Here is a 55321-nt window from a genome sequence, read left to right as displayed (position 1 = left end):
CAAGCTCGGGCTCACATCGTGGGAGATGGGCGACCCGCTGCCCGAGCTCGCCGTCTCCGGGCCCGGCCGCTACCGCGTCCGCATCTACGTACGGGACCAGAAGGAAGCCATGATGTCCGTGTCCGAGCTGCCGGTCGAGGAGCATCTGGTCATCGTCTATCCCGGCAACTCGCGAAAGACCGTCTATCACGAAAGTAAGCGGTAGCCCCTCGCTGTGCGTGTGAGGTTGTAGTCGGCGGCCCGCAGCGCTTTCGCGCGCTGGGACCGCTCGAGTGACGGCAGTGCTTCGATCATCGTGATGCGGAAGGGTGCCATGCCAGGTGTGCTCCTTCGGATGTGGGCTCCTCCGACACAGAGGCGGTGGGACCTGCGGTATTCGCCGAGCGCGCGGAAGCAAGGCCGGATGGGTCGCTCAGGCGGTCAGGGCGACGTTGATCACGACGGCGACGACGACGATCGCCAGCAGGATCCAGGGCCACTGCCGCTTCTGCTTGGGCGGGGTCCAGCGGGGTTCGGTCATGTCGATCTCCTTGTCAGGCGTGGCCGCTGAGGGCCTGGATGGGGCGCGTTCGCAGGGCGATCCGCGCGGGGACGAGCACTGACAGCACGCCGAGCGCCGAAGTGGCGCCTACGACTGCCAGGTAGGTCACGGGCTGGATGGCAGGCAGGGGCAGCCCGACCAGGCCATAGGCGATCATCGCGAGCGGCAGGAGCGGCGCGGCGGTGCCGATGATCACCGCGAGCGTGACGATCAGCACTGATTCGGCGCGCAACATCCGCATGACCTGGCCGCGGCTGCCCCCGGCCAGGCGGAGCAGCGCGAACTCCCTGGTCCGCTCGGTCACCGCCAGGATCAGGGCGTTGGCCACCGACATCGCCAGGTAGCCGAAGACCAGTAGGAGCGGGATCAGGCCGCCGAGCATCGCGGCGGCTTCGCCCTCCTCCTGGGCGGCCCGCATGGCCGCGCCGTCGCTGACCACCAGCCCTGGGTGCGCCCGGGCGAGGGCGCCGAGGTCGGCCGAGGGGTCGGCGCGCACGAGGACGGCGTCGTCGCGGCTCCTCGGCACAACCGCGCGCGGCAGCGTGAGGTCGCCGAAGCCCGAGCCGCGGCTGTAGATCGCCACCACTTCGGGCTGGTACGGCGTGCCGTCCCCGAGGTAGAGGTGGAGCATCGAACCGATCTTCGCCGACAGTGTGCCCGCGGCGGCCCGGCTGATCGCCACCGTCCCGGGACGCAGCCCGGCCAGCGAACCGGCCTCCACTCCGAGGTCGGCCGTTCCGGACAACCCCGCCGGATCGACGGCCTGGGCCTGGTAGTCGAGCACTTCCGGGCTGTCGAGCAGGCTGATCGCGGCGTAGACGCGGGTCCGCACGACCGGCGTTGCGGCACGCACGCCCGGCAGCTTCCGCACGTCGCCGCTCACACCGGGCGGCAGTCCCCACTCGCCGCCGGTGAGGGTGTGCGTGGCCAGCGTGCCGGCCTCCAGGTCGCGCTGGGCCGCGGACGCGGTCGTGGCCGGCAGGCCGAGCTGCAGGAGCGCGAAGCCGATCGCGAGGATCATCGGGGAGACCGTCCCGGCCAGCCGTCGCGAGTTGGCGAGGCTGTTGGCCGTGGCAAGGTGGCCCGCCGCGCCGTACGTACGGCGGAGTCGCCCGGCGAGCATCCTGGTGCCCAGCCGCATGATTGGCGGCCCGAGCACGCTGAGCGCGATGATCATGATGAGACCGCCGCTGGCGGCGATGGCCACCGCGAACACGCTGCTCCACCACGCCGGCGCCGACGACGCGCCGATTCCGATGATCAAGAGCAGTACGCCCGAGGTGATGCGGGCCGGCGACAACCGGGGCGGCTCCACGGACACTTCGGTCAGCGCCTGCGCGGGCAGAGGGCGCAAGACCCGGCGGCTGACCGCCCAGGCGGCGGCCTGCGAGATGAGCAGGCAGGCGCCGACCGCGGCCAGCGCCGGGATCGGCCCCACGGAAATCGCGAAGTCGTCGGGCGCCAGACCCACCAGGCGAAGCGCGTTGAGGAGCAGCGCGGCCAGCAGTCCGCCCGGCAGGCAGCCCAGCAGGCCCGCGAGCAGGGCGACGGCGGCGGTCTCCGCGGCGATCATGCGGGTGATGTGCCGCGAGCTCGCGCCGACCGCCCGCAGCAGCGCGATCTGACGGCGCCTGCGGTGGGCGGTGAGCGAGAGCGCGCCGGTCAGCACCAGCCCGGCGATCACGACCACGCCGCCGATCAGCGAGGCGGCCATCTCCTGCAGGTCGGAGCGTGCCTGTCGGACGTCGCCGAACTCGGCCCGGCTGCGCGCCTCACCTGTGGAGACGGTGACGGAGTCGCCGAGTGCCTCTTTGAGGCGTTCGGCCAGCTCCTCCGAGTCGGTGCCGGGCCGGGCCAGCACACCTATGGCGTCGAGCTCCTGCGGCTTGCCGTACAGGCGGGTGGCCTCCGCGTCCTGGAAGAGCGCCAGCGGGCGGCGCAGGTCGCCGCGGACGATCCCGGCCACGCGGTAGGCGGTGGGGGCCGCCGTACCGGCGACGACGGTGACGCGATCGCCTGGGCGCAGCCCGGCGGCGACATCCAGGACGACCTCGCCGGGGCCGGGGGCGTGTCCGGCTGCGAGGGTGAAGGGGGCCAGCGATGCGGTGGACCAGCCGTGGCCGGTGGCGGCCGGCGAGCCGCCGTCGTCGGTGATGAGGTCGACGGGGAAGCCGCGGTCGGGGATGGCGGCGCGCACGCCCGGCACCGCGGCCACCCGCTTGAGCAGGGAGCTCGGCAAGGTTGTGGGCTCGGTCAGTGGCTTGGTCTTGCTCTTCCCGCCGATTGTCACCCGCACCGAGTCAGGGCCGCTCACCACGACGTCGGCGGCGGCATACCGCTCGGCCGAGACCCCGGCGCCCAGGCCTGACTGCAGGATCAGCCCGCAGGCGCTCAGCAGCGCTGAGGCGGCGAACAGGGCGGCGAACGCACCGGCCAGGCCCGCCTTGTCCGCTTTCAGGAGCCTCCAGATCAGGTCGGTCATGACGCACCCAGCTGCGTCATGCGCTCGGCCACCTGCTCCGGCGTGGGCCGCAGCGCCTCGCCCGCCAGGTGCCCGTCGGCGAGGAAGACCACGCGGTGGGCGTAGGAGGCCGCGACCGGATCGTGGGTGACCATGACCAGGGTCTGGCCGGCCTCGTCCACCAATTCGCGCAGCAGCGTCAGCACCTCGCGGGCGGTCCGCGTGTCCAGGGCGCCGGTGGGCTCGTCGGCGAAAACCACCTCGGGATCGGTGATCAGCGCCCTGGCCAGCGCCACCCGCTGCTGCTGGCCGCCGGACAGCTCGGCCGGGCGGTGACCCAGCCGCGAGTCGAGCCCCACCCTGGCCGCGATGGCCATGAGCTTGGCCTCGTCCACCGGGCGTTCGGCCAGGCGCAGCGGCAGGGTGATGTTGTCGGCGACGTCAAGCGCCTGCAGCAGGTTGTAGGCCTGGAAGACGAAGCCGATCCGCTCCCTGCGCAGTGCGGCCAGCCCCGGCTCGTCCAGTGCCGTCACCTCCACGCCGCCCAAGAGCACCCGGCCGGAGCTCGGCGTGTCGAGCCCGGCCGCGCAGTGCAGCAGCGTGCTCTTGCCCGAGCCCGATGGGCCCATCATCGCGACGAACTCGCCGTCGGCGATCTCCAGCGTGACCCCGGTGAGCGCGGCCACCTTCCCGTACGTCTTGTGGAGCTCTTCCACCCGAACCGCCAACGCAGCCCCCATCAATCTCTCTCGGACCGCACAAACGTAGGAGTGAGAGATGAGGGCGCGACATCCCATCGGTGGGCGTCTTGGAGGTGGTGTGTGCACCACCATGCAGAATGTCGGCCATGAACGTCCTGACGGCCACGCGGAACGGGGCGCGCTTCCTGATGCTCGGGTCAGGCACCGCGCTGCTCGCGCTGCCATTGTTCTGGCTGGTCGTCTGCGTCACGCTGCTGAGCCTGGCCGGGATCGGCCTGCCCCTGATCTCGCCGGTGACACGTCTGGTCAGGCGGCTGTCCGGGTGGCAGCGCCGCCGCCTGGGGATGCCGGCTCCGCCGTACCTGCCGCTTGAGGGGCCGCTGCCGACGCGCGTGCGCGCGGCCGTGGGCGACCCCGCCACGCCGCGGGAGGTGCTCTGGCTCCTCGCGCACGGTCTTACCGGCATCGTGCTCGGCTTCTTGGCACTCGGCCTGCCCCTGGCCGGGCTCAACGCGGCCACCCTGCCGCTGTGGTGGCGGCTCACGCCGGGCAGCCCGCCGTCGGTGCTCGGCTACGCCGTCGACTCCTGGCCGCTGGCCTTGACCGGCCCGTTCGTCGCCGTGGGCTATCTGGGGGTGGCCTGCCTGGTCCTGCCGACCGCCGCCGGCCTGTCCGAACGACTCAGCCGAAGCCTGCTCAAACCCCTGGGCCGGGTACGGCTGGCGCAGCAGGTGGCGATGCTGACCGCGGCCAGGGCCTCGGCGCTTGAGGCCCACGCGCAGGAGCTCAGGCGCATCGAGCGCACTCTCCACGACGGCACGCAGAACCGTCTGGTCGCCGTGGTCATGCACCTCGGCATGCTCGAACGTGCCCTGGCCGCCGCCCCCGAGAGCACCCGGCAGATGGCCGGACGGGCCCAGGAGGCCGCCTCCGACGCGCTGGTCAACCTGCGCGATGCCATCCGGGCCATCCACCCGCCCGTCCTCACCGAACACGGGCTCGACGGCGCGCTCGCTGCGCTGGCCGCGCGCAGCCCCGTCCCCTGCACCGTCGAGACCGCCGATTTTCCCCGCCTGCCCGCGGCTGTCGAGGCCGCCGCCTACTTCACCGCCGCCGAAGCGCTCACCAATGTCGCCAAGCACAGCCATGCCGGCAAGGCGGTGGTGCGCGTGTACCTGGATGGCGGCCTGCTGACCATAGAGATCGAGGATGACGGCGTGGGCGGCGCCCAGGGCGGCACCGGCAGCGGCCTGACCGGAATCGACCACCGGGCCGCCGCCTTCGGCGGCCGGAGCACCCTGACCAGCCCGCCCGGCGGGCCGACCGTACTGAAAGTGGAGTTGCCATGCGGGTTGTGATCGCCGAAGACGACGCGCTGCTGCGCGAGGGGCTGGTGCTGCTGCTGGCCGCCGAGGGCATCGAGGTGCTCGACGCCGTCGACAACGCCGCCGACCTGCTCGCCGTCGTCTCGGCCAAGGCGCCCGACGCCCTCATCGTGGACGTACGGCTGCCGCCGGACTTCCGCGACGAGGGCCTGCGCGCGGCGATCGAGGCCAGGCGGATGCGGCCCGGGCTGCCCGTGCTGGTGCTGTCCTCCTATGTCGAGGACACCTACGCATCCGCCCTGCTCAGCGAGGGTGGCGTGGGAGTTGGCTACCTGCTGAAGGAGCGGGTCGGCAAGGTGCAGTCCTTCCTTGACGCATTGCACCGGGTGGCCGGGGGCGGGACCGCGATCGACCCCGAGGTGATCGCCCAGCTCTTGGTCCGCCGCCGGGCCGGTGATCCCCTCCACGCGTTGACCGCTCGGGAGCGGGAGGTGCTCGCGCTGATGGCCGAGGGATTGTCCAACACCGATCTCAGCGAGCGGCTGGTGATCAGTGAGGGGGCGGTCAACAAGCACATCAGGAACATCTTCGCCAAGCTCGGCCTACAGCCCTCCGACAGCGGCCACCGCAGGGTCCTGGCCGTGCTCGCCTACCTCAGGGCCTGACCCGCGAGGCCCTTACCCGGGCGGATGTCGGCCTGCGGGCCGCCTGCTTCCCGGTTATTTCCCGGCGCAGAGGGCGGTGTCGAGGGCGGAGTTGAGCTGCTTGTCGCCCTCTGCCGTGAGAGATTCGGCGGTCGCGGTGACGGTGGCTGACCGGCCGCCCTCGGTGATGCCGTTGCGGGTCGAGTACCCGCCGACGTCACCGCTGTGCCCCCAGGCGAGGCCGCCGCAGCTCAGCGGGATCTTCGTCAGCCCGAGCCCGTACCCCCACCCCCGCGGGGTCCCTGGCACCGAGACGGCCCGCTTCATCTGCTCCAGCATGGCCGGCTTGAGGAGCTTGCCGCCCAGCAGCGCGCTCAGGAACCGGTTGACGTCCCGCGGCGTGCTGACCAGCTGTCCGGCTGCCCACCCCCGCGACGGATCCATCTCCGACACGTCCACCGGCTCGCCACCCGGCCTGCCGGTCTTGGACTTATAGGCCCTGGGGTGGGGGCCCCGGATCCTCTGCTCGCCGGCACCGGGCCAGTAAGTGTCACCGAGCCCCAGCGGCGTGATGATCCGGTCGGTGATCTCCGCGCCGATCGGCCGGCCCGTGACTTTCTGCACCAGCAGGCCGAGCAGGACGTACCCGGTATTGCTGTAGCTCCAGCCCTTGCCGGGAGCGAACAGCGGCTTCTGCGTCAGAGCCAGATCGACCAGATCCCTGGGTTCGAAGTAGCGGTGCTGGTTCTCGAAGAACGTCCCCGCGATGGCCTTGCCGTGCTCCGGCAAGCCCGAGGTGTGGTGGAGCAGCTGGCGGACGGTGATCAGGCGGCCGTCGTTCCCATTGCCGCGTACCAGCCTCGGCAGGTACTTCTCGACCGGCACGTCCAGCTCGACCTTGCCCTCGCCGGCCAGCTGCAGCACGACGGCGGCGGTGAAGGTCTTGGTGGTGCTGGCGATGCGCACCTGCCCGTTGACGGGGACCTTCGCCCGCGTGGCCAGGTCGCCGGCACCCGCGGTGTAGTTCCGGCCGCGCCCGTCGCGTTCCCTCACCGCGGCCAGCGCACCAGGGAACTCGCCGCCGCCGACCAGCTCGTTCAGCGCCGTCTGTACGGCGTCGCCCGGCCGGTTTCGCGGAGCGACGTCGGCGGCCGCCGGGCTCAGGGTCCCCGGCGCGAGGGCCAGCACCGCCGCGGCGCCCACCCAGGCGCTGCGGAAGGTGACGGCAGGATGCTGAGACATCGGGAAACTCCCTTGATGACGTGGTTGCGATGTCATCCAGCATGTCGGCGCGACCAGCTCGTGATCGATCCCGCGCGTGGGTGTTTCCGCACTACAGCCAGCGCTACCGCCGCCCCGGGGAACTCCCGGGGTGCAAATCCGGTGGACGTCTATCCGTCATCCATTTCACGATGAGACCAAATGGCACCCCATACGAGAAGAATGAGACCTAGCGCGATTCCGGCGAGTACCGGCGGCCCCATATTCTTGGCGCCCGCCACGAAAGGGATGACGGCAGTTACCGCCCATGTCGCCGCTATCGCAAATGCGAATGGAGCGAACTTTACATGCACATCCTGCCACGCCTCATCACTTGCCATCGACTTTTGCGTACGCACGCCGAAGGCGCCATTTCTGCGAAGTCGCCGCAATCGCCCCAGCAGGCCCAGAGCCAACGCTCCGAGAGAGGCTCCACCGAACATGAACGCAACGACAAGTTGCTCCGTAGCCGGATCGATATCTGCCATCGTTTCCTCGATTCGCCGGAGGCGGACGTTGCCAAGCCCGTTCCCACCTCAACGCCGGCCCGGGACGGGCGCGCGTCATGAGTGGGCGACCTGGATGAGCCGGACCAGCTCGCTCATGGTGTCGAAGGGCAGGAGCCGGGGCAGGCCGTGGCTCATCAGGACGGCGCCATGGTGCAGCGCCCCGGTCTCCTCGTCGCGGTAGAGCCCGTCCGGATCGAGTGCTTTGAGCAGCACCGGGGAGGTGGTGCGGCGCAGGGCGGAGGGCTGCCAGACGAACACCACGGTCTCCGGGCCGCGCGTGTACTGCACCGCGCAGTCCCCGAGGCGATACATCCGGCCGCCGTGCACGATCGGGCGGATCCGCTTGTACTGCTCCGTGAGCATCGCCGCCCAGTTCAGGTCGTCCTCGCTCCAGGTGAGCAGGTCACCGCCGATGCCGAGCGCCCCCGCCATCGCGACGTGGAAGCGGTAGCGGACGGGAGACAGGCGGGCGCTGATCCGGTTCGGGCTGTCGGTGACCCAGGCCCCCATCGTGCAGGCGGGATAGATCTGCGTGTACCCGTGCTGGATGGCGACCCGCTGCAGTGCGTCGGTGTTGTCCGAGGTCCAGATCTGGTCCGTACGGGCCAGCATCCCGAGGTCCGCCCGGCCGCCGCCGCTCGCGCACCCCTCGATGAGCAGGTCCGGGTGGTCGGCGCGCAGCCGGTCCATGACGGCGTACACGTTGCGGATGTACGGAATCCAGACGTCGTCCCCGGCCTCGGTGAAGGGACGGTTCATGTCCCACTTCAGGAAGGAGATGTCGTTCCTGGTCAGCAGGTCGTCCAGCCAGCCGTGCGCCCACTCGGCGACGTCGGAGCGGGAGAAGTCGAGCAGGAGCTGTTCGCGCATCTCCGTCCGCGCGCGGTTCGGCTGGTGCAGCACCCACTCCGGATGCGCGCGGTGAAGGTCGCTGTCGGGGTTGACCGACTCGGGCTCCACCCAGATGCCGAACCTCATGCCGAGCCGCTTCACGTGATCGATCAGGGGCGTGAGACCGTTCGGGAAGCGGTCCGGGTTGGGCCACCAGTCGCCCAGCCCCGCGTGCTCGCCGGTCCGCCCGCCGAACCACGCGTCGTCCATCACGAACAGTTCGACGCCGACGCCCGCCGCCCGCTCCGCGAGCTCCATCTGCTGCGTCTCGGAGATGTCGAACTCTGTCGCCTCCCACGAGTTGTAGATCACCGGGCGGACGCGGCCGGGTGCGGGCAGGACATGGCGGCGGATGTGGTCGTGCCAGCGGCGGCTGGTGCCTCCGAAGCCGTCCGGCGCGTACATGCCGGTGAAGACCGGTGTCTCGAGCTCCTCGCCCGGCCCGAGCCGCCAGGTCAGCCCCTCGTGGCCGAACCCGCCGGTCCAGCCGGCGCGGCCGTCCTGGTCGCGGTCGAGGGTCATCCGCCAGCTCCCGCTCCAGGCGAGCGCGGCGCTCCACACCTCGCCGTGGTCCTCGGCCGCGTCGCCCGCGTCGATCATCAGCCACGGGTTCACCTGGTGACCGCTGTGCCCGCGTCTGCTGGTCAGCACGGTCTCCGCCTCGGGGACGGGCCCGCGCCTGAGCTGGAACTCCCGCCCCCAGTCGCCGACGACGTGGGTCATCCGGTAGTCCTCACGCGGCGGCGCCGTCCACGCCGCCGAGTCGCAGCGCAGGATGGTGATCGGCTCGGTTCCGGCGTTGCGCAGCCGGGTCCAGCGTTCGACCGCGTCGCTGCCGGGCCGTACCCGGTAGTGCAACGTGATCTCCAGCGGGTAGTGCCGGTCGGCCATCCGGATCGCGAGCTGCCCGCCGCCCGGCTCTCCGTGGATGTCGTGTCCGAGGTGGCGCCACTCCACTCCGCGTACGGCGTCGCCGTACCTGATCTGGAGCGACGCCGCGCCGAACCGCTCGCCGCCCTCTGCCGGAAGCTCCTCGCGGTCCGGCGGCAGGGTGCGCGCCTGCTCGATCGTGAGCGGCCGGCCCCAGTGGGCGTTGTACGGGGCGTCGTCGGGGCCGAGCCGTACGGCGTAGCTGCTCGACGGCGTGGACAGCAGCCACAGCCGCGCTTCCGCGTCGTAGATCATCGTGGTTCTCCTGTGGTGGGGCGGTCAGACGCCGGTCCGCAGCCACACCGCGGTGTCGGCGGGAAGCAGGTCGCCGTCGAGCGGTCCGCTGGCGAGCAGCACCTCGTTGTGCGCGGGCAACGTGATCGGTTCCGCGCCGAGGTTGGCGACGAGGACGAAGCCCGGCTCACGCCCGAACGCGAGCACGTCGGGGCCGAGGTCCAACCAGATCATGTCGCCGTCGCCGAGTGCGGGATGGCGGCGGCGTTCCGTCAGCGCGGCCCGGTAGAGGGCGAGGATCGAGCCCGGGTCGGCCCGCTGCCGTTCGACCGCCAGCTCCGCCCAGTCGCCCGGCTGCGGCAGCCAGGTCCGGACCGGCCGGTCGGCGAAGCCGTACGGCGCGGCGGCGCCGGACCAGGGGAGCGGCACGCGGCAGCCGTCCCTGCCCATGAAAGTCCGGGCCGTGCGCTCGAACATCGGATCCTGGCGCTCGTCGTCCGGGATGGCCAGATGCTCGGGCAGGCCCAGCTCGTCGCCCTGGTAGATGTAGGCGGCGCCCGGCAGCGCGAGCAGCAGCAGCGCCGCCGCGCGGGCCCGGCGGGTCCCCAGCTCGCGGTCCACGTCGATCCGGCCGAGCAGCACGTCCGGGGTGGGGTTGCGGACGAGGGCCTGGTCGACGCCGTACCGGGTCACCATGCGGGGCACGTCGTGGTTGCCGAGCACCCACGGGACCGAACCGCCGGTCTCGACGGCGAGCCGGTGGGAGTCCTCGATGACCGCGCGGAACTCCGCCGCGGACCACGGCGCCGGCATCAGCCGGAAGTTGAACAGCTGCGCCAGCCCGTCCCCGGCCAGGTACGGCGCCGCCCTGGTGGCGTCGTCGAACCAGATCTCGGCCACTGTGCCGCGCGGCCCGGGGAACGCGTCGGCGGGGTAGGAGTCCAAGATTTTCCGCCAGGACCGGTAGAGGTCGAGCAGCTCGGGCTGGTGCTCGTACGGCACCGGCGACCCGTCCGGGACGAGGTAGGCCATCTGGCGGTCGGGCGGCAGGTCGGGCAGGCCCTCCTGCTTGTACAGCATGGCGGCCACGTCGATGCGGAAGCCCGCGACGCCCCGGTCCAGCCAGAAACGCAGCACCTGCTCGAACATCGCCACCACGTCGGGGTTGCGCCAGTTCCAGTCAGGCTGTCCCGAGTCGAACAGGTGCAGATACCACTGGCCGTCGGCGACCCGGGTCCAGGCGCGGCCGCCGAAGTTCGACTGCCAGTTGTTGGGTTCGTCGCGGAAGATGAACCGGTCGCGTTCCGGGCTGCCCGGAGGTGCCGCCAGCGCCTGCCTGAACCAGAGATGCGCGGCGGAGCAGTGGTTGGGCACGATGTCCACGATCACCCGGATCCCGCGCTCCGCCGCCTCGGCCACGAGGAGGTCGAAGTCGGCCAGCGTGCCGTAGCGGGGGTCCACGTCGCAATAGTCGGCGACGTCGTAGCCGCCGTCGGCCATCGGCGAGGGATAGAACGGGCTGAGCCAGACGGCGTCCACGCCAAGGTCGGCCAGGTGGTCCAGCCGCGCCCGCACACCGCGCAGGTCTCCCTCGCCGTCGCCGTCCGCGTCGGCGAAGCTGCGCGGATACACCTGGTAGACGACGGCGTCACGCCACCATGGGCCGGCTGCGGGGCCGGCTGTGGGGTCGGGCATGAGGCCGGACGTCGGATCGGTCATCTCGGGCATCTTGGGCGTCGTTCCTTTCTTTCGCGTGCTCCAGCGATCTCCCGCGTGCGTTAGCGAACGCCGCGGATCTTCCAGACGAGTACGGCTCCGCACGCGGCGGACGCCGCCGCGACGCCGTACATCAGGGGGTAGCCGCCGGCGGAGGTGACCAGGGGCGCGGCGATCACCGGCCCGAGGACGCTGGCGGCGGAGTTGGCCAGGCTCACCACCCCGAGGTCCTTGGCCCGGTCGGTGGCGGCGGGCAGCAGCTGGGTGACCAAGGCCTGGTCCACCGACGCGAACATCCCGGTGCCGGCGCCGAGGAGCGCCGCGGCGGCGATGGCGGCCGGCCAGCTCGTCAGGACGGTGAGCACCAGCGCGGAGGCGCCCATGGTCAGGCCGCCCACGAAGACGACGGGCCTGCGGCGCCCGATCCGGTCCGACAGCCATCCCGCGATCAGGCCCGGCGCGACGCTGCTCAGCGTGAACACCGTCACCAGGACGAGCACGCCCTGCTCGGCCGTGGAGCCGGGGAAGAGCCGCTCGTACCGCACGGCGTCCCGCAGGAAGAAGAGCAGGTAGCCGATCCCCATCGAGAGCGTGAGGTTGATCAGGAACCTGCTCAGCCAGGCCCAGGCGAAGTCGGGGTGGCGGCGCGGGCTGATCCAGAATCCGGTGACGAAGGCGCGCGGGTCGAATCCGCGTCCGGGCGAGCGCGGGATCGGCGCCTCGCGGGTGAACAGGCCGAAAGGCAGCACTGCCAGCAGGACCAGCGCCGCCACCGCCACGTAGCCGGGGAACAGCCCGGTGACCGCCATCGTCACGACCAGCCCGCCGAGCAGCGGCCCGGTGAGCTGGCCGACGCCCGCGAGCGCGGACACCTTGCCCCGCTGCGGGATGGGCACCTGGTCGGGGACGGTCGCCACGGCCGTGGCCATCATCGCGGTGAAGGAGAGCTGGGCCAGGCACCAGCCCGCCACCAGGCCGCCCAGCGAGTTCTGCCCGCCGAGGAAGACCAGGGAGGCCGCGCAGAGCAGCGCGCCCGCCACGATCCAGGGGCGGCGGCGGCCGAACCGGCCGACGGTGCGGTCCGACAGCGCGCCGAAAACCGGGTTGGCGACGGCGGTGAACACGGCGCCCGCGGCGAAGACCACGGCGAGCGACGCCTCCTTGTGCAGGGGGTCGATGCGTTCCACGTGGGACGGCAGCAGGATCTGGCCTCCGGTGGTGGAGGCCATGACGATCCCCATCTGGACCATGGCGAGCAGGGACATCCAGCCGACGGAGACCTTCCGGGCGGGCTCCCCGGGGACGGTGGCGCCGCCCTCTGTGTCACCTCCGGCATCGCGTCCGGTGCCGGATCCGGGTGTGGTGCGCCGATCGGCCACGGACGCCCCTCCTGTCCTAAGGTGAGTGGGCGCCACGTTAGAACATGACGGGGTGTCATGTTAAGACCCTGGGGGGATCTACGTTGACCATTCACGGCGTCCGTCGCAGGCCGGTGCAGAAACGCAGCATCGAACGCGTCGAGCGGATCCTCGACGCCTGCGCCGGGCTCCTGGACGAGGTCGGCTTCGATTCCCTCACCACCTCGGAGGTCGCCCGCCGCGCCGGTGTGCCGAGCGGCACGGTCTACCAGTTCTTCGACGGCAAACCCGGCATGATGCGCGAGCTCGCCATGCGGAACCTGGAGTTGCTGATCGAGCGGCTCCGGCGCCGCGCCGCCGACGAGGCCATGCTCACCTGGCCCCGGGCGGCCGAGATCGTCATCGAGGAGACGATCGAGATGCGACGCACCGTCCCTGGCTTCACCGTGGTCGACTTCGCCGACACCCGCCCCGGCGGCCCGTCCTTCCTGCCCGACGGCGAGACGGAGGAGGGCGGCGACGTGCTGGCCGACCGGCTCTACGCCTTCGCCGTCGAGGAGGCCGGTCTGCCCCCGCTGCCCGACCCGCATCGCGTCATGCGGCTCGCGATCGAGGCCACGTCGGTGGCTCTCGCCCTGGCCTTCCGCGCCGCGCGCCAGGGAGACCCGGCGATGATCGACCAGGGGCGGCGGCTGCTGCGCGCCTACTTCGCCGACGTCTCCCGCTGACCCACGTGGTGACCACGATCTGATCGCCTTCGCGGGCGGGTGTCGCGAAGGGGGGCGTGACGTAGACCCGTGCTCACCCCTCGTTCAGCGCCGCTGCCCGATCATGGAGAGCCTGGATGAGCGTCGTGACCTGAGGGTGGTCGCGTCGGCGGCTGATCGTGGCGACGCCGATGTGCCGGGTCGGAGCCAGCGGCCCGATCGGGACGGTGCGCAGGCCCGGCACCTCGGGGACCAGTGCGATGGAGGGGATCAGGGAGATCCCCATGCCCGCGGCGACGAGTGAGCGGGCGAAAAAGTAGTCGGAGGTCGTGCCGCGAATCTCCGGGTCGAAGCCGGCGCGCTCGGCGTAGCGGCGCAGGTACGCCTCGGTCTTGAGGCAGCCGAGCACCCAGGGCTCGACCGCCAGCTCGGCGAGGTCGAGCGCGTCGCGTCCGGCGAGTGGATGCCCTTCCGGCAGGACGACGTGCAGTGGGTCTTCCATGAGCGGGGTCCACCGCAGGTTGTGGCTCTGTCCTTGCTGTCCGGGCAGCGGGCCGTCGAAATGGTAGGCGAGCGCGAGGTCCACGGCGCCCTGGCGGACCAGGGGCAGGCTGTGTTCGGGTTCGTTCTCCCTGACGTGGAGCACGGTGTCGGGATGGGCGGTCGTGAACCGGGCAAACGCGCCGGGAAGCAGCAGTCTGCCGCCGCTGGTGAAGGTGGCGATGGTGAGCTGGGCGCGTCCGGTGCTGAGCTGGTCGACCTGCTGTTTCGCGTGTTCGAGCTCGGCGGCGACCGATTCGGCGGCGCTGACCATGATCTGGCCGGGTCGGGTGAGGGTGACGCCGCGGGTGCTGCGGGTCACGACCTGGGCGCCGAGGCTGCGCTCCAGGGCGGCCACGTGCTGGGAGACGGCCGAGGGGGTGAGGCGCAGGGCGGTGGCCGCCTGGTTGAAGCTGCCGTGTTCCGCCACCGCCCGCAGGACGCGGAGCCGCTGCACATCGATCAACAGTTTTCCTTAAAACGTGTCCAGCAAGTCGGCACTTCTGCTGATGACCATAGATCTCCAGGATGGGGGCAGGCAAAAGATCTGCGTCATCGGCGGATCCCGCGCCAAGCGTCTGGGCTTCTCCTTTTCCCGCACCACCGACTGGCTGCCCGGCGCCGTCGCCGAAGCCCGCGCCGCATCCGCCGTCCCCACCATCTGAGGAACACCGTCACCATGCAGTACCGCAGCATCGGAAACACCACCGTCAGTGCCGTCGGCCTGGGCGCCATGCCGCTGTCCATCGAGCACCGCCCGGACGAACAGCGAGCCATCGCCACCGTCCACGCCGCCCTCGACGCCGGGGTCACGCTCATCGACACCGCCGACAGCTACCACTGGCACGCCGGCGAGGCCGGGCACAACGAGCTCCTCATCGCCCGCGCCCTGGCCCGCTACGGCGGCGACACCTCCGGCGTCCTCGTGGCCACCAAGGGTGGCCGCGGCCGTCCCGGCGACGGCAGCTGGACCGTCACCGGAACGCCGGACCATCTCAAGCGCGCCGCCGAGGCCTCCGCCAAGCGCCTGGGCGTCGAGGCCATCGGCCTGTACCAGCTGCACAAGCCGGACCCGGCCGTGCCCTGGGCCGACTCCGTCGGCGCACTGCGCGAGCTGCTCGACGCCGGTACGATCCGCGCCGCCGGGATCTCCAACGTGACCACCGTCCAGATCCGCGAGGCGCACGCGATCCTCGGAGATGGGCTCGCCTCCGTGCAGAACCAGTACTCGCCGGCAGTCCGCGACAGTGAGCCCGAGCTGCGGCTGAGCACCGAGCTGGGCCTGGCCTTCCTGGCCTGGAGCCCGCTCGGCGGCATCTCCCGCAGCTCCCTCGACGGCCCCTCCGGCTCGACCTCGGCGGGCACCGCCTTCCACCACATCGCCGCCGAGCGTGGCGTCAGCCCGCAACGGATCGCCCTGGCCTGGCTGCTGGCCCGATCCCCGGTGATGATCCCGGTGCCGGGAGCCAGCCGCCCGGCCTCCATTCAGGACTCGGCTCAGGCCGGGCAGGTCGCGCTGAGCACAGCGGAGCTGACGCGGCTTGAGGCGGCGCTGCCGAGCTGAATCGAGTCCCGGGGCGTCGTCGCTGAGCTCTTCGGGACCGCCGGGGGAGACTCACACTACCCGCCGGTGCCCCGAAATCCGCCATACGGGGGTGTTCGCGAGTGAGTGTGAGCTGGGGTGGGTCGAAGCCCTAGAAGAACGCTTCCCGGGATAGAGGTGATCGTTTCCCAGGAATCCCGCACGGAGTCGGCTTACCGGAGACCGCTTGGATCCCGGTATCGGGATCGGTCAGTCGTTGCGGGGCTTGCTGAATTCTTCGATCAGCACGGGATACTGCTCCCCACCGTGTCCGGCGGCGATCGAGCGGTCGACCATCGCCTTGATCAACTTTGGCAGTTCGGTGTTGACACCCACCGCCTCGCTCTCCTCGATCAGGTGTGTTATCGCCCGCGCGTCGGTCTCCAGGGCCGACACCTCGGCCGGGAAGGAGCCGCTGTCGATCTGCTCGGCGTACCCAGGCAGCCATTCGGCCACACCGGCGGCGATCTGCTGCGCGAACGGCGCATACGTTGCGGCGTCGACACCGGCTGTCCTGAGCAGGGCCGTGCCCTGGAGCCAGGCGTTCAGGACGCTCCACATCATGGCGAGGCCGGCCACGTCGTACAGGGACGCCAGTCCATGGTCCGCACCCAGGTAGGTGACGGTGCCGAGCGCGTCGAGCGTTGACTTGTGCGCCTCGAAGTACGGCTGCGGCCCGCTGTGCAGAATCACCGCCTCGGCGGTTCCGATCCCCGATGGGATGGCCATGATGGCGCCGTCCAGATAATGGGCGCCACGCTGCTCGGCCCATTGGGCGGCTTCCCGGGCCTGGGCCGAGTCGCCCGAGGTCAGGTTGATCAACATCATGCCGTCCAGCTCGCTCTCGCTCGCGCCGAGCAGCTCGTGCATGGCCGGGTAATCGGTGACGCAGATGATCGTCAGGGAACCTGCCTTGAGCGCGTCGCCAACCGTCGGCGCCAGCCGTGCGCCCTCGGCCACCAGCTGGTCGGCCTTGGAGGTCGTGCGATTCCACACGGTTGTGGGATGCCCGGCTTTCAGGAACGCGGCGGCGAGTGCCCGGCCCATCAGTCCGAGGCCGATGACTGTCACGGGTGTATCGGTTTTGCGGTTCATGGCAGCATCGTCAACGTTGATACCGGTGTGAAGGTCAAGTGAGGTTTGGATGCTGATCGGGGAATTGAGCCGTCGGACGGGCGTAAACGCCCATCAGCTGCGCTACTACGAGGCTCAGGGCCTGCTGGAGGCAGAACGCGGCGCGAACGGTTACCGCGAGTACGACGAGAAGGCTGTGCTGCGGGTGAAGCAGATCCGGCACCTGCTTGGTGCTGGTTTGTCCTCTGAGGACATCGCGTACCTGCTGCCCTGTGCGGTCGGAGAGGCCCCGGAGCTGCTTGGGTGTCCCGAGTTGGTGGCCGCGATGCGGTCACGGCTGCAGCGACTGGACGATCAGATAGACAGGCTCGCCCAATCCCGTGACGCCCTTGCCGACTACATTGATGCGGCCGAACGAATGTCCGGCGAGAGCTATCCCCCCTTTGACGATGCTGACCAGGAGCTCGTCCCTGCCTGAGCCATCTGTCGGGTCTTCGGCCAGTGGCCCAGGGACTCGGGGGCGAACCCGATTCGGAAACCCCTGAAACGACAAGATCCCGCCCGATCGCAATGAGCAGGCGGGATCCCGTCAACTTCAGTCCAGCCGTTTCACCCATCCCCGGCCCGGACGATTCAGGGGCTCAACAGAACCGGGCCCCGCCCGCCGGCACGACGTGGGCAAAACCGGCAAACGCGCCACCACGCTCACCGAACGCCGCGAACAGGCAGGGTGAATCACCAGCTCAAGGTACGGATCACTCGGCAGCAGACGATCGGTGGTCTCAGGTGGCTGGGGCGATCCGATACGCGCGGATCACGGTCTGCTCGACCGTGTTGCCGGTGGCGTCGGTAGATCTGGCGCGCAGCGAAACGAAGCCCTCCCCGTCGGGATGCCGCAGGATGGCGGCGGAGCGATGGACCTTCGCCGCGCTCCAGGTGGCGCCGTCGTCGTAGGAGACCTCGACCGACAGGTCACGGACCTCGCCGGCCGCGGACCCCGCCTGCCGCTGGACGGTGAGCGGGACGGTGAAGCTCCGCCCGGCAGGTGCGCTGTTGTCGGCGTCCAGCGGCGGGGAGAACCGGACGACCGAGACCGGCAGGCGGGTCGCCGCCTTGTCCGTACGGCCGGACCGGAACGTCCAGGCCACGGAGACGCGGGTGGACAGGGCGGCCGGTGCTCCCCGCTCGGCCTCCATGACGAGCCGGTAGACGGCCTCCTCCTCGGGGACGGTGAAGTCCGCGTAGGCGGAGGACTGCTCGTCGAGCAGCGTCCCGTCGCGGTAGAGGGCGGTGCGGGTCGCATCGACCTGGCAGTCGCAGAGGCGGCCCGCGCCGTCGCCGTAGGGTTGGCCGCTCACCGTGATCACATCGCCCTCACGGGTCACGCTTCCCGAGTCCTCGCGCCCGTCGCTTGGAAGGTACGGCCCGAACACGCCGCGGTTCCAGCTCTCGGCGTAGACACGGCCCGGCGTGTAGCGCGTGAACGCCCCCTCGAATCCGTTGTTCTCGCCCGTGGAGGCCATCTCCGTGAGATGGAACTTCCAGATCGCCTGACTGTCGGAGTTCACATAGATGGTCTGGACGGACGGCAGAGCCACGGGAGTGCCCCCGGGGAAGTGGTCGAGCCTGAGATCAGGCAGTTGGGCCTCGGCGTCCCAGAACCCTCGCGCGCCGTCCAGATGGCGGGCATGATCGGCGCGGATCGTGGCGAGATCCTGCTGAGTGACTCGCCGCTGGAAACCGGTGATCATCCCGTCCCGATGGAACCAGGCCAGCCGGTAGAAGGCGCCTGTCCGTTCGTCGCGCCACTGCCCGTCCACCCGGGTCACCGCGCCTTGTTGGGGCGGCCCGATCTGCGCGGTCAGGATCTGGTCGAGCCGTTCGGTGATCAGTTGTTGGCCGGCGGCCGTCCCCTCGATCAGCGGGCCGCCGTAACTCACGGCCGCCCAGTCCGGGACGGCGGACGAGACCGGTAGACCGACCGCGAGGGGGCGGCTCAGCCGGGCGTCGACCTCCAGGGTCTGGGCTTGCTCCACCCGCAGGCCGGGGTGGACCAGGTAGGCGGTCTGCGCACCGTCTTGTACGAAGCTCGAGATCTCCCAGACACCCTTCGGGACGCGGACCGTGGCCACACCACCGGCTCCGCTGGCGTTGATCATCCTCCATCGTCCGTTGGTGTCGTCGAGCCTGCGCAGGGAGGTGCTGTGGCCGCTCGCGAGGTTACCCGCACGGTCCAGATGCTTGATCGTCAGTTCGTACTTCTCGCTCTCCTTCTCCAGCCCCAGCGGAGTGCTGACCTCGATCCCGGTAGCACCGGTGTCCTTGGCGACGAGGTAGCCGCTCATCGGCTGTTCGACGGGCGCCGTACGCGCGTCGGCGGTGACGGTCACCTCGGCCTTCCCGCCCGCGGGTACCTCCACACCGTCCGGGGTCACCGAGAACACCCTGCCCGGGTCGCCTTCGACCGCGAGTTTGAGCGTTACCGGGGAGGCGCTCCGGTTGCGGTAGGTCACCGTACGGGTGAGTGCCTTGTCCCCGTGCGGCCAGAGCAGGAGACCGAAGCCGACCCCGGCCGGTTCCGCGGTCACCTGCTGGGTGACGGCCCGCGCCACGTCGACCCGGCCCGCGCCCTGGTCGAAGGCCCCGAAGTCGGAGTTGCGGCGGGCCGACCCCATCAGGGCCGCCTTCACCTGCTCCCCGGTCCAGTCGGGGTGCTGCCCGAACACGATCGCGGCCGCCCCGGCGACATGCGGGGTGGCCATGGAGGTGCCGGAGAAGGTGACGTGTGATCCGGTGCCTTCGGAGTCCTTGCTCCGGGCGGCGGTGATGTCGACACCCGGCGCGGTGATCTCGGGCTTGAGCCCGGAGTCGCCGACGCGTGGCCCCCGGCTGGAGAATTCCGCCAGCTCCTCGGAGCTGTTCACCGCGCCGACCGCGAGCGCGGCATCCGCGCTGGCCGGGGAGTTCACCGCCCGATCCGAGTATTCGTTGCCCGCGGCGACGACGAAGAGCGCGCCGTACCGCTCGCTCAGCGTCTGCACCGCGAGCTCCATCGGGTCGAGGCCGACGGTGTCAGTCCCGCCCAGGCTCAGGTTGATCACCTTGGCGCCCTGCTCGGCCGCCCACTCCATGCCCGCGATGAGCGAGGAGTGGGAGCAGAGGCCATCGCAGACCTTGCCGTCCAGCAGGATGGCGCCGGGTGCGACGCCCTTGTACCGGCTGTCCTTCCCGCCGCCGGCGATCGTGGCGGCCACATGAGTGCCGTGTCCGGACAGGTCGCGGCTGTCCGGGTTGTCGGTGAAGTTCGCCTGGGCGGCCACTTTGCCGGTCAGGTCGGGATGGGTGGCGTCGATGCCGGAGTCGAGTACCGCCACCTTCACGTCGGCTCCGGTGTGCCCGGCCTCCCAGGCGGCAGGCGCGCCGATCTGCGGGACGCTGACGTCGAGCGACGGTTTGAGCAGTGCGTCCAGCCACACCTTCCTGCCGCCGCCGCTCAGGGTCCGGCCGGCGGTGAGCCCCTTCCAGAACCCGGCCATGCCCTTCTTGCCGGCCCGCACCGCGAGGGCCTGCGCCGCAGGCAGGTCCCGTGTCACCTTCGCGCCGGCCGCGACGAACTCCGCACGCATTCCCTTCCGGTCGGCACCGGTCCCGGTCACGATCAGGGGCAGGTCTCCCCGGCGATCGTCGTAACCGGACTCGATCAGGGTGGCGACCTCGAACAGCCGGGGGTCCAGCTCCCCGGCCTGCAGCGGTCCGAAGGCGTCGGTGGGGATCACACGGAGCCGCCCGCCGGTGTCGTCGGTGACGAAGGAGACTCCGGTACGGCCCTCGCCCCGCTCGATCGCCACGCTCCTGCGCGCGGCGGGACCGGTCACGGTCACCCGATCCCCGGTGATCAACGTGACGGTGACGGGTGCCGTGGTGGCGGCGGACGCCGGCGTGGTGTGGGGTGGGACGGGAGGAGCGGCGGTCAGCAGCGCGCTCACTAACAACGCCATGGTTCGGAAGATCACATTTTCTCCGGACATCGTGGAAAAACTGGTCATAAATGATCTGCCGATGTCCGTCGTCGACTTCACGTGCAGGAGGATCGCGGCTCCGGCCTTGCTACCGCGGCAGGCGGGTGGTCACCTCGGGGCATCAGGCCAAGCGTGAGTAGCGCGGATAGAAGGGTGACCGCGCAAGCCGCGTTGAGTGCCAGTGGAAGGCTGATCAGTTCGCTCAGGGTAGGTCCGGCGAACGCCCCGGCCATGCTTGCCGCGGCTTCGACGGTGACGAAGGCCGAGCTGACCCGGCCGAGGAGCTCCTTCGGAGTGGCTCGTTGCAGCCAGGTCTGGATGGCGACCAGAACGGTGACTCCCGGCACTCCGAGAAGAACCGCGGCGGTCAGCGCGACGGGGAGCGACGCGGCGTTGAACATGAGAAAGAACGCGCCGGCGACGAGTGACTGACTCAGGGCGATGATCGTCCTGGGGGAGAAGTGGTCGACGAGTCGTCGGCTGATGGGCGCTCCCAGGAGAAAGCCGAGGCCCAACGCGGACAGGAGGTAGCCGACCTGGACGCTTCCCCCCAGGCGTGTCACGCCGAAGGGGATGAGCAGAGCGGTGAGTGCTGCGTTCGCGAGCAGGTACGCGCTGTTCGTGGCCAGCAGCGCCCGTGTTGCCGCGGCTTGCCGAAGATGACGTAGCCCTTGGATGAAGTCGGTGAGCACCTTGTGGGCGGGGCCGTGCGCGCGGGACCGTGTTGTGGTGCGGGCGATGGCCGTCGCGGACAGCAGGCCGGCGGCGATCGCGGCACCGATGACCGTGTTGATGCCAGAGGCGGCGAACAACAGGCCGCCGATTGGCGGAGCGCTCAGTCCAACCACCCCGGTCGTGAAGGCGCCGAGCGCGTTCGCGCTGGTGAGAAGTGGGCCGACGCCTACGACGGTGGGGGTGTGTGCTTGGGCGGCCGGGCGAAAGAGCACCGCAGCTGTGCCTTGGCCGGTTGACGCCACGTAGATGAGCCAGATCGTCTCGGGTGTTTCGGCCAGGAGCGCCACGGAGATCGCCATCACGTGCATGAGGTCGGTGGTGATCATGATGCGGCGACGGTCCCACCGGTCGGCTATGACTCCGGCGAACGGCCCCAGGAGCAGGGCGGGCAAATATCTGAAGGCCAGGCTGAGGCCGGTCGCGAGCGCTGAGCCGGTGACGGCGTAGACGTGTGCGGGAACCGCGACGTCAAGCAGGCCGGTGCCGAGAGTGGCGATTGATCGCGCAGTCCAGAGCAGTCGGAAGTCTCGCACTCGTAAGGCCTGCAGCATGTTTCTCCCTTGAACTATTCTCTCAAGAGAGAAGCGCCGTCTTAACTATTCTGTCAAGATAGTCCTATGGATCACGTCGAACTTGGCCGGCGGTTGCGGAGCCGCCGCGCGGCCCTCGGCCGGACGGTCGCCTCGGTAGCCACGGAGGCCGGGTTGTCGGTGCCCTATGTGGCGAACTTGGAGAACGGCCGCGGTAACCCGACGGTCGACGTACTCGACCGGCTCGCTGACGCGCTGGGGACCCGGTTGGTGATCGGCCTTGCCGATCCGACCGCGGAGCCGGCGATCGCGGCTCTGCCGCCGTCGTTGGTGAATTTCTCGCAGAGCCGCCGCTTTCGGCGCGAAGTCGGCCGCCTCGCCGCCGTGTTGGAGGAAGACCATCGAGCGGTCCACGCCATGCTCGTCGACGCGCTGGCGGCTGTCGGTGGCGCGCTCCGGCGGGACCTGCGGGAAGCCGATTGGCAGAGGTTGCTCGATGCGGTGGTGCTGATCTTGGGCCATCCGTCAGAGTGACGACCGGGCCGCTCTGGATTTCCCCGACCTTCACAAGTGCTGTCGAGCTCCATGGGTGTCGACCGCGGTCGGGTCAGGTCCTCGCGCTGTCGCCGTTGAGGCTGTTTTGGATGTCGGCCTGTTTCTGTTCCACCACGGTCTTGATCAAGGCCGCCAGGCCGAGCGCGACTCCGGCGATGATGGCCGTGATGATCACCCACTCGACGGCCGAGGCGCCGTGGGTTGGGGCCATGCGCGCGCGATGGACCCGAATGGCCAAGCAGGTCCGCAGGTAGATGATCCAGGGGTGATGCACGGATCTCGAAATCCTCCATCGCGAGTGCGTGAGGAAGCTCGTGAAGCAGTCTTGAGAGCCACGTCCTCATGGCACTGAAAGCCACCGTCGATGTGCAGAGTGTGCCGGACGCTGCCGTGAACGAGATGAGGAACCAGCCCGGAATCTGGAACTCCATATATGCGACGGGGTGCGCATGTGTGGTGCGCCCGAGGGTCTGAGGGGGCTCACGAAGATCGGCATCCGGGTGTTCGGCGAGGCCGGCTCCACCCCAGGGGTCGGGGAGGGCTGCCCGCTCCGGCCGAAGGTGGCGAGCGGCTCGTGCGCCGAGCTGCGGTTCGTCAATGGGGTCCGAACAGCCGACGCCCGAGTTGCTCAGGCCTATCGGGCGTCTTCGGCGCCGCCGGCCCGACGTGTTGAATGCCGGGTTGCGTGGAAGCTCATGCTGATTCGACGGACAGGCGTCCTGGTGGGTCGGAACGGCCAGAGTCCGGTCGGGTTGGTGCCCGGGTGGCCGTGGTTCGGGACGCGCATATTTGACCGTTCGATCTAGATATGGCTAGGGTTCAGGGTATGGCGAGGACCAAGGAGTTCGACCCGGACGCGGCTCTGCAGAAAGCGCTGGAGTTGTTCTGGGAGCGGGGGTACGAGGCGACGTCCATGGCCGACCTGGTCCAGCATCTGGGTATCGCTCGGGCGAGCATCTACGCCACCTTCGGCGGCAAGCACGATCTCTATGTGAAGGCGTTCGAGAGGTACCAGGAGACCCGTGACCCCACTGTCGTGGAGGCGCTCTCTCAGCCGGGGCCGGCGCTTCCGGCCGTACGATCGCTGGTCGAAGCGTATGTCGAGGAGACCTTGTGCGATGAGCGCAGGCGCGGCTGCATGGTGGTCAACGCCGCCGTGGAGGTCATGTCGCGCGATCCGCAGATCGCTCGGAGGGTCGAGGCGAGCTGGGACTATTTGGAGACCGCGCTGACCTCGGCACTGACCCGGGCGCGTGCACAGGGCGAGATCTCGGACGACAAGGACCCGCGCGCTCTGGCCCGTTTCCTGCTCGTCGTGATGCAGGGCATGCGCGTCCTCGGCCGCGCGCATCCTGACCCCGGCAGGCTTCGTGACGCCGCCGCTCAGGCGCTGGCCGTCCTGGACTGAGGAAGTGTTCGTTGTGTCGAGAAGTGCTTTCGCGCGTCCAAATAACAGAACGATCGGTCTAGATAGGCGTGACACCTTGATGGCGTTCGTGCTGCTCGGGACCGTACAGATCACGCTCATCGCGACAATCACCGTCATCACCGTGGCGCTACCCGCCATCCAGCGCGATCTGCGCGGAGGTGAGGAAGAGCTGCTGCTCGTCAGCTCTGCCTATGGCCTGGCGTTCGGAGGACTGCTGCTGCTCGGCGGGCGGCTGGCGGACTCGCTGGGGCGTAGACGAGTGTTCGTCACCGGCATGGTCATTTTCGGCCTCGCCTCGGCTGCGGCCAGCTTCGCCCCGTGGCAGGCCTTGCTGCTGATCGCCCGGTTCGCCCAAGGGATCGGCGCGGCGCTGGCGGCACCGGCGGCGATGGCGTTGCTGGGCGTGGTGTTTCCTGATCGGCATCGCCGCGGGCGGGCCATGGCGGTTTGGGGCGTGCTGAGCAGTGGCGGCGCGACGGCGGGAACCGTGCTGTCGGGCGTAGTGATCACATGGGCGTCGTGGCGGTGGGTGTTCCTGGCGCCGGTGGTGGTGTCGGCCGTCGCGGTCACCGCGGCGTTCAGGCTTCTTCCCCCGGATCACCCGCCGAGCAGGAGTCGGATCGACTGGCTCGGTGCGGTCCTGGTGACCGCCGGCCTGGCCGTACTGATCTACGGGTTGCAGCACTCCGGCTGGATGGTCTTCGGCGGTGTCGTGCTCCTGGTCCTGTTCGGGCTGGCCGAGCGACACTCTTCAGCCCCGCTAGTGCCGTTGTCCTTCCTGTCCCGACGGGGCTTGCCCCTGATTGCCGTGATGCTCTGCGCCGGGGTGATGGCCACCGGGTTCTTCCTGCTCTCCCTTTACCTGCAGCAGGTCAGCGGCCTGTCCCCACTGCAGACGTCTGCCGCGTTCCTGCTGCCCGTGCCGGCCATCTTCGCGTCCGGCCCGCTGGCCGGACGACTCATCCCCCGCCTGGGGACCCGGCATGTGCTGGCGATCGGGCTGACCACGGCGGCCGCGGGTCTGCTGCTGCTCAGCCTGCTCGACGCGCCCTACGCCGGGCTGCTCGTCTTCCCGTTCGGAGCCGGCATGACATTCTCCGCCGCCACGCTCGCCGCGATGCAGGACGCGCGAGACGACCAGGCCGGCCTGGCGGGCGGGCTGCTGAACACCGCGATGGAAATCGGCCCGCCTCTTGGGCTCGCGGTGCTGGTCTCGCTCGCCACCGCCTACTCCCACGACCCATCGAGCGGCTATGCCTTCGCCCTGCGAATCGCCGCCGCCGCCCTGCTCTTTACCGCCCTGTTCTCGGCGCATGCGCGCCGTACCCAGAAAGTCAAGGAGAATTCGGAATGACCGCACGTTTCACCGGCAAGGTCGTACTCATCACCGGTGGAGGCTCTGGCATCGGCCGGGCGGCCGCGCTCGCCTTCGCCCGGGAAGGAGCGACTGTGGTGGTCGCCGGGCGCAGCATCGGCCCCCTCGAGCAGACCGTGAAGTTGATCGAGGACGAAGGCGGTCAGGCCGACGCTGTGGCCGCCGACGTCTCCTCCTCTGAGGACGTCGCCCGGCTTGTCACGACCACGGTGGAGCGCCACGGCGGGCTGCACATCGCGTTCAACAACGCGGGAGTGCTTGAGGCCGGACCAATCGCGGACATGGACGAGGCCGCCTGGGACCGCCAGTTGGCCGTGAACCTGACCGGTGTCTTCCTCAGCATGAAGCACGAGATCGCCCACATGCGCGGCCACGGCGGCGGCGTGATCGTTAACACTGCCTCCAACCTGGGCGCTCACATGCGACTGCCGTTCCTCGGCGCCTATGCGGCATCCAAGGCGGCCGTGAGCGCGCTGAGCCGGGCGGCTGCGAAGGAGTACATCGGGGAGGGCATCCGCATCAACGCGATCAGCCCGGGCCCCATCGACACCTCCATGTCCCTGGGACCCGGTGAGACCGAGGACGACCGCGCCGAACGGATGAAGGACGCACTGCCGATCGGCAGGGTCGGGACGCTCGACGAAGCGGCCTCCGCCGTGCTCTGGCTCGCATCACCCGAAGCGGGATTCGCCGTCGGTCACGACCTGGTCATCGACGGGGGTGCCAGCGCTTGATCCGCAGGAGGACATAACCACCGGCCGCCCACCCGCCGATCCGGGAACGAGACTTCTCAGATCTTGTGAGGTGGGCTTCCTCATCCCCGATCTCTACCGGCCTTCGTGTCTGGAGGCAGGGGGCCGGTCATACGGCTGCCTCCCGCACGCACGAAGAACGCCGCCCACCGACGTGAAAGGTGGGCGGCGCGCTCTCTGGGACGCGAGGCGGGGATCAGCAGTCGGCGACGCCGCTCGGTGCCTGCACGCCGGCGTAAAGCTGTGCGCGGCTGTATGCGCCGACCCACTCGCAGGGGCCGTCAGGCCACAGGTCGACCACAGCGCGCATCTTTCTCGCCGAGCCGCAGGCAACTATGTGCGCATCACCGGTCGAGGCGGGCGGGAGGTGGTCAAGCGGCGGCGGCCCCTCGAAGACGGCGGAGAGGGACTGCCGCCCGGCAGATGGCGGCTGACTTCCCCCTACGACATCGATGCCCGGTGGGCGGCCAAGGGCGAGGACCTGTTCTGGCACGCCTACAAGGTCCACATCAGCGAGACCTGCCACACCATCGCAGATGCCAAGGACGGCAGTAAGAAGGTCGTGCCGCCCAACCTGATCACGAACGTGGCCACCACGGACGCGACCGTGCCCGACAACCAGATGACCGACACGATCCATCAGGCGTTCCAGCAGCGGGGGCTGGTCCCGGCCGAGCACTACCTCGATTCCGGCTATCCGTCCGCCGAACTCCTCCTGATGGCCAGAAAGAAGTACGGGATCTCGCTGGTCACACCGGTTCTATTGGATCAATCGCCGCAGGCGCGCGCCGGCACCGGGTATGACCGCACCGCGTTCACCATCGACTGGGAGCGCGAGCAGGTCACCTGCCCGCAAGGCCAGGCGAGTGCCTCCTGGAGCCCATGTAGGCAACGCGGAACCGAATCGATCGTGGTCAAGTTCGGCGGTGAGGTCTGCCAGCCGTGCCCGGTTCGTTCCTTGTGTACCTCGGCCAAGAAGGGCGGACGCCAGCTCACCATCCGCGCCCGTCCACTTCAACAGGCGCTTGACCAGGCCCGAGCCGAGCAGGCCAGCAAGGACTGGCAGGACAAGTACAAGCTCCGTGCCGGAGTCGAGGGCACCATGCGCCAGGCCGTCGCGGTCACCGGCGTGCGGCGCGCCCGCTACCGAGGCCTGGCCAAGGTCCACCTCGAACACGTCTTCTCCGCTGTGGCGCTCAACCTGATCCGCCTGGACGCGTGGTGGAATGGGCACCCTCTCGACCGGAGCCGTACCGGCCACCTCGCCCGCCTTGAGCTCGCAGAAATCGCTCTGGCCGCCTGAGCTGAGTTAACCAGCAGGGTCGTCGACCACGGGGCGGCGGCCTCCGACCTTGCCTTGCTTTCGGGCGGTCTCCAGGCCGTTCTTGGTCTTGCGGACGATGTCGCGGCGGCGGTCCTCGGCCAGGGCGAGGGCCAGGTCGAGGATGAAGGAGCGTTCGGTGTGCTCGCCGGCGCCGATGCCCTCCAGCACCATCGGTCAGCCGAACCGCAGGACGAACCGCCCGCGAACGCCGCGCCGTTCGAGCGAGCGATGCGCGTCGCCGGCTCGGGAGGCCGGCAGTTCGCCGGCCACGCGGACGGTGAGCCGTCCTTCACCGGCGAGTTCGGCGAGCCGGTCGAGCTCGGCCGCGGCCTCGACGTAGTCGCGGACGAAGATCGGGGCGACGCGGACCCGGTCGGTCCCGTCGCCCCGGTAACCGCTGACGGTGACGACGGTGCCGCCGTCCTTGACGGCAGGGAGCACGGCGGCCTCCAGCACGGCGGCGTCGACGAGCCCGTCGACGCCGCCCGGGTGGTGGCGGCGGACCATTGCGGCGAAGTCGTCCCCCCGCGGCACAACCTCGTCGGCTCCGCACTCGCGGACGAAGGTCTCGTCCTGCCGGGCGGCGTCGGCGACGACGACCAGCCCGGCCTGCTTGGCGAGCTGGACGAAGTACCCGCCGACGGTGCCGGCGGCGCCGGTGACGGCGACCGTCGCGCCGGCCGGGAGCGCCAGCGTGTCGAGTGCGAGCCGGGCGGTGAGCCCGTTCATCGGGATGGTGGCGGCCTGAACGTCCGAGAGCCCGGCCGGGATCTTCGCGGCCGAGCGTGCCGACACGACGAGGTCTGCCCGGTAGCCGCCGTGCGCACCTGAGGGCACCACGATGGCCATGACGGCGTCCCCGATCGCGAACGGGCGGTCGACGGCGGGGCCGATCTCGGTGATCACGCCGGCAACCTCCATGCCCGGCACCCGCACCGTGTCCGCCTCATCCTGCCGCGGACGAGAACGGATCGTCGCGTCGGTCGGGTTCACCGTGGCGCTGCTCACCCGGATCCTGACCTGACCGGGACCGATCGGTTCGGCCGCCAGGTCGAGCTCGCCGAGAGCGTCCGGTCCGCCTGGCTGCGTCACTCCGATTGCTTGAACCATGGTCGTTTGTCACTCCATATTCGTTTTATTCGTTGCCGCCTGGGTGGCGATGGGCAGGGCCGACCGCGCCGCTGACGAGTCGCGGCGTGTGATTGACCCGGTTCGGCTACGGCGATGTGGGGGCGTGAAGACCCTCGAGCAGCAGGCCGCACACCTCGTCGAGTTCGGCGCCGATGCCGGGGTTCTGCCATTCGGCCGCGTGGGCGAGGTGGTTGAACTTGGCGGTGGCGTTGAAGACCACGCGGGCGGTGGCCTCCGCGTCGTCGGTGCGGAGGCTGCCGTCGGCGGCGCCGTCGGCGATGATGGCCGTCAGCTGGCCCAAGAGGTCGGCGACGTGGTCGGTGGCGACGCTGCTGTGCGCGGCCGCGAGGATTCCATAGGCGGCGAACAGCTCCGGGTCCTCGCGAATCTTGGCCTGCTTCACGGCCAGGACGGCGTGCAGCCAGGTACGCAGTCGCTGCGCTGGTGGGACCGCGCTGTCGGCGGCGATGACGGCGAGGGCGTCGCGGTTGCGGTCGAGCCAGCGCCGGGTCACGGCCTCGCGCAGCGCCTGCTTGGAGGGGAAGTGCTTGTAGACGGCGGCGTGGCTGACCCCGAGTGCCCGGGCGACGTCGACGACCGTTGCCTTGTCCGGTCCGTGGCGGCGCAGGATCTCCTCGGTGGCCGCCAGGATGGCGTTCGCATCCAGCGGGGTTCGGGCGGGCATCAGCGCCTGCCGCCCGTTCGCTCGCTGTCCAGTAGCGCGAGCAGGGCGGGGGCGTAGCGTTCTCCCGCGACCGCCCCTCGGGGGACGGCCTGCTCAATCGCGTCCAGGTCGTCCTCGGTCAGCCGCAGGCCGGCGGCGTCCACCGCCTCGGTGATGCGGTGCGGTCGGCTGGCCCCGACCAGCGTGACGATGTCGCGGTGTGCGCGCCCCTGCGAGAGCACCCACGCGATCGCGAGCTGCGCGACCGTGGCGCTGCGGGAGGTGGCGATCTCCCGCAGCCGCTCGACCAACGCGAGGTTGGTCTCGATGTTGCCGGCGGCGAAGCGGGGCAGGTGCCCGCGATGCCGTGCGTCGCCGGCCGACGGTCGCCACGTCCCGGTCAGCATTCCTTGGGCGAGCACCCCGTAGGCGGTGACGCCGATGCCCAGCTCGCGGCAGGTGGGCAGGATCTCGTCTTCGACACCGCGGCTGAACAGTGAGTATTCGATCTGGACGTCGGTGATCGGGTGCACGGCGTGGGCGCGGCGGATCGTCTCGGCGCCGACCTCGGACAGCCCGATGTCGCGCACGTAGCCTTTCTGCACCATCTCGGCGACGGCGCCGACGGTCTCCTCGATCGGGACAGCGGGGTCCAGCCGGGCCGGGCGATAGATGTCCACGTAATCGGTGCCCAGCCGCTGCAGCGAGTAGCCCAGGAAGTTCGGGATCGCGTCCGGTCGGCCGTTGATGCCGCGCACGCTGCCGTCCACACCGAACAACGCGCCGAACTTCACGCTCACTACGGCGCGGTCGCGATCGGCGGGTCGCAGCGCCTGCCCGATGAGCGTCTCGTTGTGCCCCATCCCGTAGTGGTCGGCCGTGTCGATGAACGTGATCCCGGCGTCGAGCGCGTTGCGAAGCGTCGCGATGCTCTGCTCGTCGGCGCTGCGTCCGTACGCGCCGGACATGCCTGCGCAACCGAGCCCGACCGCCCCCACACAGACGTCGGCGCCGAGTGTTCTCTGCTCCATACGAGAAACGCTAAGCGGGTTGGTAACAGATGTCAAAATTTGTAACTTGTTACCTTGGCGGTTGGGGGGCCTGGTAGCCGGTCAGCTCGCTGATCTCCGCCGGGACAGGCCACGCTGCCAGGGCACGCGCGGATGTCTCCTTCGCCTTGGCCCTGGCGATGAGCCGGTGCCCTTCCTGCGGGTGCGGGGCCGATCCCGGCACGGACGCCGAGCGTCTCGACGTAGCGGAGATACCCCCGCGGGCGCGGGGACGACACGGCGGGCGGATGGCCGGTTGGTACGCATAGCTGGCAGGCTCCGCATGGGGGACATTTCTGCCCCAGACATGGCGGCGGAATGACGCCTCGGTGCGGGCCGGTGGCCGCAAAGATTCGCCACCAACTGGGTATGCCTGTGGGTTGACGGCCCGCCGACAGCCAGTCGCGAAACTGGACGATCAAGAAACCGCACGTCCAGCCGGGCGGGTGGACACCGGCAGCCAGCCTCGAGGAGCGGCGGCCAAGTGAACTCGCGGAGAAAGCTCAAGCGCTACATCCACCGCTCCGCCCCAGCAGCCCTCGGACGCGGTACCAGGTGCCAGCTTGCCAGCTCTCGCGAGCCCACGGCCATGCGTCCGGACAACGACCGCCGACGAGAACCTCGACAAGCCTTCCCTTCCTGTCGGCGAACCTCCGAATCAGATCACTGACCGCGCAGCGTGCGTGTCCAGGGAGTATCCATGGCGAGGGCATCGATCGCCACCAGGACATTGCTGAGCAGGGCGTCCGCGAAGTAGCGGCGGATCTGCTCATCGGACGCACCGGAAACGGCGCGGACGTACTCCACTTGCTTGGCGTAACACCTGCGCACCGCCTCGCCGATGCCGGGCTCACCGGCACAGCCCTGAGCATGCATGAGGATCATCAGCACGTCCCGGTCGGCGATTACCTCGTCGTACGAGGTGGTCAGTGCCTGCATGACCGCCTGCGGGTCAGTGCTCCGCACTGACGCCGCCGCCATGGCGGCGGACTCGCGCAGGCGGTCTGAGCAGTAGTCGACCAGGGCGACGAACAGCGCTTCTTTGTCCTTGAACAGCCGGTACAAGTACCCCTGGGAGATGCCCGCGGCCTCGGCGACGTCCGTCGTCGAGGTGCCGTAATAACCCCGCGCTGCGAACGTCTTGATGGCCGTGCGCATGACCGTGGCCCGGCGCTCGTCAGCAGTGGAGCGCTGGCGCGTCCTGGTTTCCATGGAAGTAATCAACCACTTTCATGTATATGCGTCAAACCACGAAACGGTCCGATGCAGACATGCTCGGCGGACGCACTCAGTCGTCGCTGAACGCCGTGATCATGTCGTCAGTGCTGCCGCCGAGGGCCTCCATGGCGATCAGCGGGTTCCAGTAGTCGACGTAGCGGCTGATCTTGCCGTCCACGGTCTCGACCACCGAGATGTACGTCTGGTTGTAGGGGCGACCGGTCTCCAACGCGACACCCTCGGACTTGAGCTCCGCGATGACCAGCGTGGGGTCGACGGTCTCGTGGATGCGCACGTCGGTCATCGTCAAGCGGAAGGCCTTGGGGAAGTTGCTGATGTAGCAAGCATGTCCTCCCTGCTTTCGAGCCGCGTCGTATAGCCCTTGGGCGCATAGGGGAACTCCAGCACTCCGTCCTCCGTGAAGAGCTCGACCCACTCGCCGACCCGCCCGGTGGTCAGGAGGTCGAGGTGGTCCCGGAAAACCTGCTGCGCGGCAGCCCGGACGGCGGCGGCGTCCTTGGGAGTGGAAGTGGTGTCTGTCATGGTCGAAGGTCACTTTCTGGAGTAAAAGGGGAAGGCAATCAAGTAAGCGGTTGATTGCTTACTTACGGGCCCTGATTGCGGCCCTCCACCCTGACGGACGGAGGGCCAACCTCGTGCGCGGCGCCTATTTGGCCCCGACGCGCTTGTATTGATGTAAGTAATAGACCACTTTCATCTGCCGTGTCAAGCGTCTGCTGCTACCGCCTGGGGCCTCTGGTCCAGCGCACGGCCCGACTGCCCCTGATGATCGCGCTCCGGTCTGCCCGCCGGGCTACTCAGGGACCAGCTCGCCAGGGAGGCCGGCACGTCGTTCGACGACGACCGCGCCTTTGAGCTGTCGCCGCACAACATATTGTCCGGGCCCGCTGCGGCAGGAGCGGAAGCGAAGCGGTGCCTGAAACGCCGCCTGACGGACCACGTGTGGCGCGTCATAATCGCCGACGAGCGCAGAGCCAAGTCCTGCCCCACTCAAGCAACTTGACAAGACACAGAGGCACCCCGGGTTCATAGGAGAACTCTCAAGGTCGTCCGGCTTGATCGCATTCGATAGGTCGCTGATCAGGGGATCCAGGCCACCGCCGACGGTCGAACCCGGTCTGCGCGCCAGCACCGGTGCCGAGGTGCCAGAGGCGGACATCGAACTACCTATGTGACGCCTGTTTCAGGAGTGGCGGTTGCGGCGCAGTCGGTCGGGGTCTGGTCGTAGCGGTTGCGGAAGGCGCGGGCGAAATGGCCGCTGTCGGCGAACTGCCAGCGGGCGGCTATCTCCGTAATGGTCATACGCCGGTGCGGTGTGGTGAGCGCGCGGCGCGCCTCATCGAGGCGGCGATCCCGGATGTAGGTGCTCAGCGACTGCCCTTCATTGGCGAAGGCCCGTTGCAGGGTACGCACGGAGACGTTCAGTTTCCGCGCGAGAGTCGTGGGGGAGAGGGCGGGGTCGGTGAGCCGCCGGTCGGCCAAGTCCCGCGCGGCCTGGGCCAGCGCCGGCGACAGCCGGGGCTCAACGTCGTCGAGGCCACCTCGGACCGCGGCCCGGGCCAACTCGGCCAGGGTGTCGCGGGCGGCGTCGACCCCGGCCGGCCCGAGGCTGTCAAGCATCCGGCTCACCATGGTGGCGTGCGCGGTCAGCAGCCGCACCTCGGCAGTGTCGACCGGACCGGAGGCCGTCTTGCCCCGATTGCGCCGGATCTCGGCGGCGGGCAGCACGAGTACCTGGACGGTGGTGCGTGGCGTCGCGGCGAAGTGGGACAGCTTCCCCGTCTGTACCAGGAAGCGGCTGGCCGGTGCCGTGTGCTCGGTTCCCCCTGGTTCTCCGAACCACCAGGTGCCCCGGTGGATGATCCACAGGCGTACGTGATCGTCGGCCCCGACCCGTGGGCCCGCCGTCCGGAGGGCGGCCGCGTTCTCGAAGCGGTTGAACATCACGTCCCGCAGCCGGAACCCTCGGGACCGTGCCCCGAAGCCGGCGACGGTCGCCCGGCTGAAGGACGCCAGCGCGAAGGTCTCTCCCATCCGGGTCTGCCACTCGCGTGCGAAGTCGCTGAAGGCGTTCGCGCCGCTCAGGCTCATCGAGAGAGTGCCGTTCATCGTTGTCGCGAATCTTCCGTTCAGGTTGTCGCGCCGGTCCAAGCCCCGCGACCAAGCCCTTCCTATGGTTTCGTCGTGAAACAGCGCAATGTTAACGAGGTGGCGAAATTGAGCACGATCGCGATCGTCGGCGCAGGCCCGCAACTGGGTCGGGCCATCGGCCGGCGGTTCGCCGCAGAGGGGTTCGACGTGGCGCTGATCGCCCGCAACCGTACGACGCTCCAGGCGGTGGCCGACGATCTGTCCGGTGAGGGCGCCCGGGTCGAGGTGTTCCCCGCCGACGTCACCGACCGTCCCGCCCTGCACGCGGCGCTGACCGCCGCTGAGGAGCGGCTGGGGCCGATCGACGTACTTGAGTACTCGCCTGCGCCGGCCCCGGCCGACCTGCGCCGGGCGCCGCTTGTCGAGGCCACGAAGGTCACCGTCGACTCGGTTCTTGCCCAGCTGGATCTCTACCTGCTCGGCGGCGTCGCGGCGGTGCAGCACGTCCTGCCCGGCATGCTGGAGCGCGGCACGGGGACGGTTCTGGTCAGCAGTGGCGCGGGTTCCGGGCCGATGATTGCCCCACATGTGGCGAACGTTCAGATCGCCACCGGTGGGATGCGCAACTGGATCCTCAATCTGCATGCCGCGCTTTCCGGTACCGGCGTCTACGCCGCGCACGTGGCGATCGCCGCCTTCATCGGCCAAGGCGGCCACGCCTCCCAGCCTCAGACGATCGCCGACGCCTACTGGCGGCTGCACACCGGGCGCACCGAAGCCGAGCTGGTCATCCAGGACCTGCCGGACGACTACCTGGAACAAGGCCTGGCGGACAAGTTCAAGTCCTGAGCCTGTCGTTCAACGCTCAGGTGCTGCTGCAACGGGCCCGGCTGGGTCCGCTCGACCAGGTTTCGCGGGATGATGACGTGACGTCAGACGTACGTGCCTGTACTGCGTTCATCCCCCGCCCGTAGCATTCGCAGCGTGGCGAAGGGGCGAGTGAACCCTTCTCGGCAATGTCTCGTGACGGTTCGTGATCTTCGTTCGGGCGGTGCGGCCATGTTCGAGGTGGAGTAGGACGAGGGCGGCCCGGGCGATGCGAGTGATTGCGGCCGGGTCGGGGCTGACCCTGCGCAGGGCCTTGTTCGATCCCGCGGGCGGTTGGCAGCCGTCCTTCGTTTGGAGGCAGGGGGCCGGTCATACGGCTGCCTCCCGCACGCACGAAGAACGCCGCCCACCGACGTGACAGGTGGGCGGCGCGCTCTCTGGGACGCGAGGCGGGGATCAGCAGTCGGCGACGCCGCTCGGTGCCTGCACGCCGGCGTAAAGCTGTGCGCGGCTGTATGCGCCGACCCACTCGCAGGGGCCGTCAGGCCACAGGTCGACCACAGCGCGCATCTTTCTCGCCGAGCCGCAGGCGTTGTAGACCTTCGCGTACCAGTAGATCAAGTCCTTCTAGATCGCTCCCTCGTAGGCGCCGCAGCCCATGATCTGAACATCGCCCGACGTCGACGCGGCGGAAGCTCCGGCCAGCGGGGACGCGAGCAGGGTTCCGGCGAACACCGCGGCCATTGTCGTCCGGAGCAGCTTCCTGCCCTTCGTCGTGGTCCGGGACGAGGTCATCGAGTTTCCTTTCGGCCTGTCGAATGACTACTGTCAGAAAGATCGTCAGGGCGGTCCGGGCTTTCGGGAACCTGGAAGCTTCGAGGGTGCGAGAAACGAAACGGCCGACTCCGGAGTGTGACGCGGCCGGAGATGACGGCAGAAGCGGTGCGGCCCTATCCCTTCGGGGAACCCCAGGGACTTGTCGTGACGCAGGCAAGATGGCGATTGCCGTCACCGCGACCAAAAATATGGATGTCGTCTTGGAGGGAAAGTTGTCCAAAGCGGCCAGGAGCCTTCTCGCGCAGGTAAGTTCCCTGATCCTGTCCATAGGGGCGGTGCTGTCCAGTGCGGGATGCGGAACCGACTGCGCGTCCCAGGCGGAGCAGCACTTCGCCTCCGCAAGGAAAGCGATCAAAGATTCGTTTCCTGCCGAATGGCGTTCGTCGAGCAGTGAGCAGCACATTTGCGATCGCGACGATGATCCGCTATTGAGCATATCCTTTGAAAGGAAAGTCGACGCCGTTGACGTCGTGCTTCAAATGAAACGGGACCGCTGGCAGACGAAGATCACGGAGAAAGCGGTAAGAAGTGGAGGGCTCGCCATCCTCAGGAAGCGCGTCGATGATCACACGTTGACTGCCGTCGTCACTCACTACCCGCAGGTTGCGGGGACCTTTGTCGAGGTGACCGCGGGAGAGTGAGCCATTGTCGGTAAGGGCCTGTCGCAGATCGCCACCAACACGCTGCTCCGCGGCTTGCGAGGAGCGGGGGTCTGGCCTCAGCCCGTCGGCTGCGATGGAGCAGGGGCGGTATGCGCGGTGCCGTTCGTTTCCGGGGGTGAGGGGGCGTCTGCCGGATCGGTGAAGATCATACGCATCCCTTTGGCGGTGTCCATGTACTCGCGCACCCGGTGGATCAGTCCATCTCGCAACTCGAAGACGAAGCAGTAATCGTTGGTGTAGTGGTTGCCGTTGGCCAAGATGGCAGTCATCGTCTCTTCGACGACCACGATGTCACCGTCGGCGTAAAAGCCTCGGAAATCGACCGAGACCCCCTCGGTGAACAGCCGAGGAAAGTCGCGGGTGAGGAAGTGGACGATCGCCTCCCGGCCGATCATGTGGTTGGTCACGCCGAGCGCGAGGGCGGTCCCGTTGCCCGCCGGCGCCAGCCATTGGGCAGCCTCGTCGATGAAAGGCGAGATCTGTTCTGGATCGCGGGTGCCGAACGCTTTCCAAGCGCGTTTGACCAGCTCACGGTTCTGCTGAGAAGTCACAATGAGACAGCTTAGGCAGGACGGGAGGGGGGAGGCTGGCGGATTTCGGACATGGTCCCCCCGGGTACCGCGGCGGCCGACCGCACTTTCCGTACGCCGACGCCTGACATCAGGCACGGGATCCGTGCGCGAACCGCACGGTGATGGACAAGCCGCCTTCTGGGCGTGCGCTGGTGGTAAGGGTGGCGTGGTGAGCGTGCGTGACGGCATTGACGATGGCGAGGCCGAGGCCATAGCCGTCGCGGCTGCCGTGACGATCAGGCGCCAGTTTCTGGAAGGGGCGAAAGAGGCGCTGGATCTGATCGTCGGGGATGGCCGGCCCGCTGTTGGTGACCGTAAGGGCCACCTGCGTGCCGGAGGTCTGCGTGGTGATCGCTACATGCCCGTCGGCGTGGTTGTGGCGGATGGCGTTGTCGATGAGGTTGGCGACGAGGCTTTCGATCAGTCTCGGGTCTCCGGCCGTCACTGCGGGCGTCAGGTGTTCGGCGAGGCCGATGCCTTTCCGCGCTGCTTGGTCGCGGCGGGAGGCGAGCACTCCTTCGACGACGTGGGCGAGGTCGAGGGTGTCCCAGCGGGTGACGCCTCCCTCGCTGGTGGCCAGAGCGAGTAGTGCTTGAACGAGCCGTTCCTTATATCCGCCGAGAGCGAGGGCCTCCTGGCAGACCGCGCGCAAGGTGTCGGTGTCGGCATCGGGGTCGGCGAGGGCGACTTCGAGGAGGGTGCGGAGGCCGGCGAGGGGGGTGCGCAGTTCATGGGAGGCGTTGGCGACGAAGTGGCGTTGGGCGTCGAAGGAGGCTTGAAGGCGGGCGAACAGATCGTCGAGGGTGTGGCCGAGCTCGGTCAGCTCGTCCGTGGGTTCGCCGAGATCGAGGCGCCGGTGGAGGTTTCCGGCGGAGATGATTTGGGCGGTGGCGGTGACGGCGCGCAGCGGGCGCAGGAACCGGCCGGCGACGAACCAGCCCAGAGCCAGGGCGACGGGAATCAGAAGGACCAGGGCGACGGCGGACCCGGTGAGGAGTCGGGGCAGGCTGATCCCGGGTCCGGGTTCGGTGATCGCGCCCGATGAGGAGTGGCCTATCGGGGTGGCCGCGTCGATGCTGGCGAGGGGGACGGCGACGAATACGAGCACCAGGACACCGGCGGCGTAGATGCCCGCCGCGTAGGCGAGCGCGAGCCGCGTCTGCAGGGACCTTCTGGTGAGCTTCCGGGAGGTCATGACGGTCCGATGCGGTAGCCGCCTTCGCGGATGGTCTCGATCACGGGCGGGTCGCCCAGCTTGGCCCGTAACCGGTGCATGGTGTGCTTGACGGCGCTGCTGAAAGGGTCGGCGGCCTCGTCCCAGACGCGCTCCAGCAGTTCCTCGGCGGAGATGACCAGGCCGGGTACGGCGAGCAGGCATTCGAGCAGGGCGAACTCCTTGGGGCTCAGGTCAAGGCGCCGGCCGGCCCGGAGCGCGGTACGACGGGCCGGATCGAGGGTGATGTCCCCGCATGCCAGGGTCGGCGGTAGCGGTGGGGTGGCGCGGCGGGCCAGGGCACGGACGCGGGCGACCAGTTCGGCGAACGCGAACGGCTTGGGCAGGTAGTCGTCGGCACCGAGGCTGAGCCCGTCGACGCGGTCCTCGATCGTGCCGGAGGCGGTGAGCATCAGGACGCGGGTCTCGCAGCGGCCGTGGGCCAGTCGCCGGCAGATCTCGTCCCCGTGGACGCCGGGCAGGTCGCGGTCGAGGATCACCACGTCGTAGCGGGTGGCGGCCAGGCGTTCGAGAGCGGCGGTCCCATCCAGGACGACGTCGACGGCCATGCCTTCGCGGCGCAGCCCGGTTCCGATGGAGCGGGCGAGGACCTCGAAGTCCTCGACGACGAGGACCCTCACCGCCACTCACCGCCGGTCGTCGTGCGGGCGGAGCGGCCGAACCGGCCGCCGGGTCGAGGTGCCATGAGTCAACGATGCCAGGTCCCCGGTCGCAGCCGGGTCGCAGCGGCTGCGACCCGGCTGGAACCGGGTGCCGCGTACAACCGTCGGCATGAGTTCGTTCACGCCTTACCGATCCTGCCGACGGGCCGGGCAGGACCGTCTCCCTCAGTTGCTGCGCGCGGAGTGGACCAAGTTCCGTACCGCGCGGGGCTGGGCGCTCGCCATGGCGGCTTCCGTACTGGTCACCGTGTCGCTCGGACTGCTGATCGCTGGAGGCGTCCGCAGCACCTGCGTGACCGGGAAGGGGGAGGGCCCCTGCCCCGCGCCGTTGGTGGGCCCCGATGGCGCGGCGGTGCGGGACAAGTACTACTTCGTACACCAGCCACTCAAGGGGGACGGCAGCATCACCGCCCGCGTGCCGGACATGACCGGGCAGATCCGGCTGCCGGACGCCGTACCCGGGGTGCGCAACATCAAGGAGGGAGTGGTGCCGTGGGCGAAGGCCGGGCTCCTCGTCAGGCAGAGCCTCAAGCAGGGCACACCGTACGCCGCCGTCATGCTCACCGGAGATCACGGCGTGCGGATGCAGTACAACTTCACCCACGACCTGCCCGGCGGTCCGCACAACGGTCCCCAATGGCTGCGGCTGACCAGGTCGGGCGACGCCATCACCGGCTACGAGTCGGACGACGGCAAGACGTGGACCGAGGTCGGCACAGTCAAGCTGACCGGGCTGCCGGAGACGGTCGAGATCGGGCTTTTCGCCACCTCACCAGGCGCCTTGTGGGACATGGCGCAAGCCTTCGCCCAGGCCACCGCCACCTTCGACCAGATCACGCTGCAGGGCGCGAACGGTCCGTGGCGCCACGACGACGTCGGCGTCTCCATGGAGTCCGACGGCACGACCCCGCATCATCCGGGCGGGGTCGTCGAGTCCGGCGACAAGCTCATCGTGACCGGGAACGGTGACATCGGGCCCGCCACGGTGGAGGGCGGTGTGCGCGCTGACCTCATGCTGATCGGCGGGGCCGTGGGGCTGATCCCGGTGCTCGTGGTGGCGGTCACCTTCTTCACGGCGGAACGTCGGCGCGGGCGGATCAGGACCGGCCCGCCGGCCGAGCCGCGTCCGGCGCGGCTGCTGGCGGCCAAGGCCGTGGTGGTCGGCGCGGTCGCGTTCGTGACGGGGCTGGTGACCTCGGGGGTCGTGATTCCTGTCGGCCTGGCGATGTTGCGCGCCAATCAGAACCCGATTCAGCCGATCACCCCGGAGACCGAGTCGCGGGTGATCGTCGGCTACGCGGCGCTGACCGCGGCCGCCGCCGTGCTCGCTCTGGGCCTCGCCGCGCTGGTCAGGCGGAGCATCGTCGCCATCGGGCTGGCCATCGCGCTGGTCGTCGTGCCCTACCTGCTGGCGACCGCGGGCCTGGCGCCGTGGCTGCTGATGATCACCCCTGCCGCCGGGTTCGCCATCACGCAGAGCGTCCCCACGTTCGCGCATGTGGACGTGGACCCGTCACTGCTCGGGGGCTATTACCCGCTCCCGCCATGGGCAGGTTTGGCGGTGACCTGCGGATATGCCGTCCTCGCCCTCGGGGCGGCGACAGCCGTACACCGCAGGAACCCTCCTCGGGTTCCGCTCGCCTGAAGGTGCGGAAACCGTGAACACGGTCACGCCCACTGCGGCGGTCCCCGCACCGAGCCCCAGGATCCGGTGCGGGGACCGCTGATCACGCAACCGACTCCAGACCGCGGACACCCGTCGCGGTCAGACGGCGTGTGGCTGCGGAAGGTCCTGGATGCGAGGCCACGTGGTCTGCCCTTCAAGCGCGAAGGCGACCTCAAGCAGCGTGCGCTCGTCCCCGTACGCCGCGGCGAGCTGAACGCCGATCGGAAGCCCCTGCTCGGAGGTGGCCATGGGAAGCGAGATGGCGGGGGTTCCGGCGATGTTCTGCAAGGGCGTGAACGCGACGTGGTCGCGGAGCCGGCTCATCAATTCGCCGAAGGGCACGTGGGGGCTGAGGTGTCCGAGCCGGGGCGTCACGTTCGCCACCACCGGGGACAGGATCAGTTCGCACCGGTCGAACGCGCGCGCGTACCGCGCCGCGGCGCGCCTGAGCCAGCGCAGCGCACCCGGCGTCCTGGCCCAACCGCCGCGCGTGAAGCTCCGGCGCAGGCCTTCCGTGAGCCCGTCGAGTTTGCCCGCGTCGAAGGACCGGTCGAACGTAACCTTGCCGAGCCCGCCGGTCATCGCGGCCAGCAGCCCCCAGTAGGTCTCGAAATCGTCGGCGAACCGGGCCTCCACCGGGACCGGGATCGGTTCGACGACGTGTCCCTGGTCCTCCAGCAGCCGTGCGCAGCGTTCCACCGCAGCGCGCGTCTCGGAGTCGACCACCGTACCGGTGACCGACTCCAGGAGGAGGCCGATGCGCAGCCTTCGCCGGGCGGGGCCTTCCACCGCGCCGATGGGAGCCAAGCCGGGGTTACGCCAGCGCAGTTCCATCGCCGCCATGAACGCGGCGGTGTCGCGTACGGACCGGGTGACCACGCCTTCGCTGATGAGGTTGATCGGCATCATCCGTGCTGCCTCGCCGTCGATGTGCCGGCGCCGGCTCGGCTTGAGACCGATCAGGCCTGCCGCGGCGGCGGGGATCCGAATCGAGCCGCCGCCGTCGTTCGCGTGCGCGATCGGGACCGCGCCTGCGGCGACGAGGGCGGCGGCGCCGCCCGAGGAGGCGCCGACCGAGTACGCGGTGTTCCAGGGGTTGAGCGTCGGGTCACCGTCGCGGAACTCGGTGGTGGCGTTCAGCCCGAACTCCGGCATCCGGCTCTTTCCGAGCACCGTCATCCCGGTGCGCAGAAACTGCTGGGCGTAGCGGCCGTCCGACTTGGCCGGCTTCGCGACGTACGCGGCGGTGCCGTGGTTGGTGGGCATGCCGGCCAGGTCGGTGTTGTCCTTGACCAGGGTCGGGACCCCGTGGAAAGGCGCATCGACGTCGTCGGAGCGCCGGGGGCGGTCATATGCGGGGTAGGCGACCGCGTTCAAGGGAGCTGCGATGCGAGCCAACCTCGCCACCGCCGCCGCCTCGACTTCCGCCGCGCTGAGCTCACGTCGTCGGATCAGGTCGGCGAGCGCGACGGCGTCGTGGTCTCCGAGGGCGTCGTCCGAGAAGGCATGCAGGTGTTCGGTCCGGGTCATGCAGTCATGGTGAAGGCGCGGATCCAAAAAGTCTAGAAGTTCTTACACACTATGATGTGCGCCATGAAACGACGCCACGGAGCCAGTGCCCAGCAGCGACGCGCCGCACTGATCGACGCGGCGATCGAGGTGGCGGCTGAGCAGGGAATGGCCGGCGTCACCCACCGGGCGGTGACCGAAAGGGCCGGCCTCCCGCTGGCGACCGTCGGCTACTTCTTCGACTCGATAGCCGATCTCGCCGTCGAGGCGTTGCGAACCAAGGTCGCGGCGGACACGACCGCGCTGAAGGACCTCGCTGCGCGGCTCGCCGCGCGGCACAGCACCCCCGCGGAGATGGCCCGCGCCTTCGCAGCCGCCGCGGAAGCCCCTCGGACGGACGCGCTCGCCTTCGTCGAGGCGCTGCTCCACGCCGCACGGAACCCTGACGTCCGCCCTGTCGTCACGGAGGTTCTCGAGGCCGGCCGGGACGCGGTCACGGCGGCGGCCAGTGCGGCCGGGGCGCCGGACGCGGACGCCGGCGCCTACCTCGCACTGGTGCACGGCTACCTCCTGCACTCGATCGCCGCCCCCGACCTGGTCGACCCCGATGCTCTCCTGCGCGGAATCCGCGGATTGTTCATCGGCGGCCTGGTCGAGCGCGGACAGCTCGACGCCGCGCTCGAGATCGCACGCCCTCGCGACTGAGGGTGGAATCCGCGGCATCCAGGCGCCGTGGACTCACCCGCTTGGATTACCGGTCGCACCGAGCCCGAGTGCCCCGTCGGCGAATGAAGTGACTCGCTCGGACGAGGCACCGGGCGGCCCGGCCGCTTCTCGCCGACGGCGTCCCATGCCGCTAGACGTACCGCCACGCCTTTGCCCGGTCCGGGTGGCGGCCGCGGCGTCAGAGCAACACGGGGTGAGACCCGTGCCCTGATCACGTGGAGATCGAAGGTTCACGGAACTCGCGACGGGATCCTTCGCGCTGACCCTTGACGAGCAACATGTTCGGTTATAAAAACAAACGGAACAACATCGAAACGGCGGTGAATCAACAGGATGTACGCCGAGGAACGGCAGCAGGAGATCCTGCGCGCGGCACGGGCCGCCGGGCGGGTGGACGTGGTGGCGCTCGCGGAGCAGTTCGGCGTGACGACGGAGACGATCCGCCGGGACCTGACGGTTCTCGAGCGCGCGGGCGTGCTGCGGCGGGTGCACGGCGGGGCGATCCCGGTCGAGCGGCTCGGTTTCGAGCCCGCTCTCGCCGCACGGGACGAGGTCATGACGGAGGAGAAGGAGCGCATCGCCAAGGCGGCGCTGGCCGAGTTGCCGCAGGACGGCGCCATCATCATCGACGCGGGCACGACGACGGGCCGCCTTGTTCAGGCCATCCCCGCCGACCGCGAACTCACTGTCGTCGTCAACTCGCCGCCCCTGGCGACCGCGCTGGCCACCCGTGCCAATGTGACGGTTTTCATGCTGGGGGGCCGGGTGCGGAGGCGCACCCTGGCCAACGTCGAAGACTGGGGGCTCCGGCAGCTCTCCGAGTTGCACGTCGACGTGGCCTTCATGGCGGCCAACGGCTGTTCCGTCGCCAAGGGACTGACGACGCCCGACCCGGCAGAGGCGGCGATCAAGCGCGCCATGATCGCCTGCGCGCGGCGATCGGTGCTGCTGGCCGACCACACCAAGTTCTCCGACAACTACCTGACGCGCTTCGCGTCGTTGCCCGAGATCGACATGATCATCACCGACACGCGGCTGGATGACCAACTCGCCGGAGATGTGGCGGCGGCCGGACCCGAGGTCGTGCGCGTATGATCCTCACTCTGACGCTGAACCCGAGCCTGGATCGCAGCATCGAGGTCGGCTCGCTGACCCGGGGAGCCGTCATTCGGGCGGCGGCGGCGCACCTCGACCCCGGCGGCAAAGGGGTCAACGTGTCACGCGCGTTGCTGGCCAACCAGGTGCGGTCGCGCGCCGTCATCCCGTTCGGCGGAGCCGAAGGGCAGCAGCTCGTGACCCTGCTCGCCGCCGAGGGCATCGACATGATCTCCGTTCCGGTGGCGGGGACGACCCGTTCCAACATCACGCTGGCGGAACCCGACGGAACAGTCACCAAGATCAACGAGCCTGGCACGGCCCTGACGGCGGCCGAGCTCGACACGCTGGCGAGCGCGGTCCTCGACGCCGCCGGCTCGGCCGACTGGGTCGTCGCCTCGGGCAGCCTGCCGCCCGGTGTGCCGGTCGACGTGTACGCCGTTCTGTGCGAGAGGTTCGCCGCTGCGGGCATACAGGTCGCGGTCGACACGAGCGGGCCGGCCCTGGTCTCCGCGCTGGCCGCCGGCCCCACGCTGGTCAAGCCCAACCGCGAGGAGCTCGCGGAGGCGACCGGCACGCCGATCACCCACGTCGGCGACGTCATCGGCGCCGCGGGCAAGCTACGGGCGATGGGCGCGCGCTCGGTGCTGACCAGCCTCGGCGCCGACGGAGCGCTGCTCATCGAAGGCGACCAGGTCTGGTTCGGCACGAGCCCTGTCGAGGAGCCGCGCAGCAGCGTGGGCGCGGGCGACGCCATGCTCGCGGGATTCCTGGCAGCGGGAGCACGCGGCGAATCGGCTCTGGCCGAGGGGCTCGCGTGGGCGAGCGCCGCCGTGGGACTGCCGGGCAGCCGCATGCCGGGCCCGGCCGATATCGATCGCACAGCTGTCCGGATCCACACCCCTGATCCGGCCCTGCCGCTCACGCCCGGGGGGTGAGCGGCGCATCCCCCCATCAGGACGGCCGGTGCGGCCGTCCGCCCCGGAAGGAGTACACGTTGGCCACCGCATACACCCCCACGGTTCAAGGGACCGGGATTCGGGCCTCCATTCAGCGCTTCGGCGGCCATCTCGCCGGGATGATCATGCCGAACATCGGCGCCTTCATCGCCTGGGGCCTGATCACGGCCCTGTTCATCCCCACCGGCTGGCTGCCCAACAAGACGTTGGCCGAGCTCGTCGGCCCGATCATCACCGTGCTGCTCCCGGTGCTGATCGGTTACACCGGTGGGCGGATGGTCCATGGGCAGCGCGGCGCTGTCGTGGGCGCCGTCGCCACGATGGGCGTCGTCGTCGGGGTGGACATCCCCATGTTCCTCGGCGCGATGGTCATCGGCCCGCTGGCCGCGTTCATCCTCAAGTACGTCGACCGGTTCACCGCCGAGCGGACCAAGGCCGGCTTCGAGATGCTGGTCGACAACTTCACCGCCGGCATCGTCGGCGCGGCGATGGCGATCGCCGGCGTCTTCGCCATCGGCCCGATCGTGGAGAACATCACCAAGGTCGCGGGCAGCGGCGTGGAGTGGCTCGTCAGCCACTCGCTGCTGCCGATCGCGTCGGTCATCATCGAGCCGGCCAAGGTGTTGTTCCTCAACAACGCGATCAACCACGGCGTGCTCGGCCCGCTGGGCGTGGCCGAGGCGGTCAAGCAGGGCAAGTCGATCCTGTTCATGCTGGAGTCCAACCCCGGTCCCGGTCTGGGGCTGCTGATCGCCTACCTGCTGTTCGGCCCGAGGTCGCTGCGGCCCAGCACCCCGGCGGCGATGATCATCCACTTCCTCGGCGGTATCCACGAGATCTACTTCCCGTACGTGCTGATGAAGCCGCGCCTGATCCTCGCGGTGATGGCCGGTGGTGCGTCGGGAATCCTCACCTTCCTGGTCACCGGGGCCGGCCTGGTCGCGACGCCGTCGCCGGGCAGCATCTTCGCCTACATGGCGGTGACCCCCAAGGGTGGCTGGTTCGGCGTGATCGCCGGGATCGTCGTGGCGACGGCCGTGTCCTTCGCCGTGGCCGCCGCGCTGCTGGGCTTCGGCCGCGCCAACGGCGACCAGCCGGACGAGGCGGCGCAGAGCGACAGTCAGGCAGGATCCCGTACCGTACCCGCAGTCAAGGAGGCGTGAAGCCGTGGCCAGCATCGACAGCAAGGACGTCCGCAAACTCGTGGTGGCCTGTGATGCGGGGATGGGCAGCAGTGTGATGCTGGCCAGCCAGCTCCGCAAGCAGCTGAAGGGCACGCCGGTCGAGGTGGTGCACACCCCGGTGAACTCGATCCCGGAGGACGCCGACGTGATCGTGAGCCATGTCGGGCTCGCGGACCGGGCCCGGGCGAGCGCCCCGGGCGTGGTGCTCGTGCCGTTCCAGGTCTTCATCGGCGACCCGGCGGTCACCAGGCTGGTCGCGACGATCAAGAACGGCGGCACCATCGATGGCTGACTCGGCCGACATGGCCCCGCTGCCCCTTGATCCGCGGGCCATTCGCCTCACCGCTGTCGCGGACAGCCGCGATGACGCGATCCGCCAGTGCGGGCAGGCCCTCGCCGACGTGGGCGCCGTGGACGAGAGCTACATCGGCGCCATGCTCGAGCGAGAGCGCTCGATCTCCACGTACGTCGGAGAGGGCGTGGCCATCCCGCACGGGACCCTCGTGGCCAAGGACGCCGTCCACCATGACGCGATCTGCGTGCTGCGTTTCCCCGGCGGAGTCGACTGGAACGGCGAGCGGGTCACCATCTGCGTCGGCATCGCGGCCCGGGGCGACGGCCACGTGCGGCTCCTGTCGGAGCTCGCGCAGATCCTGCTCGACCCGGACAGCGCCCGCGCCCTGCGGGACGCGACGGAGATCTCCGACGTCGTTGACCTGCTGCACCCCTCAAGAGAGGAAGCTTCCACGTGAAGGTCGCCCGTTTCCACGCTCCCGGCGACATCCGCATCGAGGACGTGGCGGAGCCCGTCGCGGGCGCCGGCGAGGTGAAGATCCGTGTCCGCAACTGCTCGACATGCGGCACGGACGTCAAGATCTACAAGTACGGTCACCACCACATCAGGCCGCCCAGGGTCATGGGCCACGAGATCGCCGGCGAGATCGTCGGCGTGGGCGAGGGTGTGACCGGGTGGGAACCCGGCGACCGGGTGCAGGTGATCGCCGCGATCCCGTGCGGCCAGTGCGAGGAATGCCGCCGTGGCCACATGACGGTATGCCCGAACCAGGAGTCGATGGGCTATCACTACGACGGCGGTTTCGCCCAGTACATGGTCGTTCCGGCCAAGGTGCTCGCCGTGGGAGGTCTCAACCGCATCCCCGACGAGCTCGGTTTCGCCGAGGCCTCGGTGGCCGAGCCGCTCGCCTGCGTGCTGAACGGCCAGGAGCTGGCCCGGGTCGGCGAGGGCGACGACGTGGTCGTCATGGGGGCGGGCCCCATCGGCTGCCTGCACGTACGGCTGGCCCGGTCACGCGGCGCCGGGAGGGTGTTCCTCGCCGACCTCAACGCCGACCGGCTCGCGATGGCGGCCGCGCTGGTACGGCCGGACGCCACGATCTGCGCCGGTGACACGGACGCCGTGGACGAAGTGCTGAAGCTGACCGGAGGCAGGGGGGCGGACGTCGTCATCACCGCCGCCGCCTCCGGAGCCGCCCAGCAGCAGGCGCTGCAGATGACAGCACGTCAGGGGCGCGTCAGCTTCTTCGGGGGCCTGCCCAAGGACGACCCGATCATCCAGGTCGACTCCAACCTGGTGCACTACCGAGAGCTGACGATCGTCGGCGCCAACGGGTCGAGCCCCGCACACAACGCGCGAGCGCTCCGGCTCATCGCCGAGGGCGCGGTGCCGGTGTCCGACCTGATCACCCATCGCCTGCCCCTGGCGGAGGTCCTGGACGCCATCGACATCGTGAGCCGCGGCGCCGCGATCAAGGTGACCATCGAGCCCTGAAAGGAAGTCCGCAGATGCCAGAAAGGACAGTGGCTGTCGCCTCGCGCTCCGGTCTGCACGCGCGCCCCGCCAAGATCTTCGTTGAGGCGGTGGCGCGGCAGGAGATAGCCGTGCGCATTCGTGTCGGTGACGGCAAGCCGGTCCCCGCCAACAGCATGCTGGCCGTGCTGTCACTCGGGGCCAAGCACGGTACCGAGGTCACCCTCGACGCGGACGGGCCGGGCGCGGACGAGGTGCTGGCGTCGCTCGCCGAGCTGCTCGCCCGCGACCTGGACGTCGAGGCGGTGACCGATGCTTGAGCCGGCGCCCGGCACGGAGCCGGGGAGGTCGCCGGTGACGGCATCCGCCACGGCGGCGTCAGATCCGGCGATGCGGGAGGCGGCGGCCGTGACGCCGTCCGCGACGCTGCGCGGCCTCGGCATCAGCCCCGGCCGCTCCGCGGGCCGGGTGTACCGGATGGCGGACCCGCCGCTGCTGCCGAACCCCGTCCCGGTCACGGACCCGTCCGCGGAGATCACCCGGGCGGTGCGGGGGCTGGAGGACGCCGCGGAGGAGCTGGCCCGGCGGGCGGCGAAAGCGGCCGATCCGGCGGCACGCGACATCCTGGAGGCGCAGGCCGTGATGGCGGGCGACCCCATGCTGCGCGAGTCGGTCGACCAGTACGTCGGAGCCGGGATGGACGCCGCGCACGCCATCGACGCCGCGTGCGCCCACCATCGCGAGGCGCTCGTGTCGGTGGGCGGATACGTCGCGGAACGCGCGAGCGATCTCGACGACATCGGGAACCGCGCCATCGCGGCCGTCCTCGGCCTGCCGATGCCGGGCGTCCCCTCTCCGGGGCACCCGTTCATCCTGGCGGCTGAGGATCTCGCGCCCGCCGACACCGTGAACCTCGATCCCGGCTCCGTGCTCGCCCTGGTCACGGAGAAGGGCGGGCCGACGAGCCACACCGCCATCCTCGCGCGGGCCCTCGGGCTGCCCGCGGTGGTGGCGTGCTCCGGCGCGACCGGCATCGCCGACGGGACGTGGGTGTCCGTCGACGGCGACACCGGTGAGGTCGGCACCGGCATCGGCGAGGAGGTGGCCGGGGAGATCCAGCGGCGGGCCCTCGCCGAGCGCGACCGTCTCGGCAGGACGAGCGGCCCGGGCCGGACCGCCGACGGATATCCGGTCAAGCTGCTGCTGAACATCGGATCCGTGGCGGACGCCCGGGGCGGCGCGGCCGCGGAGGGCGTCGGTCTCTTCCGCACCGAGTTCCTCTTTCTCGACCGTCGCACGGCCCCCACGCATGAGGAGCAGGTCAGCGCGTACGCGGCGGTTCTGCACGCCTTCCCCGGCGCGCAGGTCGTCATTCGCACCCTGGACGCCGGCACGGACAAGCCGCTGCCCTTCCTCGGGCTCGCCGACGAGATCAACCCGGCGCTGGGCGTCCGGGGGCTCCGCGTGGCACGTCGCCGGCCGGAGGTGCTGGACGCCCAGCTCGACGCCATCGCCGAGGCCGCCGGAGCGAGTGACGCCTCGCCGTGGGTGATGGCGCCCATGGTCACCACGCCAGGGGAGGCGGCCGACTTCGCGCGACGGGCCCGTTCGCGGGGACTTGTCAACGTCGGCGGCATGGTGGAGGTTCCGGCCGCGGCTCTGCACGCCCGTCGTCTGCTCGACGAGCTGGACTTCCTGAGCATCGGCACCAACGATCTCAGCCAGTACACCTTCGCCTCGGACCGCCAGCACGGCGACCTCGCCGACCTTCTCGATCCCTGGCAGCCGGCCCTCCTCCACCTGATCGCGCAGTGCGCCGAGGCGGGGCGGGTCGTGGGAAAGCCGGTGGGAGTCTGCGGAGAGGCCGCCGCCGACCCGTTGCTGGCCACCGTCCTGGTCGGGCTCGGCGTCACGAGCCTGTCCATGTCGGCCCGTAGCGTGCCCGCCGTACGGGATGCCCTCGCCCGTCACTCCGCGGACCAGTGCCGGCACAATGCCCAGCTCGCCCTGGCGGCACATGACCCCGAGGAAGCACGAAGGGCCGTGCGGGAGGCCTGGTGAGCGGGACCCCACAGATTCGGGTATAAACACCTGAAAAACACCATAGAAGCGGTGGTGAATCCCACACGATGTACGCCGAGGAACGGCAGCAGGAGATCCTGCGCGCGGCACGGGCCGCCGGGCGGGTGGACGTGGTGACGCTCGCGGAGCAGTTCGGCGTGACGACGGAGACGATCCGCCGGGACCTGACGGTTCTCGAGCGCGCGGGCGTGCTGCGGCGGGTGCACGGCGGGGCGATCCCGGTCGAGCGGCTCGGTTTCGAGCCCGCTCTCGCCGCACGGGACGAGGTCATGACGGAGGAGAAGGAGCGCATCGCCAAGGCGGCGCTGGCCGAGTTGCCGCAGGACGGCGCCATCATCATCGACGCCGGTTCGACCATGAGCCGCCTGGTCCAGCTCCTGCCGCCGGACCGCGAGCTCACCGTCATCGTCAACTCGCCGCCGCTCGCGACCGCGCTGGCCACCCGTGCCAACGTGACGGTGTTCATGCTGGGTGGCCGGGTGCGGGGCCGTACGCTCGCGACGGTCGAGGACTGGGCGCTTCAGCAGCTCTCGCAGTTGCACGTCGACGTGGCCTTCATGGCGACGAACGGCTGCTCGGTGGCCAAGGGGCTGACCACGCCCGACCCGGCAGAGGCGGCGATCAAGCGGGCGATGATCGCCTGCGCGCAGCGGGCCGTGCTGCTGGCCGACCATACGAAGTTCACCGGGAGCTACCTGGCCCGCTTCGCCACGCTGTCGGAGATCGACATGGTCTTCACGGATACCGGGCTCGACCCGGATCTGGCCGCCGACCTCGCCGCCGCCGGACCCGAGATCGTCCGGGCGTGACACTCACGCCGGCCCCGGAGAAGGACACCCGGGACTGGATCGCCCAGTGGTACGACAACCCCCGGCCGTGCGGGTGGAAGAGGCCGCGACGCAGATCCGCGAATCCCTCGCACGACATCGCCGGCGGATTTCAGCCGGGGGAGACTAGCCCTGCTTGAGACGGAGTTCTTCTTTGCGGACCTCGGCCTGGATGGACCGCTCGCGCTCCAGCCACGTCGGGTTCTCCGCCTTCAGCGCGTCGATCTCAGCGGTGGTGAGCGGTCCGGTGATCCCGCCTCTGGCCAGGCCGGAAATGGAGACCCTGAGCTTCGCGGCGACGACCTGCTTGGAGTGCGGGCCGTTGCGGCGCAGATCGACGAGCCAGGCGGGTGGGGTCGCCTGCAACGCGTTCAGCTCGTCCCTGGAGACGACACCCGTCTGGAACTCGGCGGGAGTGGCCGAGAGGAGGACACCCAGTTTCTTGGCCGCGGTCGCGGGCTTCATCGTCTGGATGCTCTTCGGTTTGGGCGAGGTCATGGTGCCAAGCGTAGTCAGTCGGAACGGGTTCCCCTGACATCGGTACCCTGGGGAAGTGACTGATGGGGAGACCGGCAGGGTGTTCCGGCTGGCGTACGTGCCCGGGGTGACGCCCGCGAAATGGGTCAACATCTGGACCGAGAGAATGCCCGGCGTGCCGATCACCCTGGTCGAGGTTTCCGCCGCCGAGGCGGTGGGACTCCTGCGGGATGGCGGCGCCGACGCCGGACTCGTCCGGCTGCCGGTCGACCGGGACGGGCTCAGCGTGATCCCTCTCTACGTGGAGACCACGGTGGTCGTGGTGCCCAAGGACCACGCGGTGGCCGCCGCCGACGAGGTGACCGTCGACGACCTGACCGACGACGAGGTGTTCCATCCTCTGGACGACACCATCGAGTGGACGGTCCGGCCCGGGCTGCCCGCGTTCACCCGCCCGGCCACGACGGCGGCCGCGGTCGAGTTGGTGGCGAGCGGAGCCGGGCTTCTCCTGGTTCCGCAGTCGCTGGCCCGCCTCCACCACCGCAGAGATCTCACTTACCGGCCGGTGCTGGACACGCCGCAGTCTCAGGTCGCGCTGGCCTGGCCCACGGACGCGACCACCGACCTGGTGGAAGACTTCATCGGCATCGTCCGCGGCCGGACAGTGAACAGCTCGCGGGGCCGTACCCCCGATTCCCCTGCGGAGAAACCGGCACAGCAGCAGGCGAAAAAGCCGGCACAGCGGCAGGCGCAAAAGCCCGCGCAGCGGCAGGCACAGAAATCCACACAGAATGGCTCCGGCCGGCGGGCCGCGCCGGCCCGCCGCCGAGGGAAGGGGCACCGGCCTCGGTGACCTGCGGCCCCGAACCTCCGGTTCGGACCCGGCTTGGCTGTGGTGTCTCAGGGCGTTGGTTCCACGAGGTCCTCGATGGTCAGCCGCTGAGCCGTGCAGCCGCTGAAGGTCGGCGGCGAGCCGCGCGGGCCGTGCTTGGTCTGCCGCCGCAATGCCTCCACCAGGTCAGCGCTGTCCTCGGCGGTGCGGGCCGGGCTCGTGGCGGGGCGGGAGGAGTGGTCAAGCAGGCCGTTCCCGCGTGAGCGGCTGTGCGTGGCGTCAACGTGCGAACTTTTCGATGGCTGCCGGGGTGACGGGGGTGAAGAAGTTGACAAGGTTGCCGTCGGGGTCGCGGAACAGCAGCGACCGGTTGCCCCAGGGCATCGTGGTGGGCTCGGTGACGAAGCCGGTCAGGTTCCGGTGAATGCGGTCCACGTCGTCGACGAGAAACTCGATGATCACGCTGTGGTTGTCCGCCGGGCGGGCAGAGCCCGGGGCGAACAGCGGGACGGTGCGGGTGCCGGCGATCGCGAGGGTGGCGTTGGGGGTCTTGAGTTCGGCGAAGTCCTCGGTGGCCCACGTCGCCCGCGCCCCTGTGACTCGCTCGTAGAACTCGACGAGGCGTGCTACGTCGCTGGTGATGATGCGGATCGAGACGAAGTCCATGGGAATCTCCTTGGCTCTGCTGGAGGCGTGCACGTCGCAGACTAGGAGAAATAGTGGACAGAATCGGTCCTGTATTCGCGTTAGGCTGCGAACATGCCCCGACCGACCGCCCGCGTGCTGACACTCCTGGAGCTGCTGCAGTCGGGCGGCACCCGGACGGTGGCCGAGCTCGCCGACCGGCTCGGCGTCGAAGGGCGCACCGTGCGGCGGTATGTGGACCAGCTGATCGACCTGGACGTGCCCGTGGAATCGGTGCGCGGCCGCTACGGCGGGTACCGGCTCGCCCCCGGGTACCGCTTGCCTCCGCTCATGCTCAGCGACGACGAGGCGCTGGCCGTGCTGCTCGGCCTGGTCGCCGGCCGCCGAGCAGGGTTGACGACGACGGAGCACACGGCAAGCGAGACGGCGTCGGCGAAGATCCGGCGGGTGCTGCCCGAGCACATCGCCCGTCGGCTCGACACACTCCTGGAGGCTCTCGCCTTCACGGATCAACCCGGCGAGTTCGACACCCCGGACGCCGAGGTCCTGCTCACCGTCGCCGATGCGGTGCGCCACCGCCGACCGGTCTCGATCCGCTACACCGACCGCGACGGACGGCGCAGCGAACGCACGCTGCACGCGTACGGGATCGTCGCCCATTCGGGCCGGTGGTACGTCACGGGCAGGGACGACCAGATCGGCGAGGACCGAACCTTCCGGCTCGATCGCATCGCGGACGCGCGGACCCTGACCGGCTCATTCGAAACGCCCGTGGGTCCCGGTCCGGCACAGCGTGTGTTGTCAGCGTTCGCCACGGCCGAGTACCGGCATGAGGTGACCTTGCGGATCCACGGGACGGTTGGGCAGATCCGCGCCCACCTTCCCGCCAGCGTCGCGAGCCTGGAGGAGCACGCGCCCGTGGCAGGCGAGGACCGGGCGACCGAGCGCTGGCTGCGCGTCGAGCTGCGGGTGGAGCGGCTCGACTGGTTGCCTCCGGTACTCGCCTCACTCGACCGGCCGTTCGTCATCGAGCGCCCCGACGAACTGCGCGATCTCGTCACCGTGCTCGCCGATCGCCTCACGTCCTACGCCCGCCAAGCCTGACAGCGAGGAACCAATGTCATGAGATGGCACACCGCTTAGCGGTGGGCCGTGAGGGTGTAGGCGCCGTGGGCGCAGCCGTTGATGCGCCAGCCGCCCGGTGTCTGCCGGGAGGAGACGCCCGTGAGTCCGGCACTACGGACGACCGGCCGGGCGCCGCCGGGGAACCAGACGTCCAGGCCGCATCCGGCGCCTTCGCCCTGTGCCGTGAGGCTCGCCCGGTCCGACGTGAGGCTGGTCAGGCGGCCGGGGGCGGAGCGGGGGTAGGGGCGCGAGAGTTCGGCGACGTATTCGGGGGGCGGGGGCAGGTCCTTCCCGGTGGCGCAGTCCTCGATCATGAGGTTGCCGCCGGTCGTGGATTCGGCTCCGGCGTGGGCGTCGCCGCAGGACTGCTTCCAGACCCAGAACGCGCCGCCGATTCGGTGCCGATCCTCGTTGTCGGTGTATTTCCTGATCGGGGCCGAGGCCGCGTCGCCGAACCACCCCCACTCTCCCGACCAGAGCCCCGCGCCGTAGTACGCCGCCGCCCGGCCGGCCAGGTCGAAGCCGCGCTCGATGCTCGTGATGGTGAGGCCGGTGCCCTGGTCGATGGTGATCGACTCGTTGTAGAGGTGCGGGGCGAAGACGAGCAGCCGGTCGTCGGTGAAGTCCTTGGGCACCGAGACCTCGAAGCCCAGACCCGACCAGAGCACGGACGGCTCGAAGAAGATCAGATGCGGGAAGCCGCGCTTCTCGCCCGCCCTGATGGCCTTGATCGCTCGGTCGTAGTAGCGGCCGAGCAGGACGCCGGAGGTGATCGGCGGGGCCTCGCCGAAGCCGGGCTCGTTCAGCAGGTCGTATCCGGCGACCATGGGCTCGCTCGCGAACCGCTCCGCCAGCATGCCCCAGGCGGCGACCAGGCGGGTCTGGATGCCATCCCTGTCCTGGTAGAAGTTGGTGAAGGCGCGGGCGACGGCGGGAGAGATGTCCCGTCCGGTGAACTCGCACTTGGGGGCGCCGTCGAAGCGGTCGGCCCAGGTGGGCGCGCCGTCCCAGCCGTGCATCGGGGACCCGTTCTCGCAGGTGGTGCCAGGGGCGGCGTTGACGCCCTTGCCCCAGGCGTCCTGGTGCATGTCGATGACCGTGCGCAGGCCGTGCTCGGCCGCGGTCTCGACGGCCCAGGAGATCCTGGCGAGGTAGGCCGGGTCGTAGTGGCCGGGCCGGGGTTCCAGGGCTGACCAGGACAGGGCGAGGCGGATGACGTTGAAGCCCATCTGCTCCATGCCGGCGAAGTCGGCCTCGGTGAGCGGTCGCGTCACCGCCTTATCCGGAAATTTCTGGAAATAGTCTTCAAGCTGGTTGACGTTCACGCCGCGCAGCAGCACCTCATTGCCGTCGGCGTCGACGATCCTGCGGTCGGCTGAGAGCGTCAGGCCCTTGGTGCGCGGTGGCTGCGCGGTGGCGGTTCCGGGTTCCAGGAGCGGTACGGCGAGCGCCGCCGCTCCCACCACGACCGCCATCCATGTCGCCGCGGAGACGGTGAAGCCCGTACGCGCATGGACAAGGACGGCCTTTGGCGCCGAGAAGGTGGCGGGGAGGAGCGCGACGAGGGCCGCCGTCGCGAAGGCGAGAAGCGCGCCGAAGGAGAGCGCGGGGGCGAGGCGAAGCATGATCGCCGGTGCCCAGAACGTGTCGCCGCCCGCGAGGTCGCCGGGGAGCCCGAGGGCCACCTCGACCAGGCCCAGCGTCGCGGCCGCTCCCAGCGCGGAGATCCCGGCCACGACGGCCCGCGGCGAGGCGGTGGTGCCGAGCCGGCGGTTCAGTGCCCAGGTCATCACGCCCAGCAGGGTGACGGCGGCGAGGCAGCCCAGCGGTCCCGCCTCGGGCGCCGGGGCCAGCGGGGAGTCGCCGATCGCGTACCCGACGGGTGAGCCGCCCCACCACACTCCACCTACCGACGCGCCCGCGGCCACGGCCACCCCCGCCGCCACCCAGCCCGGCCCCGCAGCCGGCGGGGAGAACGCCCCCGAGGCCGCCGCAGGTCCGGTGCCCGGCCCCGGGGAGGGTGGGGAAGCCGAACTCGAAGTGCGGCGGCGGCGGAGGAACTGCGTGAGCCAGGTGGCCGCCAGGACCGGCAGGCCGAAGATCGCCGCCTTGACGCCGGTGAAGCCGGTCGACCACGCCAGGTAGACCACATCACCGAAGGCCATCAGCAGTGACATCATCAGCTTGGCCGCCATCGCCGACCACACCACCGCGCCCCACACCAGCAGTGCCGTACGCAGCGGGGCACGCTCGCGCGCGACCGCC

Annotated in this window: 56 protein-coding genes and 1 pseudogene (2 of these 57 only partly in view); 27 read left to right on the top strand and 30 right to left on the bottom strand. The window is 69.8% G+C overall.

The annotated features are described in order from the left end of the window. On the top strand, positions 1-205 hold the final stretch of the coding sequence (locus AWQ71_RS17945) for a hypothetical protein (RefSeq protein WP_067134603.1). Its footprint begins 1334 nt before the window's first position; the window shows 205 of its 1539 coding nt (coding positions 1335-1539); its start codon lies beyond the left edge, outside the window; its stop codon occupies positions 203-205. Positions 206-533: 328 nt separating this feature from the next. On the opposite strand, the gene AWQ71_RS17940 is transcribed toward AWQ71_RS17945, so the two are convergent. Both AWQ71_RS17940 and AWQ71_RS17935 read right to left on the bottom strand, forming a co-directional pair. Continuing rightward, positions 534-3023 carry an FtsX-like permease family protein gene (locus tag AWQ71_RS17940; RefSeq protein WP_067134599.1) on the bottom strand — a complete coding sequence of 830 codons (2490 nt, stop codon included), beginning with the start codon at positions 3021-3023 and terminating at the stop codon, positions 534-536. Next, on the bottom strand, positions 3020-3718 hold the full coding sequence (locus AWQ71_RS17935) for an ABC transporter ATP-binding protein (RefSeq protein ID WP_433213747.1): 699 nt from the start codon (positions 3716-3718) through the stop codon (positions 3020-3022). Before AWQ71_RS17935 ends, AWQ71_RS17940 begins: the two co-directional genes overlap by 4 nt. 131 nt (positions 3719-3849) lie before the next feature. Here AWQ71_RS17935 and AWQ71_RS17930 point away from each other — a divergent pair, with 131 nt between their 5' ends. Continuing rightward, positions 3850-5061 carry a sensor histidine kinase gene (locus AWQ71_RS17930; RefSeq protein WP_067134823.1) on the top strand — a complete coding sequence of 404 codons (1212 nt, stop codon included), beginning with the start codon at positions 3850-3852 and terminating at the stop codon, positions 5059-5061. Beyond that, positions 5049-5693 carry a LuxR C-terminal-related transcriptional regulator gene (locus tag AWQ71_RS17925; protein ID WP_067134595.1) on the top strand — a complete coding sequence of 215 codons (645 nt, stop codon included), beginning with the start codon at positions 5049-5051 and terminating at the stop codon, positions 5691-5693. The genes AWQ71_RS17930 and AWQ71_RS17925 overlap by 13 nt, the downstream gene beginning before the upstream one ends. 54 nt (positions 5694-5747) lie before the next feature. Here AWQ71_RS17925 and AWQ71_RS17920 read toward each other — a convergent pair whose 3' ends face one another. From AWQ71_RS17920 to AWQ71_RS17905, 5 genes are all read right to left on the bottom strand, one after another. Further along, positions 5748-6914, bottom strand: a complete 1167-nt coding sequence (locus AWQ71_RS17920; RefSeq protein WP_067134593.1) for a serine hydrolase domain-containing protein — start codon at positions 6912-6914, stop codon at positions 5748-5750. 149 nt (positions 6915-7063) lie between these two features. Continuing rightward, positions 7064-7420, bottom strand: a complete 357-nt coding sequence (locus AWQ71_RS40295; protein ID WP_084259004.1) for an SdpI family protein — start codon at positions 7418-7420, stop codon at positions 7064-7066. A gap of 75 nt (positions 7421-7495) precedes the next feature. Continuing rightward, positions 7496-9517, bottom strand: a complete 2022-nt coding sequence (locus AWQ71_RS17915; protein ID WP_067134591.1) for an alpha-galactosidase — start codon at positions 9515-9517, stop codon at positions 7496-7498. Positions 9518-9541: 24 nt separating this feature from the next. Beyond that, positions 9542-11215, bottom strand: coding sequence for a glycoside hydrolase family 13 protein (locus tag AWQ71_RS17910; RefSeq protein WP_218001836.1), 1674 nt, complete (start codon positions 11213-11215; stop codon positions 9542-9544). Between the two features lie 59 nt (positions 11216-11274). Further along, positions 11275-12591, bottom strand: a complete 1317-nt coding sequence (locus AWQ71_RS17905) for an MFS transporter (RefSeq protein ID WP_245658348.1) — start codon at positions 12589-12591, stop codon at positions 11275-11277. Between the two features lie 83 nt (positions 12592-12674). Between AWQ71_RS17905 and AWQ71_RS17900 the strand changes: the two genes are divergently transcribed. Continuing rightward, positions 12675-13298: a TetR/AcrR family transcriptional regulator gene (locus AWQ71_RS17900; protein ID WP_245658347.1), complete on the top strand. Its 624-nt coding sequence runs from the start codon at positions 12675-12677 to the stop codon at positions 13296-13298. A gap of 73 nt (positions 13299-13371) precedes the next feature. Here the strand turns inward: AWQ71_RS17900 and AWQ71_RS17895 are convergent, their stop codons facing one another. Next, the gene (locus AWQ71_RS17895) at positions 13372-14274 is read right to left on the bottom strand and encodes a LysR family transcriptional regulator (RefSeq protein WP_245658353.1); all 903 of its coding nucleotides are present in this window, start codon (positions 14272-14274) and stop codon (positions 13372-13374) included. Between the two features lie 25 nt (positions 14275-14299). On the opposite strand from AWQ71_RS17895, the gene AWQ71_RS43290 reads away from it, so the two are divergent. Then, positions 14300-14482, top strand: a complete 183-nt coding sequence (locus AWQ71_RS43290) for a hypothetical protein (protein WP_067134585.1) — start codon at positions 14300-14302, stop codon at positions 14480-14482. 14 nt (positions 14483-14496) lie between these two features. Next, positions 14497-15381 (top strand): aldo/keto reductase, encoded by an 885-nt coding sequence (locus AWQ71_RS17885; protein ID WP_067134584.1) that lies wholly within the window; start codon positions 14497-14499, stop codon positions 15379-15381. Positions 15382-15609: 228 nt separating this feature from the next. Here AWQ71_RS17885 and AWQ71_RS17880 read toward each other — a convergent pair whose 3' ends face one another. Next, on the bottom strand, positions 15610-16494 hold the full coding sequence (locus tag AWQ71_RS17880) for an NAD(P)-dependent oxidoreductase (protein WP_067134582.1): 885 nt from the start codon (positions 16492-16494) through the stop codon (positions 15610-15612). Between the two features lie 49 nt (positions 16495-16543). On the opposite strand from AWQ71_RS17880, the gene AWQ71_RS17875 reads away from it, so the two are divergent. After that, positions 16544-16951: a MerR family transcriptional regulator gene (locus tag AWQ71_RS17875; RefSeq protein WP_067134580.1), complete on the top strand. Its 408-nt coding sequence runs from the start codon at positions 16544-16546 to the stop codon at positions 16949-16951. Between the two features lie 304 nt (positions 16952-17255). On the opposite strand, the gene AWQ71_RS17870 is transcribed toward AWQ71_RS17875, so the two are convergent. Both AWQ71_RS17870 and AWQ71_RS17865 read right to left on the bottom strand, forming a co-directional pair. Further along, a complete protein-coding gene (locus AWQ71_RS17870) occupies positions 17256-20471 on the bottom strand; it encodes a S8 family serine peptidase (protein ID WP_157570409.1) in 3216 nt (1071 codons plus the stop codon). 77 nt (positions 20472-20548) lie between these two features. Then, positions 20549-21778 carry an MFS transporter gene (locus tag AWQ71_RS17865; RefSeq protein WP_067134578.1) on the bottom strand — a complete coding sequence of 410 codons (1230 nt, stop codon included), beginning with the start codon at positions 21776-21778 and terminating at the stop codon, positions 20549-20551. Between the two features lie 66 nt (positions 21779-21844). Between AWQ71_RS17865 and AWQ71_RS17860 the strand changes: the two genes are divergently transcribed. Continuing rightward, complete coding sequence (locus AWQ71_RS17860; protein WP_067134576.1) at positions 21845-22291, top strand: helix-turn-helix domain-containing protein; 447 nt, start codon at positions 21845-21847, stop codon at positions 22289-22291. 73 nt (positions 22292-22364) lie between these two features. Here the strand turns inward: AWQ71_RS17860 and AWQ71_RS17855 are convergent, their stop codons facing one another. Beyond that, positions 22365-22586 carry a hypothetical protein gene (locus tag AWQ71_RS17855; RefSeq protein WP_067134575.1) on the bottom strand — a complete coding sequence of 74 codons (222 nt, stop codon included), beginning with the start codon at positions 22584-22586 and terminating at the stop codon, positions 22365-22367. Between the two features lie 552 nt (positions 22587-23138). On the opposite strand from AWQ71_RS17855, the gene AWQ71_RS17850 reads away from it, so the two are divergent. From AWQ71_RS17850 to AWQ71_RS17835, 4 genes are all read left to right on the top strand, one after another. Further along, positions 23139-23720: a TetR/AcrR family transcriptional regulator gene (locus tag AWQ71_RS17850; RefSeq protein ID WP_067134816.1), complete on the top strand. Its 582-nt coding sequence runs from the start codon at positions 23139-23141 to the stop codon at positions 23718-23720. A 79-nt stretch (positions 23721-23799) separates the two neighbouring features. Next, positions 23800-25095: an MFS transporter gene (locus AWQ71_RS17845; protein WP_067134573.1), complete on the top strand. Its 1296-nt coding sequence runs from the start codon at positions 23800-23802 to the stop codon at positions 25093-25095. Continuing rightward, positions 25092-25850 carry an SDR family NAD(P)-dependent oxidoreductase gene (locus AWQ71_RS17840; protein WP_067134571.1) on the top strand — a complete coding sequence of 253 codons (759 nt, stop codon included), beginning with the start codon at positions 25092-25094 and terminating at the stop codon, positions 25848-25850. The genes AWQ71_RS17845 and AWQ71_RS17840 overlap by 4 nt, the downstream gene beginning before the upstream one ends. Positions 25851-26205: 355 nt before the next feature. Then, positions 26206-27171, top strand: a complete 966-nt coding sequence (locus AWQ71_RS17835; protein WP_169806582.1) for a transposase — start codon at positions 26206-26208, stop codon at positions 27169-27171. A gap of 6 nt (positions 27172-27177) precedes the next feature. Here the strand turns inward: AWQ71_RS17835 and AWQ71_RS44420 are convergent, their stop codons facing one another. The 8 genes from AWQ71_RS44420 to AWQ71_RS17800 all read right to left on the bottom strand — a co-directional run bounded on the left by AWQ71_RS44420 (position 27178) and on the right by AWQ71_RS17800 (position 33384). Continuing rightward, positions 27178-27363, bottom strand: a complete 186-nt coding sequence (locus AWQ71_RS44420) for a recombinase family protein (protein ID WP_067134570.1) — start codon at positions 27361-27363, stop codon at positions 27178-27180. Positions 27364-27366: 3 nt separating this feature from the next. Next, positions 27367-28284, bottom strand: coding sequence for an NADP-dependent oxidoreductase (locus AWQ71_RS17825; RefSeq protein ID WP_245658346.1), 918 nt, complete (start codon positions 28282-28284; stop codon positions 27367-27369). A 124-nt stretch (positions 28285-28408) separates the two neighbouring features. Beyond that, complete coding sequence (locus tag AWQ71_RS17820) at positions 28409-29008, bottom strand: TetR/AcrR family transcriptional regulator (RefSeq protein WP_067134565.1); 600 nt, start codon at positions 29006-29008, stop codon at positions 28409-28411. After that, complete coding sequence (locus tag AWQ71_RS17815) at positions 29008-30018, bottom strand: aldo/keto reductase (RefSeq protein ID WP_067134563.1); 1011 nt, start codon at positions 30016-30018, stop codon at positions 29008-29010. Before AWQ71_RS17815 ends, AWQ71_RS17820 begins: the two co-directional genes overlap by 1 nt. Before the next feature lie 681 nt (positions 30019-30699). Further along, positions 30700-31248 carry a TetR/AcrR family transcriptional regulator gene (locus tag AWQ71_RS17810; RefSeq protein ID WP_084259001.1) on the bottom strand — a complete coding sequence of 183 codons (549 nt, stop codon included), beginning with the start codon at positions 31246-31248 and terminating at the stop codon, positions 30700-30702. Between the two features lie 76 nt (positions 31249-31324). Then, complete coding sequence (locus AWQ71_RS43285) at positions 31325-31549, bottom strand: nuclear transport factor 2 family protein (RefSeq protein ID WP_218001835.1); 225 nt, start codon at positions 31547-31549, stop codon at positions 31325-31327. 11 nt (positions 31550-31560) lie between these two features. Next, the gene (locus tag AWQ71_RS43280) at positions 31561-31797 is read right to left on the bottom strand and encodes a nuclear transport factor 2 family protein (protein ID WP_218001834.1); all 237 of its coding nucleotides are present in this window, start codon (positions 31795-31797) and stop codon (positions 31561-31563) included. A 645-nt stretch (positions 31798-32442) separates the two neighbouring features. Further along, the gene (locus AWQ71_RS17800) at positions 32443-33384 is read right to left on the bottom strand and encodes a helix-turn-helix domain-containing protein (protein WP_067134812.1); all 942 of its coding nucleotides are present in this window, start codon (positions 33382-33384) and stop codon (positions 32443-32445) included. A 75-nt stretch (positions 33385-33459) separates the two neighbouring features. On the opposite strand from AWQ71_RS17800, the gene AWQ71_RS17795 reads away from it, so the two are divergent. Beyond that, positions 33460-34215, top strand: coding sequence for an SDR family NAD(P)-dependent oxidoreductase (locus AWQ71_RS17795; RefSeq protein WP_218001833.1), 756 nt, complete (start codon positions 33460-33462; stop codon positions 34213-34215). Between the two features lie 201 nt (positions 34216-34416). Here the strand turns inward: AWQ71_RS17795 and AWQ71_RS43860 are convergent. The 3 genes and pseudogenes from AWQ71_RS43860 to AWQ71_RS41695 form a co-directional block, all read right to left on the bottom strand. Then, positions 34417-34509: pseudogene (locus AWQ71_RS43860) on the bottom strand (IS5/IS1182 family transposase); the annotation flags it as partial. A gap of 141 nt (positions 34510-34650) precedes the next feature. Continuing rightward, on the bottom strand, positions 34651-34815 hold the full coding sequence (locus AWQ71_RS41700) for a hypothetical protein (protein WP_157570407.1): 165 nt from the start codon (positions 34813-34815) through the stop codon (positions 34651-34653). Positions 34816-34821: 6 nt separating this feature from the next. Next, a complete protein-coding gene (locus AWQ71_RS41695; RefSeq protein ID WP_157570406.1) occupies positions 34822-34989 on the bottom strand; it encodes a hypothetical protein in 168 nt (55 codons plus the stop codon). Between the two features lie 200 nt (positions 34990-35189). On the opposite strand from AWQ71_RS41695, the gene AWQ71_RS17790 reads away from it, so the two are divergent. Beyond that, positions 35190-35672: a hypothetical protein gene (locus AWQ71_RS17790; protein ID WP_067134559.1), complete on the top strand. Its 483-nt coding sequence runs from the start codon at positions 35190-35192 to the stop codon at positions 35670-35672. A 77-nt stretch (positions 35673-35749) separates the two neighbouring features. On the opposite strand, the gene AWQ71_RS17785 is transcribed toward AWQ71_RS17790, so the two are convergent. From AWQ71_RS17785 to AWQ71_RS17775, 3 genes are all read right to left on the bottom strand, one after another. After that, complete coding sequence (locus tag AWQ71_RS17785) at positions 35750-36244, bottom strand: nuclear transport factor 2 family protein (protein WP_067134557.1); 495 nt, start codon at positions 36242-36244, stop codon at positions 35750-35752. Positions 36245-36353: 109 nt separating this feature from the next. After that, complete coding sequence (locus AWQ71_RS17780; protein WP_067134555.1) at positions 36354-37460, bottom strand: sensor histidine kinase; 1107 nt, start codon at positions 37458-37460, stop codon at positions 36354-36356. Next, positions 37457-38119: a response regulator transcription factor gene (locus AWQ71_RS17775; protein ID WP_067134553.1), complete on the bottom strand. Its 663-nt coding sequence runs from the start codon at positions 38117-38119 to the stop codon at positions 37457-37459. Before AWQ71_RS17775 ends, AWQ71_RS17780 begins: the two co-directional genes overlap by 4 nt. Before the next feature lie 151 nt (positions 38120-38270). Between AWQ71_RS17775 and AWQ71_RS17770 the strand changes: the two genes are divergently transcribed. Beyond that, positions 38271-39806 carry a DUF1349 domain-containing protein gene (locus tag AWQ71_RS17770; protein WP_067134551.1) on the top strand — a complete coding sequence of 512 codons (1536 nt, stop codon included), beginning with the start codon at positions 38271-38273 and terminating at the stop codon, positions 39804-39806. A gap of 120 nt (positions 39807-39926) precedes the next feature. Here the strand turns inward: AWQ71_RS17770 and AWQ71_RS17765 are convergent, their stop codons facing one another. After that, the gene (locus AWQ71_RS17765) at positions 39927-41357 is read right to left on the bottom strand and encodes an amidase (protein WP_067134549.1); all 1431 of its coding nucleotides are present in this window, start codon (positions 41355-41357) and stop codon (positions 39927-39929) included. 63 nt (positions 41358-41420) lie between these two features. On the opposite strand from AWQ71_RS17765, the gene AWQ71_RS17760 reads away from it, so the two are divergent. From AWQ71_RS17760 to AWQ71_RS17715, 10 genes are all read left to right on the top strand, one after another. Then, on the top strand, positions 41421-42041 hold the full coding sequence (locus tag AWQ71_RS17760) for a TetR/AcrR family transcriptional regulator (protein WP_067134547.1): 621 nt from the start codon (positions 41421-41423) through the stop codon (positions 42039-42041). 354 nt (positions 42042-42395) lie between these two features. Next, positions 42396-43157 (top strand): DeoR/GlpR family DNA-binding transcription regulator, encoded by a 762-nt coding sequence (locus tag AWQ71_RS17755; protein ID WP_067134545.1) that lies wholly within the window; start codon positions 42396-42398, stop codon positions 43155-43157. Beyond that, on the top strand, positions 43154-44095 hold the full coding sequence (gene pfkB, locus AWQ71_RS17750; RefSeq protein WP_067134543.1) for a 1-phosphofructokinase: 942 nt from the start codon (positions 43154-43156) through the stop codon (positions 44093-44095). Before AWQ71_RS17755 ends, pfkB begins: the two co-directional genes overlap by 4 nt. 59 nt (positions 44096-44154) lie before the next feature. Next, positions 44155-45279: a mannitol-specific PTS transporter subunit IIC gene (gene mtlA, locus AWQ71_RS17745; RefSeq protein ID WP_067134541.1), complete on the top strand. Its 1125-nt coding sequence runs from the start codon at positions 44155-44157 to the stop codon at positions 45277-45279. Between the two features lie 4 nt (positions 45280-45283). After that, positions 45284-45592, top strand: a complete 309-nt coding sequence (locus tag AWQ71_RS17740) for a PTS sugar transporter subunit IIBC family protein (RefSeq protein ID WP_067134538.1) — start codon at positions 45284-45286, stop codon at positions 45590-45592. Continuing rightward, positions 45585-46052, top strand: coding sequence for a PTS mannitol transporter subunit IIA (locus tag AWQ71_RS17735; protein WP_245658345.1), 468 nt, complete (start codon positions 45585-45587; stop codon positions 46050-46052). The genes AWQ71_RS17740 and AWQ71_RS17735 overlap by 8 nt, the downstream gene beginning before the upstream one ends. After that, positions 46049-47089, top strand: a complete 1041-nt coding sequence (locus AWQ71_RS17730) for a zinc-dependent dehydrogenase (protein ID WP_067134536.1) — start codon at positions 46049-46051, stop codon at positions 47087-47089. Before AWQ71_RS17735 ends, AWQ71_RS17730 begins: the two co-directional genes overlap by 4 nt. A 14-nt stretch (positions 47090-47103) precedes the next feature. After that, a complete protein-coding gene (locus AWQ71_RS17725; protein WP_067134534.1) occupies positions 47104-47388 on the top strand; it encodes an HPr family phosphocarrier protein in 285 nt (94 codons plus the stop codon). A 70-nt stretch (positions 47389-47458) separates the two neighbouring features. Further along, complete coding sequence (gene ptsP / locus AWQ71_RS17720) at positions 47459-49129, top strand: phosphoenolpyruvate--protein phosphotransferase (protein ID WP_067134808.1); 1671 nt, start codon at positions 47459-47461, stop codon at positions 49127-49129. 68 nt (positions 49130-49197) lie between these two features. Continuing rightward, positions 49198-49959, top strand: a complete 762-nt coding sequence (locus AWQ71_RS17715; protein ID WP_067134532.1) for a DeoR/GlpR family DNA-binding transcription regulator — start codon at positions 49198-49200, stop codon at positions 49957-49959. A gap of 144 nt (positions 49960-50103) precedes the next feature. On the opposite strand, the gene AWQ71_RS17710 is transcribed toward AWQ71_RS17715, so the two are convergent. Then, the gene (locus tag AWQ71_RS17710) at positions 50104-50475 is read right to left on the bottom strand and encodes a DUF5997 family protein (protein WP_174550723.1); all 372 of its coding nucleotides are present in this window, start codon (positions 50473-50475) and stop codon (positions 50104-50106) included. A 55-nt stretch (positions 50476-50530) separates the two neighbouring features. On the opposite strand from AWQ71_RS17710, the gene AWQ71_RS17705 reads away from it, so the two are divergent. Further along, positions 50531-51307, top strand: coding sequence for a LysR family substrate-binding domain-containing protein (locus tag AWQ71_RS17705; protein WP_067134529.1), 777 nt, complete (start codon positions 50531-50533; stop codon positions 51305-51307). Positions 51308-51565: 258 nt separating this feature from the next. Here the strand turns inward: AWQ71_RS17705 and AWQ71_RS17700 are convergent, their stop codons facing one another. Continuing rightward, the gene (locus AWQ71_RS17700) at positions 51566-51952 is read right to left on the bottom strand and encodes a VOC family protein (protein WP_067134527.1); all 387 of its coding nucleotides are present in this window, start codon (positions 51950-51952) and stop codon (positions 51566-51568) included. A 93-nt stretch (positions 51953-52045) separates the two neighbouring features. On the opposite strand from AWQ71_RS17700, the gene AWQ71_RS17695 reads away from it, so the two are divergent. Continuing rightward, the gene (locus tag AWQ71_RS17695) at positions 52046-53035 is read left to right on the top strand and encodes a helix-turn-helix transcriptional regulator (protein ID WP_067134525.1); all 990 of its coding nucleotides are present in this window, start codon (positions 52046-52048) and stop codon (positions 53033-53035) included. 35 nt (positions 53036-53070) lie between these two features. Here AWQ71_RS17695 and AWQ71_RS17690 read toward each other — a convergent pair whose 3' ends face one another. Beyond that, on the bottom strand, positions 53071-55321 hold the 3' portion of the coding sequence (locus tag AWQ71_RS17690) for a cellulase family glycosylhydrolase (protein WP_169806581.1). The gene runs 203 nt beyond the window's last position; 2251 of the gene's 2454 nt are visible here — the last part of the coding sequence; its start codon lies beyond the right edge, outside the window; the stop codon is at positions 53071-53073.

Source organism: Microtetraspora malaysiensis, from assembly GCF_001528665.1.
Lineage (GTDB): Bacteria > Actinomycetota > Actinomycetes > Streptosporangiales > Streptosporangiaceae > Microtetraspora_A > Microtetraspora_A malaysiensis.
The sequence above is the reverse complement of the archived record's forward strand: the minus strand, read 5'-3'. Positions and strand labels throughout refer to the sequence as shown.

Bases quoted from the DNA above. Each gene is read 5' to 3' on its own strand.
- AWQ71_RS17925 (WP_067134595.1), top strand. From the start codon at position 5,049: ATGCGGGTTGTGATCGCCGAAGACGACGCGCTGCTGCGCGAGGGGCTG.
- AWQ71_RS17810 (WP_084259001.1), bottom strand. From the start codon at position 31,248: ATGGAAACCAGGACGCGCCAGCGCTCCACTGCTGACGAGCGCCGGGCC.
- AWQ71_RS17770 (WP_067134551.1), top strand. From the start codon at position 38,271: ATGAGTTCGTTCACGCCTTACCGATCCTGCCGACGGGCCGGGCAGGAC.
- AWQ71_RS17710 (WP_174550723.1), bottom strand. From the start codon at position 50,475: ATGACCTCGCCCAAACCGAAGAGCATCCAGACGATGAAGCCCGCGACC.
- AWQ71_RS17860 (WP_067134576.1), top strand. From the start codon at position 21,845: ATGGATCACGTCGAACTTGGCCGGCGGTTGCGGAGCCGCCGCGCGGCC.
- AWQ71_RS17725 (WP_067134534.1), top strand. From the start codon at position 47,104: ATGCCAGAAAGGACAGTGGCTGTCGCCTCGCGCTCCGGTCTGCACGCG.
- AWQ71_RS17695 (WP_067134525.1), top strand. From the start codon at position 52,046: ATGCCCCGACCGACCGCCCGCGTGCTGACACTCCTGGAGCTGCTGCAG.
- AWQ71_RS17910 (WP_218001836.1), bottom strand. From the start codon at position 11,215: ATGACCGATCCGACGTCCGGCCTCATGCCCGACCCCACAGCCGGCCCC.
- AWQ71_RS17880 (WP_067134582.1), bottom strand. From the start codon at position 16,494: ATGAACCGCAAAACCGATACACCCGTGACAGTCATCGGCCTCGGACTG.
- AWQ71_RS41695 (WP_157570406.1), bottom strand. From the start codon at position 34,989: ATGACCTCGTCCCGGACCACGACGAAGGGCAGGAAGCTGCTCCGGACG.
- AWQ71_RS17850 (WP_067134816.1), top strand. From the start codon at position 23,139: ATGGCGAGGACCAAGGAGTTCGACCCGGACGCGGCTCTGCAGAAAGCG.
- AWQ71_RS17840 (WP_067134571.1), top strand. From the start codon at position 25,092: ATGACCGCACGTTTCACCGGCAAGGTCGTACTCATCACCGGTGGAGGC.
- AWQ71_RS17755 (WP_067134545.1), top strand. From the start codon at position 42,396: ATGTACGCCGAGGAACGGCAGCAGGAGATCCTGCGCGCGGCACGGGCC.
- AWQ71_RS17875 (WP_067134580.1), top strand. From the start codon at position 16,544: ATGCTGATCGGGGAATTGAGCCGTCGGACGGGCGTAAACGCCCATCAG.
- AWQ71_RS17780 (WP_067134555.1), bottom strand. From the start codon at position 37,460: ATGACCTCCCGGAAGCTCACCAGAAGGTCCCTGCAGACGCGGCTCGCG.
- AWQ71_RS17930 (WP_067134823.1), top strand. From the start codon at position 3,850: ATGAACGTCCTGACGGCCACGCGGAACGGGGCGCGCTTCCTGATGCTC.
- AWQ71_RS17820 (WP_067134565.1), bottom strand. From the start codon at position 29,008: ATGCCCGCCCGAACCCCGCTGGATGCGAACGCCATCCTGGCGGCCACC.
- AWQ71_RS17870 (WP_157570409.1), bottom strand. From the start codon at position 20,471: ATGGCGTTGTTAGTGAGCGCGCTGCTGACCGCCGCTCCTCCCGTCCCA.
- AWQ71_RS17765 (WP_067134549.1), bottom strand. From the start codon at position 41,357: ATGACCCGGACCGAACACCTGCATGCCTTCTCGGACGACGCCCTCGGA.
- AWQ71_RS17815 (WP_067134563.1), bottom strand. From the start codon at position 30,018: ATGGAGCAGAGAACACTCGGCGCCGACGTCTGTGTGGGGGCGGTCGGG.
- pfkB (WP_067134543.1), top strand. From the start codon at position 43,154: ATGATCCTCACTCTGACGCTGAACCCGAGCCTGGATCGCAGCATCGAG.
- AWQ71_RS17915 (WP_067134591.1), bottom strand. From the start codon at position 9,517: ATGATCTACGACGCGGAAGCGCGGCTGTGGCTGCTGTCCACGCCGTCG.
- AWQ71_RS40295 (WP_084259004.1), bottom strand. From the start codon at position 7,420: ATGGCAGATATCGATCCGGCTACGGAGCAACTTGTCGTTGCGTTCATG.
- ptsP (WP_067134808.1), top strand. From the start codon at position 47,459: ATGCGGGAGGCGGCGGCCGTGACGCCGTCCGCGACGCTGCGCGGCCTC.
- AWQ71_RS17940 (WP_067134599.1), bottom strand. From the start codon at position 3,023: ATGACCGACCTGATCTGGAGGCTCCTGAAAGCGGACAAGGCGGGCCTG.
- AWQ71_RS17800 (WP_067134812.1), bottom strand. From the start codon at position 33,384: ATGAACGGCACTCTCTCGATGAGCCTGAGCGGCGCGAACGCCTTCAGC.
- AWQ71_RS17790 (WP_067134559.1), top strand. From the start codon at position 35,190: ATGGCGATTGCCGTCACCGCGACCAAAAATATGGATGTCGTCTTGGAG.
- AWQ71_RS17735 (WP_245658345.1), top strand. From the start codon at position 45,585: ATGGCTGACTCGGCCGACATGGCCCCGCTGCCCCTTGATCCGCGGGCC.
- AWQ71_RS17700 (WP_067134527.1), bottom strand. From the start codon at position 51,952: ATGGACTTCGTCTCGATCCGCATCATCACCAGCGACGTAGCACGCCTC.
- AWQ71_RS17885 (WP_067134584.1), top strand. From the start codon at position 14,497: ATGCAGTACCGCAGCATCGGAAACACCACCGTCAGTGCCGTCGGCCTG.
- AWQ71_RS43280 (WP_218001834.1), bottom strand. From the start codon at position 31,797: ATGACAGACACCACTTCCACTCCCAAGGACGCCGCCGCCGTCCGGGCT.
- AWQ71_RS44420 (WP_067134570.1), bottom strand. From the start codon at position 27,363: ATGGTGCTGGAGGGCATCGGCGCCGGCGAGCACACCGAACGCTCCTTC.
- AWQ71_RS17715 (WP_067134532.1), top strand. From the start codon at position 49,198: ATGTACGCCGAGGAACGGCAGCAGGAGATCCTGCGCGCGGCACGGGCC.
- AWQ71_RS17845 (WP_067134573.1), top strand. From the start codon at position 23,800: ATGGCGTTCGTGCTGCTCGGGACCGTACAGATCACGCTCATCGCGACA.
- AWQ71_RS17865 (WP_067134578.1), bottom strand. From the start codon at position 21,778: ATGCTGCAGGCCTTACGAGTGCGAGACTTCCGACTGCTCTGGACTGCG.
- AWQ71_RS17920 (WP_067134593.1), bottom strand. From the start codon at position 6,914: ATGTCTCAGCATCCTGCCGTCACCTTCCGCAGCGCCTGGGTGGGCGCC.
- AWQ71_RS17760 (WP_067134547.1), top strand. From the start codon at position 41,421: ATGAAACGACGCCACGGAGCCAGTGCCCAGCAGCGACGCGCCGCACTG.